Consider the following 56,555-nt stretch of genomic DNA (forward strand, 5'->3'; position numbering starts at 1 on the left):
CGACGACCGCGCATGGGGTGGTCTCACCCCAGGACCAGACTTTCACGAGTGGTACACCGCATGGCTGGCATCACAGTAGATCTCAAACGCGGTCTCAGAAATCGACGATCTTATATCGGACCAGGCGTCTAATTCGGCGAGGGTATTCTTCATCCAGGCTAAGACAAGCGAGTCCTACGACTCTAAGCTCATCGCGAAGTTCCTTCACGGCGTCGAGGCTGTGACAAAGTACGTGATTAGGGCGAAGAGTGTCAAGCTTCCTCCGGCCTTGGTCGACCTGGCTGCTTTGATCGATCGGATCGCAGAGAGCGGCGACAAGTTTGAAGACCCGCGGATCCCGTGCGAACTCTTCTACGTCACCACTAGCAGTAATGATGGTAGGAGTGCACAGCAAGAGCTTCAGGTCACAGAAGCGATCGGTCGTATTCAAGCTCTCGGCATTTATTCAGAACCTTTGCGCCTCAACACTCATGGCCACGATGCACTAGCCGCAAAGCTGAAAGAGCGTCACGGACCACAGAACATTCGGTTCAACTTTGAGAAACGGCAGACCATTCCTGCGACTGAGCGGGTGAGTGAGGCCTACATCGGGCTCTTGTCCGGCACGGAGGTGATGAAGTTGCTGACGGATGAGACTGGCTCCGTACGGCCAGGGATTTTCGACGACAACGTGCGTCTCGATCTCGGTAGCCAAAACCCAGTGAATACCCGGATCGCGAGAACCCTTCAGAGCGATGACCGCGAGCACTTTCCCTTCCTCAATAACGGACTCACGATCATTGCGACAAAGCTCCAAGGGTCGGGTGATAGATTCTTCATATCCGGGTATCAGATCGTAAATGGCGGGCAGACGAGTCACCAGCTCGTTAGGTGGGCGGCAAGCGAAGCGGTTAAGGCCAAACCGGCCCTCCTCTCTGACCTTTGGATCCCGGTGAAGATCGTCAGCTCAGGCGACGTTGGAGTGCGAACGAGCGTGGCGATCGCTACTAACCTGCAAACTCCCATCGGCTCAACTGACATACAGGCGAGTTCCCAGATGGCGAAAGATGTGGAAGAGTATTTCAACCAGTCGGGTGTAAACGGCCTACGTTATCTGCGACAGAACCAGCATGCGTCTCTTGATTTCCCGCGGACTCGCGTTGTCACGACTCCCGAACTCAACCGAGCGGTCGCTGCGACACTGTTCGGTGATTCTTTCCGAGCGATCGGTGCTCCGAAGGAGCTAGAGGCTGAGGGTTCGTTCGTTTGGGGTGAATACTCCGTTGAGGCTTACTACTACGCGGCCTGGATCTTGTATCGGGTAGACAGATTCTTCGCCCGAACACCCGACTCGACCACCCTCAAAGCCGCGAAATATCACATCGCGATGATGGTGTCCGCTTTGATCACGCCGGAACTTGTGCCTATCTTCGAAACCGCTGAGATAGAGACAGCAAAACGGCGGCTGAGGGAAGGGAGGAAGCTGAAGTTCAAGATTTCGGACTCGGAGAAGATTGAAGTAGCGATCAGTACTGCAGTCGAGCTTGCCGCCGAGCAGTTTCAGTCTGTCTTGAACGAGGGCAGGAGTTTGCGCAAGGATGATGTGCGCAGCCGTCGTAACCAGGAGGCTCTGCTGCAAAAAGCCAAGGAGTCGACCGTCGACGTCTGATGCTCGACTTTTCGATACATTAGCCGAAAGTAGTCAGACGAAGAAGGCCGGGGATCGACCTCATTGAAAATCCCCAGCCTTCTGGTCTCTGTTCTAGGGATCTTCAACAGTTGAGGTTACGGCGGTTGGAGGTTGAGTCCGGTTTTGACGAGGAAGCGGTTGATGAGGCCGGGGCGATATTGCATCCGTTGAGCCGGGTATTCAACAGGGCCGTGAGTTCGTGGGGGCTGACGCTGAGAGACGAGCGCTGAGTCCCGCTGACATCCATGGCTGACATCAACAGCAACAGTTGCTGACACCACTGCGCGCCCCGGCACGACCGACGCGGCCGGTCGGATCTGCAACTGAGCCGAGCAATGATCGAACTCCCAATGCGGTGGTCACACGGCGGCGCCGCCGACGGCAGTGACCGCAGTGCTCACGGCGACGACGGCGGACGGCAGCGGCACTCGGCGGCCCGGCACGGTGCCGATATAGGACGATCGAACCGCGTCACCAAGGCGTGCCCGCATCTTCTATGCGCCGGGTCTGGGCCGCCCGAGGCCGACCAACGCTGACAACCGGCACCTGCGGGTGACCACTCCCACTTCGGTCTGGCCTGGGCTGCCGGAGTCGATCTGCGACACTGGTTGGGTTATGCCTAAGCCCGGAGAACTCACTTTCGTCGCGCCGCGCGGAGCCAAGAAGCCGCCGCGGCATCTCGCTGATCTCTCGCCTGCCGAGCGCAAGGACGCGGTGGCCGAGGTCGGGGAGAAGCCGTTCCGTGCCAAGCAGCTCTCGCAGCACTACTTCGCGCGGTACGCGCACGACCCCGAGCAGTGGACCGACATCCCGGCCGGGTCGCGGGACAAGCTGCGGGAGGCGTTGTTCCCCGAGCTGATGACGGTCGTACGGCATCTGTCGACCGACGAGGGGACGACCCGCAAGACGCTGTGGCGGCTGTTCGACGGCACGCTCGTCGAGTCGGTGCTGATGCGGTACCCGGACCGGGTGACCATGTGCATCAGCTCGCAGGCGGGGTGCGGGATGAACTGCCCCTTCTGTGCGACCGGGCAGGCGGGTCTGGACCGGAACCTGTCGACCGCCGAGATCGTCCACCAGATCGTGGACGGGATGCGGGCGCTCAGGGACGGGGAGGTGCCGGGCGGGCCCGCGCGGCTGTCGAACATCGTCTTCATGGGGATGGGCGAGCCGCTCGCCAACTACAAGCGGGTGGTCGGAGCGATCCGGGCGCTCACCGATCCGGCTCCGGACGGGCTCGGGCTCTCGCAGCGCGGGATCACCGTCTCGACCGTCGGACTGGTGCCGGCCATCCACCGGTTCGCCGACGAGGGCTTCAAGTGCCGGCTGGCGATCTCGCTGCACGCCCCCGACGACGAACTGCGCGACACCCTCGTCCCCGTGAACACGCGGTGGAAGGTGCGCGAGGTGCTCGACGCCGGGTTCGAGTACGTGGAGAAGAGCGGGCGCCGGCTCTCCATCGAGTACGCGCTCATCCGCGACATCAACGACCAGGCGTGGCGCGGGGACCGGCTGGGGCGGCTGCTCAAGGGCAAGCCCGTGCACGTCAATCTGATTCCGCTGAACCCGACGCCCGGTTCGAAGTGGACCGCGTCGCGGCCGGAGGACGAGAAGGCGTTCGTCGAGGCGATCGAGGCGCACGGTGTGCCGGTGACCGTCCGGGACACCCGTGGGCAGGAGATCGACGGCGCCTGTGGTCAGCTCGCGGCCACCGAGCGGTAATCTGAGGGCCGCAGGTACATCTTCATATTCCGACAGGGGAGCGCCACAGCGCTGAGAGTGCGGCAATCGGGCCGCAGACCCTCTGAACCTCGCCCAGGTCATTCTGGGTAGGAAGTTCGGTCATCACTCAAGCTGTTGCGCCCTGCCCGCACACCGCGGGCAGGGCCGCGTCTCTTCCTGGTCAACCCCAGGAGGAAAACACCAGTGCACACAAGGACCTTCTTGGCCGCAGCCGTCGGGCTCGGCCTCGTCACGCTGTCCGCGTGTTCGTCGTCGTCGGGCTCCGAGGCCGACTCCAAGACCGTCACCCTGGTCAGCCACGACTCGTGGGCCGTCTCCAAGAACGTGCTCAAGGACTTCGAGAAGCAGTCCGGCTACCAGGTCAGGGTCCTCAAGGACGGCGACGCCGGGCAGGCCGTCAACAAGGCGATCCTGACCAAGGACAACCCGCAGGGCGACGTCTTCTTCGGCGTCGACAACACCCTGCTGTCCCGCGCTCTCGACAACGGGCTCTTCCAGCCGTACGAGGCGAAGGGTCTCGACCAGGTCGGCACGGCCTACCAGCTCGACGCCGACAAGCACCGGGTCACGCCCATCGACTACGGCGACATCTGCGTCAACTACGACAAGGCGTACTTCAGCAAGCACAAGCTGACCCCGCCGGAGTCGTACGCCGATCTCGTCAAGCCCGAGTACAAGAACCTCCTCGTCACCGAGAACGCGTCCACGTCCTCGCCGGGGCTCGGCTTCCTGCTCGGCTCGGCCGCGCAGTACGGGGACAGCGGGTGGCAGGGCTACTGGAAGCAGCTCAAGGCCAACGGCGTCAAGGTCGTCGACGGCTGGGAGCAGGCCTACAACGACGAGTTCTCCGGCTCGGCCGGCGGGAAGAAGGCGGGCGGCGACCGGCCGCTCGTCGTGTCGTACGCCTCCTCGCCGCCCGCCGAGGTCATCTACGCCGACCCGAAGCCGAGCACCGCGCCCACCGGCGTCGCGACCGGCACCTGCTTCCGGCAGATCGAGTTCGCCGGGCTGCTGAGCAACGCCGCGAACACCAAGGGCGGCAAGGCGCTCATCGACTTCCTGGTCTCCAAGGAGTTCCAGGAGGACATGCCGCTGAACATGTTCGTGTACCCGGTGGTGAAGGGAGCGAGCGTGCCTGCCGAGTTCACCGAGTACGGGCCCGCCGCCCAGGACCCCGAGACCATGGCGCCCGACAAGATCGCCGCCAACCGTGACCAGTGGGTCAAGACGTGGACGTCACTCGTACTGAAGTAGCCGCGGCGGCCGGCCGGCGCGGGAGCGCGGCTCGGCTCGGGCTGATGCTCGTGCCGGTCGCGTTCTTCGCCGTCTTCTTCGCCTGGCCGGTCGCGGCGATCGTGACGCGCGGGCTGAGGGTCGACGGGGTGTGGCGGTTCGGGCGCGTCGCCGATGTGCTGGCGCAGTCCGACATCCGGCACGTGCTCTGGTTCACCACCTGGCAGGCGCTCGCCTCCACCGCGCTCACCCTGCTGGCCGCGCTGCCCGCCGCCTACGTCTTCGCCCGCCTCGACTTCCCGGGCAAGCAGGTGCTGCGGGCCGTGGTGACGGTCCCCTTCGTCCTGCCGACGGTGGTGGTGGGGACCGCCTTCCTCGCACTCGTCGGACGGGGCGGGCTGCTGGACGAGCTGTGGGGCGTACGGCTCGACACCACCGTCTGGGCCATCCTGCTGGCGCACGTCTTCTTCAACTACGCGGTCGTCGTACGGACCGTGGGCGGGCTGTGGGCCCAGCTGGACCCGCGGCAGGAGGAGGCCGCCCGGATGCTCGGCGTCTCCCCGGCGGCGGCCTGGCGGAAGGTCACCCTGCCCGCGCTCGCGCCCGCCGTGGCCGCCGCCGCGCTGATGGTCTTCCTGTTCACGTTCACCTCCTTCGGCGTGGTGCAGATCCTCGGCGGGCCGACGTTCTCCACCCTCGAAGTGGAGATCTACCGGCAGACCTCCGAGATCTTCGACCTCTCCACGGCGGCCGTCCTCACCCTCGTCCAGTTCGCCGCGGTCGGCGCGATCCTCGCCGTGCACGCGTGGACGGTACGGCGGCGGGAGAGCGCGCTCAGGCTGGTGGACCCGGCGGTGACGGCCCGCAGGCCGCGCGGGGCCGGGCAGTGGGCACTGCTCGGCGGGGTCCTCGCCACCGTCGCGCTCCTCCTCGTCCTGCCGCTGGCCGTGCTGGTACGGCGGTCGCTGGACGGCGGGCTCGGGTACTACCGGGCGTTGGGCGACGCCGACGGCGGGACCTTCCTGGTCGCGCCGATCGAGTCGGTCGTCAACTCGCTGCAGTACGCGGTCGTCGCCACCGCCGTCGCCGTGCTGATCGGCGGCCTCGCCGCCGCCGCGCTGGCCCGGCGGGACGCGGGGCGCCTCGTACGGGGGTTCGACGCGCTGCTGATGCTGCCGCTCGGGGTGTCCGCCGTGACCGTCGGCTTCGGGTTCCTGATCGCGCTCGACAAGCCGCCGCTGGACCTGCGCCAGTCCTGGATCCTCGTCCCGCTCGCGCAGGCGCTGGTCGGCGTGCCCTTCGTCGTACGGACCATGCTGCCCGTGCTGCGGGCCGTGGACGAGCGGCTGCGGGAGGCGGCGGCCGTGCTGGGGGCCTCGCCCTGGCGGGTGTGGCGGGAGGTCGATCTGCCGTTGGTGCGGCGGGCGCTGCTGATCGCGGCGGGCTTCGCCTTCGCGGTGTCGCTGGGGGAGTTCGGGGCGACGGTGTTCATCGCGCGGCCCGACAACCCGACCCTGCCGGTCGCCGTGGCCCGGCTGCTGTCCCGCCCCGGTGATCTCAACTACGGCCAGGCGATGGCCCTTTCCACGATTCTGATGGTGGTGTGCGCGGTGGCGCTGCTGGTCCTTGAGCGGCTGCGGACCGACCGGACGGGGGAGTTCTGATGCTGCTGACCCTGGACGCGGCGACCGTGCGGTTCGGCGGGCGGGCCGTGCTCGACGCCGTCGGCCTGGCGGTGGCCGAGCACGAGGTGGTGTGCGTGCTCGGGCCGAGCGGGAGCGGCAAGTCGACGCTGCTGCGGGCGGTGGCGGGGCTGCAACCGCTCGACTCCGGGCGGGTGTTGCTCGACGGGCACGACCAGGCTCGGGTGCCGGCGCACCGGCGCGGGGTCGGGCTGATGTTCCAGGACCACCAGCTGTTCCCGCAGCGGGACGTGGGCGCGAACGTGGCCTTCGGGCTGCGGATGCGTGGCACCGGGAAAGCGGAACAGACGGCGCGGGTCGGGGAGCTGCTGGAGCTGGTGGGACTTCCGGGAGCGGCCGGGCGGGCCGTCGCCGGGCTCTCCGGCGGTGAGCAGCAGCGGGTCGCGCTCGCCCGGGCGCTGGCGCCCCGGCCCCGGCTGCTGATGCTCGACGAGCCGCTCGGGCAGCTCGACCGCTCGCTGCGGGAGCGGCTCGTGGTCGAACTCCGGGAGCTGTTCGGGCGCCTGGGCACCACCGTGCTGGCGGTGACGCACGACCAGGGCGAGGCGTTCGCGCTGGCGGACCGGGTGGTGGTGATGCGGGACGGGCGGATCGCCCAGTCCGGCACGCCCCTGGACGTCTGGCAGCGGCCCGCGGACGAGTTCGTGGCCCGCTTCCTCGGTTTCGGCAACGTGGTCCCGGCGACCGTCGAGGGGACGGTCGCGGTGACGCCCTGGGGGAAGGTGCCGGTGGCCGAGGGCGCCGGGCAGGGGACGCGGACGCTGCTCGTCCGGCCGGCCGGCGTACGGCTCGTCGCGGCCGACGCGGGGCTGCCCTGCACGGTGGCCGCCCGCACCTTCCAGGGCACCCATGTCACCGTCCACCTCCAGCCCCAGGACGGGCCCCGCCTGGAGGCGGCCTGCGCGCTGCGGGAGGCCCCGGAGGCGGGGGACGCGGTGGGCGTCGAGTTCGACGCGGCGGAGACCGTCGTACTGGACTGAGGGGTTCGCCGGTACGGCCGAGGCCCGTCCCCCGGGGATACGGGGACGGGCCTCGACGGTGTACGGGTGGAGCGAGCGGCGGGTCAGTTGCCGCTGTGCGCCCCACGACGGCGCATGCCGAACCAGACGGCTCCGCCGCCGACCGCCACGAGCGCGGCGGCGACACCGGCGATCAGGCCGGTGTTGGAGTTGGCACCGGTCTCGGCGAGGTTCGACTCACCGACGGCCGGGGACGGGGCGTTGTCCGTCGTGGAAGCCGGGGCGGTGGTGCTGTCCGAGGCGGACGGGGTCGGGGAGTCCGACTCGGCCGGGGTGGTCTCGGTCGCCGACGGCGACGGGGTGGTGGTGCCCGTCGGGGAGGGGCTGGAGGTCTCCGCGGACTTGCACGCCGTCGACGGGGTCGTCAGGTTGGGCGTGATGTTCGTGTCGATCTTGATGCCCTTGGTGTCGACCACCACGTGGACCCGGTACTCCGCGTTCGGCTGCCAGTCCTCGGCGAAGGAGACCGTGGTGCCGCCCTTGGAGCCCTTGACGGTCTGGGCCTCGCCGACCTGCTTCGCGTCGGCGCCGTTGTTCTCCAGGAAGACGGTGATGGTGGCCGGAGTACCGGAGGCGTCGATGTCCTTGACGTTGATGACACCGTTGCTGCCGTCGCACGTGGCTTCGGCGGAGAAGTCGGAGATGTTGCACGCGAGGGCAGTGCCGGAGGCGGTGAACGCCAGCGCGGCCGACGCGGCGGCAACTCCCAGGACGCGCACGGAACGACGTGCACTGCGGCGGGATATGGACACGTTTGTCCTTACTGAGTGCATAACTGAGGGGGGCTGAGGGGGAATTGACGCGACAGTGAGGTGAGGCATCAGGATCCCCAAGAGTCCCTCAGGTCTATAAGTGCGCCGTAAGTAGTGTCAACGCATATGCGGTCCACAGGTGTTGACTTTGCCTTCTGTTTAATTGGTGAGACGTTTCAGCGCTTGTGAAGCTTGCTCGATCCGGTCAACCAGGGCGATACGGGACGCCATCGGCCGGTCCCCTGCGAGCGAGGTCAGCAGCTGCCAGGCAGGCAGCCGCTCGCTCCAGTGCGCCTCGTTCACGAGCACCATCGGGGTCGGTTCGCCGCGTGACTCGTAGTAGTTGGGCGTCGCGTTGTCGAAGATCTCCTGCACGGTCCCGGCGGCGCCCGGCAGGAACACCACACCGGCGTTGGAGCGGGCCAGCAGGCCGTCCTCGCGGGTGGCGTTGGCGAAGTACTTGGCGATGTGCGCGGCGAAGGCGTTCGGCGGCTCGTGACCGTAGAACCAGGTGGGGATCCCGACCGAGGGACCGCCGTCCGGCCAGCGCTCGCGGACCTCGAAGGCGGCGCGCGCCCAGTCGGTGACCGACGGCCGGAACGACGGTGCCTTCGCGAGGAGTTCCAGGGCCTCGTCGAGCATCCCGTCGTCGAAGGGCGCCGCGTACGCGCCCAGGTTCGCCGCCTCCATCGCGCCCGGGCCGCCGCCGGTCGCCACCGTGAAGCCGGCCCGCGCGAGTTCCCGGCCGAGCCGGGCGGCACCGGCGTACTCCGCCGTGCCGCGGGCCATCGCGTGCCCGCCCATCACGCCCACCACCCGGGCGCCGACGAGGAGTTCGTCCAGCGCGTCGGAGACCGCGTCGTCGTGGATCGAGCGCAGCATCGAACCGAATATGTCGCCGTCCGCCCTGGTCTGCTGGAACCAGGCGTACGAGCGGGCGTCCGGGGTCGCCTCGTACCCCGCGTCGAGCGAGTCGAACAGCTCGCCGGGCGTGTAGACGAAGGCGCGGTAGGGGTCGAAGGGCAGGTCCGGGACCGGCGGGAACACCAGGGCACCGGACGCGCCGGCCCGGGCGGCGGCCTCCGGGGACATCGGGCAGCCGAGGAAGACGGCGCCGGCGGTGTCGGCGGTCAGCAGGACGTCCGTACGGTCTGTCAGATCGACGGCCTGGATCCGGTACTGGGCGAGCGTCCCGTGCGCGGCGACGACCTCGTCGAACTCGGCGAGGGACTCGATCTCACGGTCGCGGGCGGCCCGGTGCGGCGACGCGGGCCAGGGCTGCGGGGGGTTCGGCTGGGCGGGTGTCGGATGCACCCGCCCATGCTAGGTCCCGGCCCCGGGCCGCTGCGGGGCCGTCCGTGGCCGCTCCGTCGTACTTGGCCGGCTCCCCTCGGGGACCCGGCTCTCAAGGACGAGGACGACGCGCGGTGCAAGTGGAGCCCGGCGCCCGTCGATCTGCCGTGAAGGTGCCGTGAACGGCATGGGCCGTGCTCGTCCGCACGGGCCCATGCCAGGTACCGGCGGGGCTCAGCCCTGGACCGCCGCCGGGTCCATCCACATGACCTCCCAGCTGTGGCCGTCGAGGTCCTCGAAGGAACGGCCGTACATGAAGCCGTGGTCCTGGACGTCGTCGTTCGCCGTGCCGCCGGCCGCGACCGCCTTCCCCACCAGCTCGTCGACCTTCTCGCGGCTCTCCGCGCTCAGGCAGATCAGCACCTCGCTGGTCTTCGTCGGGTCGGCGATCTCCTTCTTCGTGAAGTCGGCGTAGCGCTGCTTGCTCAGCAGCATCGCGATGATGGTGTCGCTGATCACGACGCAGGAGCAGTCGTCGTTGCTGAACTGCGGGTTGATCGAGTAGCCGAGCTCCGTGAAGAACGTCCGCGACGCGGCGACGTCGTCGGTGGCCAGGTTCACGAAGATCATCTGCTGGTACATGGGGGTCTCTCCCTCGGGTGTCGTGCCGTTCGTGGGGACAGACCGGGGGGCCCGGCGAAAGTCATCGCCGGGACCGATTTTCGGGGCCGGTTTTTTCGAACGGCTCGTCCAGCGCGTACGGCCTTTCAGCGGGCGAGCGGGAGCGCGGCGAGTTCCGCGATCAGCAGGGTGAGAGGGCCGAAGAGGGCCAGCAGCGCACCGGCGCGCAGGGCCGCCGCGCTGCGCAGAACGGTCGCCGGAGCGCCCAGGCGGAGCAGGGCCGCGGTGGTGCCGGCGCGGGACTGGCGGGCCTCCATGGCGGCGGTGAGGAGGGTGGCGAGCGTGCAGCCGGCCACCACGAGGCCGCCGAGAGTGGTGAGGGGGCCGAAGGCGGGGGCGCCGCCTTCGTCGCCGTGGAGGGCGGTGGCCGCGAAGGCGGCCGACGCCACCGCGCAGACGACGCCGAGGGGGCGGCCGATGCGGGTGGCCTCCGCCATCAGGACGCGGCCGGCCAGGAGGCGGCGGGCGCCGGGGCGGACGGACTGGAGGAGGCGGCCGCAGAGGTGGGTGAGGCCGGGGGCGGCGAGGACCAGGCCGAGGGCGGTGAGCGCCCAGCCGGCGAGGACGCCGGCGGGGCCGGTGGCGAGGCCGCCGGGGAGGGTGGTGTGGGGGGTGGTGCCGGTGACGGCGGCGGAGGATTCCACGGCGAGGCCTGCGGCCAGTACGGCGATGCCCCAGGGGAGGGCGGGGGGTGGGGTGGTGGGGAGGTCGGGTGCCTGGGCCGGGGTGTTCTCGGTGCTGTCGGCCTGGGCCGGGGGGTGGGGTTCGCTTACCGGCGCTTGCAGGGTGCCGTCCGCGCCCACCCGTGCCGCCCCAGCGGCACGACTGCCCGCGGATTGCGTGGGCTGCGTGGGCTGCGTGGGCTGCGTGGGCTGCGTGGGATGAAGAGGGTGAACGGGCTGGGCTGGGGGCTCCGTCGTGGGTGTGGGCTTGGTGGTGGTGGTCGTCGGGTTGCGGAAGAAGCCGGCGCCGAAGCGGCCGTAGGTGCCGAAGGTTTCGGGTTTCGGGGTTTTGCCGTAGGCGCCGAAGCGGCCGTAGACGCGGGTGCGGGTGCCGGGGTGGGGCAGGTCGCGTGGGCGGAGGGTCACTGCGACCGTGGCGGGGGCGAGGACCGGGAGGGTGGCCAGGAGGGTCAGGGCCGCCGGGACGGGCAGGGACTTGCCTGCCGCCAGGAAGTCCTTCGCCGCGCCGTCGAAGGGCATGCCCGTGAGGTCGCCGCGCAGGTGGAGGAAGACCAGGAGGGCCAGCAGGGAGCCCAGGGTGCAGGCGAGGGCCGTGTTGAGGGCGGCGATCGCCATCAGGCGGGCCGGGCCCAGGCCGAAGGCGGAGAGTCCGGGGCGCGGCCTGGCGCCGGGGTCGGTGCGGGCCACCGCGACCGCGAGGTACACCGTGCTGGCGGCCGGGATCGCGCACCAGGAGAGGCGCAGGAGCGCCGCGGTCGAGCGGTCCGGGTGGGTCAGCGCGTAGCCGAGGGCGGAGAGGAGGAGGAAGCCCGTGCCCGCCGCCGCGGCGGCCACCAGGAGGCGGCGCAGGTGGACGGTCGGCCGGGCGGCGCGGGTCAGACGGAGACTGAGCACTCGGCCCGGCCTTCCGCTTCGGGGACCGGCGGCAGGTGGACCGTGTTCACCCGGCGGCCGTCCAGGAGATCGACCTTGCGGTCGGCGAGGGCGGCCGTCTCCGGGTCGTGCGTGGCGAGGACGACCGTGATGCCGTGCGAGCGGGCCGCCGTGGTGAGGGTGCGCAGGACGTGGGCGCGGTCGGCGCGGTGCAGCGGGGCCGTCGGCTCGTCGGCGAAGAGGACCGTGGGCGCGGGCGCGAGGGCGCGGGCGATGGAGACGCGCTGGCGTTCGGCCTGCAGGAGTTCGGCCGGGTGCTTGCGTGCCTTGTCGCCGACGTCGAGGCGCTCCAGCCACTCCAGCGCGGCCACCTTGGCCCGGCGGCGGCCGGTGCCGCGCAGCATCAGGGGCAGGGCGGTGTTCTCCCAGACGTTCAGCTCGGGGACGAGGGTCGGGGCCGGGTCGATCCAGCCGAAGCGGTCGCGGCGCAGCCGTTCCCGGGCGAACGGGCCCATCCGGTGCACGGCCTTGCTGTTGAACCAGACCTCGCCGCCCTGCGCCGGGACCAGACCGGCCAGGCACCTCAGCAGCGTCGTCTTGCCGCTGCCGCGCGGGCCGCTGACGGCGAGGATCTCGCCCTCCCGCACGCCCAGCGAGACACCGGTGACACCCGGTGAGCCGTCCGGGTGGCTGAAGTGCAGGGCGCGTGCCCACAGCACGTCGTTGTCCGGCGGGGCCTCCATGGGCGTAACACCTCGGTTCTGATCCGTTTTGCCGTGCCTTCCCACGTCCGGGGGAACGAAGGCTGGGCCGATCGGTCACGTGCACGCTAGGCAGGTGCGGGGACGGAGCCCGGACAGCACGCGGCCCCGGGCCGCCGTTCTCACTCGAACGGGCGGCGCCGGGGCCGGATGATCAGACCGCTGATCCGACGATCAGAGCTTGGTCCACGCCTCCGTGAGGGTGGCGCGCAGGATCTGCTCGATCTCGTCGAAGGTCTCCTGGTTGGAGATCAGCGGCGGGGCGAGCTGGACGACCGGGTCGCCGCGGTCGTCGGCACGGCAGTACAGGCCGTTCTCGAACAGGGCCTTGGAGAGGAAGCCGTACAGGACGCGCTCGGTCTCCTCGTCCGTGAAGGACTCCTTCGTGACCTTGTCCTTGACCAGCTCGATGCCGTAGAAGAAGCCGTTGCCGCGGACGTCGCCGACGATCGGCAGGTCGTGCAGCTTCTGCAGCGTGGAGAGGAAGGCGCCCTCGTTGTCCAGGACGTGCTGGTTGAGGTTCTCGCGCTCGAACAGGTCGAGGTTGGCGAGGCCGACCGCCGCGGAGACCGGGTGGCCGCCGAAGGTGTAGCCGTGCAGGAAGGTGTTGTCGCCCTTGTAGAACGGCTCGGCGACGCGGTCGGAGACGATGCACGCGCCGATCGGGGAGTAGCCCGAGGTCATGCCCTTGGCACAGGTGATCATGTCCGGGACGTAGCCGAACTTGTCGCAGGCGAACATCGTGCCCAGGCGGCCGAAGGCGCAGATGACCTCGTCGGAGACGAGCAGCACGTCGTACTGGTCGCAGATCTCGCGGACGCGCTGGAAGTAGCCGGGCGGGGGCGGGAAGCAGCCGCCCGCGTTCTGGACCGGCTCCAGGAAGACCGCGGCGACGGTGTCGGGGCCCTCGAAGAGGATCTGCTGCTCGATCTGGTCGGCGGCCCAGCGGCCGAAGGCCTCCGGGTCGTCGCCGTGGATCGGGGCGCGGTAGATGTTGGTGTTCGGGACCTTGTGGGCACCGGGGACGAGGGGCTCGAAGGGTGCCTTCAGCGCCGGGAGACCGGTGATCGACAGGGCGCCCTGCGGGGTGCCGTGGTAGGCGACCGCGCGCGAGATGACCTTGTACTTGGTCGGCTTGCCCTGCAGCTTGAAGTACTGCTTGGCGAGCTTCCAGGCGGTCTCGACGGCCTCGCCGCCGCCGGTGGTGAAGAAGACCTTGTTCAGGTCGCCGGGGGCGTGGTCGGCCAGCCGCTCCGCCAGCTCGACGGCCTTCGGGTGGGCGTACGACCACACCGGGAAGAACGCCAGCTCCTGGGCCTGCTTGAAGGCGGTCTCGGCGAGTTCGGTGCGGCCGTGACCGGCCTGGACCACGAACAGACCGGCGAGACCGTCGAGGTAGCGCTTGCCCTTGTCGTCGTAGATGTAGGTGCCCTCGCCCCGGACGATGGTCGGGACGGGCGAGTTCTCGTACGAGGACATGCGGGTGAAGTGCATCCACAGGTGGTCGTACGCGGTGCGGCTGAGGTCCTTCTGGGTCACGGTTATCGGGTTCCCCACATGTAGGTCTGCTTCTTCAGCTTCAGGTAGACGAAGCTTTCGGTGGAGCGCACGCCGGGCAGCGCCCGGATGCGTTTGTTGATGACGTCCAGCAGGTGGTCGTCGTCCTCGCAGACGATCTCCGCGAGGATGTCGAACGAGCCCGCGGTCATCACCACGTACTCGACTTCCGACATGGCCGTCAGCGCGTCCGCGATCGACTCGACATCGCCCTCGACGTTGATGCCGACCATCGCCTGCCGGCGGAAGCCCACGGTGAGCGGGTCCGTGACGGCGACGATCTGCATGACGCCCTGGTCCAGCAGCTTCTGGACGCGCTGGCGCACGGCCGCCTCCGACAGGCCGACGGCCTTGCCGATCGCGGCGTACGGACGGCGGCCGTCCTCCTGCAGCTGCTGGATGATGGCGAGGGAAACGGCGTCCAACTGGGGGGTGCCGTTCCTGGACTCGCGGGACGAGTCCCTCTGGTCTGCGCTTCGACTGGCCACGACCTCACTGTGCACGACGTCTCGACGGTTCCGCAAGGCCGTATCGATGAAATTCGTTGTTTGAGGTGCCCTGTATTGCGGATTTCGCAGACGCGGCGGCCGTGGGGGTGTTGAAAACGTGGGATCTCGGATTACTGTGGGTGTCTCAGTGAATGGACACCCGAACTTGGAGGGCCGGCAGTGAGCACCGAGCTGCGTCGTCTGCGCAATTACATCGACGGTGAGTTCCGGGACGCCGCCGACGGACGGACCACCGAGGTGGTCAACCCGGCGACCGGCGAGGCGTACGCCACCGCCCCGCTGTCCGGCGAGGCCGACGTCGACGCGGCGATGGCGGCCGCGGCCGCCGCCTTCCCGGGCTGGCGCGACACCACGCCCGCCGAGCGGCAGAAGGCCCTGCTGAAGATCGCGGACGCGTTCGAGGAGCGGGCCGAGGAACTCATCGCGGCCGAGGTGGAGAACACGGGCAAGCCGACCGGGCTCACCCGCTCCGAGGAGATCCCGCCGATGGTCGACCAGATCCGGTTCTTCGCCGGTGCGGCCCGGATGCTGGAGGGCCGCTCGGCCGGCGAGTACATGGAGGGCATGACCTCCATCGTCCGCCGCGAGCCGGTCGGCGTCTGCGCGCAGGTCGCGCCGTGGAACTACCCGATGATGATGGCCGTGTGGAAGTTCGCCCCGGCGATCGCCGCGGGCAACACGGTCGTGCTGAAGCCGTCGGACACCACCCCGGCGTCGACCGTCCTGATGGCCGAGATCCTCGGCGGGATCCTGCCGAAGGGCGTCTTCAACGTCGTCACCGGCGACCGTGACACCGGCCGCCTGATGGTCGAGCACCCGGTCCCGGCGATGGCCTCCATCACCGGCTCGGTGCGGGCCGGCATGCAGGTCGCGGAGTCCGCGTCCAAGGACCTCAAGCGGGTCCACCTGGAGCTGGGCGGCAAGGCGCCGGTCGTCGTCTTCGAGGACACCGACATCGCCAAGGCCGTCGAGGACATCTCCGTCGCGGGCTTCTTCAACGCCGGGCAGGACTGTACGGCGGCCACCCGGGTGCTGGTGCAGGAGTCGATCCACGACGAGTTCGTCGCGGCGCTCGCGAAGGCCGCCGCCGAGACGAAGACGGGCCAGCCGGACGACGAGGACGTGCTCTTCGGTCCGCTGAACAACCCGAACCAGCTCAAGCAGGTCTCCGGCTTCATCGAGCGGCTTCCCGCCCACGCCAAGGTCGAGGCCGGCGGTCAGCGGGTCGGCGACAAGGGCTACTTCTTCGCGCCGACCGTCGTCTCCGGCCTCAAGCAGGACGACGAGATCGTCCAGAACGAGGTCTTCGGACCGGTCATCACCGTCCAGTCCTTCACGGACGAGGACCAGGCCACCGAGTGGGCCAACGGCGTCGAGTACGCCCTCGCGTCCTCGGTGTGGACCAAGGACCACGGGCGCGCGATGCGGATGTCCAAGAAGCTGGACTTCGGCTGCGTGTGGATCAACACGCACATTCCGCTGGTCGCGGAGATGCCGCACGGCGGGTTCAAGAAGTCCGGGTACGGCAAGGACCTGTCGGGGTACGGGTTCGAGGACTACACGCGGATCAAGCACGTGATGACGTCGCTGGACGCGTAGGCCGTACGCCGGCTGCGGGTGCGTGGGGGCTGGTCGCGCAGCTCCCCGCGCCCCTCGCAGGGGCGCTGTCCTGAACGGGGTCGGGAAGTAACACCGAGTTGATCCGGGGCATCGACAGGGTGTCGGGTCCGTGTCATGTCGCTCGACGCAGCGTCGATTGCCCGGCAACCGGCGGGCGCGACATGCTTCGGGTGTGCCCCAGACCTCCTCCCAGAAGCCCGCGCTCTCCCGTCGCTCCCTGCTGCGCGCGCTCGGCGGCACCGCCGCGCTCGGCACGCTGGCGGGCTGCGGGGTGCCCGCCGCCTACGTCAAGGCCGGCGACCGCGCCGTCACCGACGCGTCCGCCACGGACCACAGGCTGGTCTTCGCGAACTGGCCGCTCTACATCGACGTGGACGACGACAACCCGAACAAGCGGCCCACCCTCGACGCCTTCGAGAAGAGCACCGGGATCTCCGTCGACTACATCGAGGAGATCAACGACAACGACGAGTTCTTCGGCAAGATCAGCCCCGCGCTGATGAACCACCAGTCCACCGGCCGCGACCTGATCGTCATCAGCGACTGGATGTGCGCGCGGTTCGTCCGCCTGGGCTGGGTCCAGAAGATGGACCGCGCCCAGCAGCCGAACGTGGCGAAGTACCTGGACCCGCTGCTCCGCTCGCCCGCCTTCGACCCGGGCCGCCTCTGCACCGTGCCGTGGCAGTCGGGCATCACCGGCATCGCGTACAACCGCAGGAAGCTCGGCCGCGAGATCCGGCACGTCAAGGACCTGTGGGCGAGCGACCTCAAGGGCCGGGTGACCCTGCTCTCCGGCCTCGACGAGGCCTTCGCGCTGCTCATGCAGGGCAACGGCGTGGACATCACCAAGTGGACGGCCGACGACTTCCACGACGTCTGCGACGAGGTGCAGCAGCAGGTGGACCGGGGCCAGATCCGCCGCTTCACCGGCAACGACTACACCAAGGACCTGGTCAGCGGGGATGTCCTGGCCTGCCAGGCGTACTCCGGCGACGTCATCCAGCTCCAGGCCGACAACCCCGACATCCGCTTCCTCGTCCCCGAGGAGGGCGCGGAGCTCTGGTCGGACTCCCTGATGATCCCGGACCGCGCCGCCCACAAGACCAACGCGGAACGCCTCGTCGACTACTACTACGAGCCCGAGGTCGCCGCCGAACTGGCCGCCTGGGTCAACTACGTCTGCCCGGTCCCGGCCGCCCAGCAGGTCCTCGCCGACTCCAAGGACAAGGACACCGCTGCCCTCGCCGACAACCCCCTGATCTTCCCGAACACGGCGATGCGCAAGCGGCTCGCGATCGCCCGGGACATCACGTCGAAGGAACGGGTGGAGTTCGCCAAGCGGTGGAACGAGATCGTGGGGTTGTAGGGGGGGGCGGCTTCTGATGCGTGACGAGGACTCCTTTCTCGCTGGTGAGGAGCCGCTGACCGTCTGCTCCAGTGCTGCGGATCGGCAGCGTGCGTCGTCGGTCGGGGCCGGCGGGGCTGCGTAGCGTTCCGGCAACTCCCTTGCGGGGCCCAGGTTTGGGGCCCAGGTTTACGGTGCGACGTGTGCGCGTGGGAGTCGTCAAGGGTTCCATGGTTCTGGGGATTCGGTCACGGGAACGGAAAGAGCCGGGGGGCTTTCCCGGCGCCCGTCAACCGGTCGGGCGCCGCTCCATGCGATGGGAGACCGATCAACGATGTTCACTCCGGTGCGGAGCAGAATGCGGACGGCCGCGCTCGCGCTCTCGGCCCTTACGGCCCTCGCGTTAGGCGCGACCGCCACGGCCGGCGCGGCAGCGGCCCCCGCTCCCGCGAAACAGGGACCAACCTCGGTGGCGTACGTCGAGGTGAACAACAACAGCATGCTGAACGTCGGCAAGTACACCCTCGCCAACGGCGGCGGCAACGTCTTCGACGTCGCCGTGATCTTCGCGGCGAACATCAACTACGACACGGGCACGAAGGCGGCGACCCTGTATTTCAACGAGAACGTGCAACGCGTCCTCGACAACGCCGCTACGCAGATACGGCCGTTGCAGCAGAAGGGCATCAAGGTCGTCCTCTCGGTGCTCGGCAACCACCAGGGCGCGGGCTTCGCCAACTTCCCGTCCCAGCAGGCGGCTTCGACGTTCGCGAAACGACTGTCGGACACCGTGGCCAAGTACGGCCTCGACGGCATCGACTTCGACGACGAGTACGCCGAGTACGGCAACAACGGCACCGGCCAGCCCAACGCCGGCTCGTTCGTGTACCTGGTGTCGGCACTGCGCGCCAACATGCCGGGCAAGATCATCAGCCTCTACAACATCGGCCCGGCCGCGTCGCGCCTGTCCTACGGCGGCGTGGACGTCTCGTCCAAGTTCGACTACGCCTGGAACCCGTACTACGGCACCTGGCAGGTCCCCGGCATCGCACTGCCCAAGTCGAAGCTGTCGCCGGCGGCCGTCGAGATCGGCGGAACCTCACAGAGCACGGCCGCCGCCCTCGCCCGCCGCACGGTCAGTGAGGGGTACGGCGTCTATCTGACGTACAACCTCGACGGCGCCGATCGCAGCGCCGATGTCTCCGCGTTCACCAGGGAGCTGTACGGCAGTGACGCTCGCTACACGCCGTAGACCGACTGCGCTCCCCGGTGTCCGGTGTCCCCTTGGGGCGTTCCGCATCCCGTAGGACCGCGCCTCGGGCAGGCCGCGCTTTCGACAACGATGTCGGAGGCGCGGTCGCCACAGATACCGTGACCTGCGCTGTACCGAAGCGCCGACCACGTCCCTGATTCCGTGAAACCCTCGAAGGCCTGGTGGCCTCAGGGGTCCGCCCCGGAACCCGGCACGCTCTCGCCTGCGCCCGGGGCGAGCCCCGGACAGTGGTGAGAACAGGGGCCTCGGGCACTGTCCATCAGGTCCCGGTCATGCCGACACACTCCGGACGATGGCGCGCGCCGCGGCGCGGCCCTCGGATACGGGGGTGATCGGGTAGACGTGGACGCCGCCGTCGAGCTCCGTGAGATTGATCCTGGTGCCGGCGCTTGCCGCACGTTGTGCCAGGAGCAGGACATCGGGGTGGAAGAGGTCCCGGGTGCCGATGTAGACGTCGGTTTCCGGCAGCGGCGACAGGGGGCCGTGGATCGGGCTGAGGCGTGGGTCCGTCGGGTCGTCTCCGCCGGCCCAGGACCGCCCGGCCCGCAGCAGGCCGGTGGTGGTGAGCCAGGGGTCACGGGCCTCGACCTCGGGAATGTCCGGATTGGCGAGTGCCAGGTCGAGCCAGGGCGAGATCAGGACGAGGCGGCCGGGCTGCGGCAGGCCCGCCCCGGCGAGGGTCTGGGTGAAGCCGAGGGCCAGGCCCGCGCCGGCGGAGTCGCCCATGACCGAGACGCGGTCGGAGCCGACGTGGTCGAGGAGTTGCCGGTAGACGGCGGTGACGAAGGGGTACGCCTCGCGGTAGGTGTGGTGCGGGGCGAGTCCGTAGTGGGGAACCTCGACGCGCAGCCCGGCGTCGGCGAGGCGGGAGACGAACTGCCAGTGCTGCGGAGCCATTTCTCTGACGTAGGCCCCGCCGTGGAGGTAGACCACCGCACGCTCGGCGCGCCGGTCCCGTGGGGCGACGGTGTGGCACACGAAGCCCTCGACGTCGCGTCGGCTCACCTCGTGCCGCCGCCGCAGCGCCGCGGAAGGGCCGACCGGCGCCACGGCGGGTCCCTGCCGGGCGGTGGGATCGGACGCGGCCGTCCTCGGTCTGACGACGAGCCGCAGGAACAGGGCAAGGGCGCGCATCTGGATGCTGCTCATGGGGGATTCGCCTTCCTGTCGGTCAGGCACGGCGTGCCGGTCAGACGCAGGTGTTGGTCAATGTCCCCAGTCCCTCGATCGTGGAGCGCAGGACGTTGCCCTTGGCCAGGTAGCGGGCGGGGGTGCGGGAGAAGCCGACGCCGGACGGCGTGCCGGTGAAGATCAGGTCCCCGGCGCGCAGTTCCACCACACCGGAGAGACGGCCGATCAGGGTGGGGATGTCGAAGACCAGGTCCCGGGTGCGGCCGCTCTGCACGGTTTCCCCGTCCAGCGTGCAGGTCAGGGCGAGGTCGGTGGGGTCGTCGAGTGCGTCGAGTTCGTCGATCGTGGTGATCCACGGGCCGATCGGGCTGAATGCCCGGTGGCTCTTGGCGAGGCTGAACTGGGGCGGGCTGCCGGCCAGTTGGCCGGTGCGTTCGGAGATGTCCTGGCCCACGCAGAAGCCGGCGACGTGGTCGAAGGCCTTGTCGGCGGGGATGTCGCGGCCGCCCAGGGCGAGCACGACCACGAGTTCGATCTCCCAGTCGCAGGTGGCGGTGGGCAGCGGGATGTCCTCGGCCGGTCCTGCGAGGGAGGAGGGGAACTTGGTGAAGACCAGCGGGGAGTCGGGGATGCCGAGGCCCGTCTCGGTGCCGTGTTCCCGGTAGTTGAGGCCTACGGCGAAGATCTGGCCCGGTGCGGTGACCGGAGGCCCGAGCCGGGTCGCGTCCGCTTCCAGGCTTGCGAGCGTGACGGACGCGTCCACGAGCGGGCGGGCGGTGGCGAGCCAGTCGCGGATCTCCGGGATCCGGGTCAGGGCCGCGTCGGGATACGCCGGGAAGCGGCCTCGGGACGTGGCTTCCAGGTCGACGACGCCGTCGGCCGTGACGAGGACGGCACGCCCGTCCAGGTTGGCGAGTCTCATGGCGGCTCAGTCCTCGACCTTCACCGGGGGCTCGGTGTCGCTGAGCAGCTCGCGCAGCTGCTCGTCCGAGGCGGTGGCGAGGAACGCGTAGATCTCGTCGGGGAAGTTGATGTGCGGCTTGGCGCGGTCCAGTGCGGGCTGCGGCAGCGCCTGGGGCGGACGCACGTAGTCGGCCGGCCGCCGGTAGCGGGCGAGTTCCGCCTCGTCGATACCGGCCAGGGCGACGACCTCCGGGTCGATCCAGGCCCGGTCGTCGATGGCCTCACCAGCGGTGATCTCCAGCACCATGCCCTCGGGCCCGCCGAAGTAGACGGACTGGCAGAAGCCGTGGTCCACGGGGCCCAGCGCCATGACGCCCCGGCTGCGGATGCGGTCGCGCAGGGTCAGCAGCACCTCGACGCTCGCCACGTCGAAGGCGACGTGCTGCATGGCACCGGCGGCGACCGGACTGGTGGGGGAGGAGGCGTGGGTCAGACCCCACTCGGTCCTGCCGGGGTTCTCGGGGTGCTGGACGAAGGCGATGTAGGACGTCGGGTTGAGCTCAAGGAACGCGTGCCAGGCACCCTCGACGCCGTGCATCCAGTACAGGGCCTTGAGTTCGCAGCCCAGTACGTCCGTGAAGAACTCGATCTGGGCCTTGATGTCGCGGGTGGCGATGGCGAGGTGGTTGACGCCACGGGGGTGGACGGTCATGTCGATCACTCCTTTGTGATCACGCGTCGACGGGGGAACCGGCGCGCAGGGTCCTGCGGCACCAGTCGCCGACCACCTGGGCGTAGTCGGCGGTGTGGAAGAGCATCAGCTGGTGGACGCCGTCGGGATGGACGTGCAGTTCCACCGGGCCGCCGGTGGCACCGGCGACGGCACGGGCGAGGTCCGGGGTGAACACCGGGTCCTTCTCGCCGACGGTGAAGAGGATCGGCTTGGTGTTCTCCGCCAGCGGGACCGCGGGCTCGTAGCGCATCAGGGATCCCCAGGACGCCAGGTCGTAGGACCAGGTGTTGAGCGGGTCCTGGCGCTTCTGGCGGTCGGCGCCCGGGTAGCCGTAGTCCTCGTCGAAGTCGTAGAAGCGGCCGATGTCGAACCGCAGGGCATCCCCGAAGCGTGCGATCAGCTGCTCGTAGGCCTCCGTCCGGAACGGGTTGTCGGCCGGGATCATGGGGGAGGACGGGATGGCGTACCCCATGAGCACGGCACCGGCGAACACGTCGGACGCGGCGTGGGCGCAGTACGCGGCGGCGGCGCCCAGGGACGAGCCCTTCACGAAGACGGGCAGCCCGGTCGCGGCGGCGATGTGCTCGCCCATCCCGACGGCCGCGGTCGTCCACTCGTCCAGGGTGAACCTCCCGGCGGGCCGGATGGTCCGGGAGCGGCCGTGGCTCGGCGCGTCCATGGACCACACCTCCGCGCCGAGCCCCGCGTAGTGGGCGGCGAAGGTGTCGTAGATCCCCCCGTGGCCGCCGATGCCGTGCTGTACGAGCAGCACGTGGTCGGCCTCCGGGTGCGGGTAGCGGTAGGCGAACGTCTCGCCGACCACGTGGTCTTCACGTTTCATGACTGCCTCTCATGACTGCCACCGGACGGCGGGCGTCGTCCTCGCGCCCCGCCGGATGTTGATGAGTATCAACTTTAAATTGATGGGGGTCAACATCTGGCGTTAACATGGAGGCCATGAGCCCTGCCATCCCGCGTACCGGACGACCGCCGGCCGAACTCGCCCCCGCGACCCTCGACGAGATCCTGGGCGGGGCCCTGCGGATGTTCGCGGAGAAGGGCTACGACGGAGCCTCCGTCGCGGCGCTCAACCGCGAGCTCGGGGTCAGCCACAACCTCATCCACCAGCGCTTCGGGTCGAAGGAGAAGCTCTGGTACGCCACCGTCGACTGGGCCTTCGCCGGCATCGCCGCCGAGCTGCTGCCGGAGCTGGAGAACACCGAGGGCGGGCCGCTGGAGCAGACGCGCCGGATCATCCGCCGCTTCGTCCTCGTCCACGCCCATCGCCCCGAGGTGCTCCGCCTCGTCAACATCGAGGGCGTCGCCGAGACGCCCCGGCTCTTCCATCTGTACGAACGGCACGTGGAGCCGGTCCTCAGCATGCTCGTCGCGCCCCTGTGCGACCTGATGGAGAAGGGTGAGATCGCCCCAGTGCCGATCCGTACCCTGCACTTCCTCGTCGCGCACGGCGCCAGCGCGCCGTACAGCCTCCTCGGGCTCGCCCGCCGTCTCGGCCCCGGTGATCCGCTCGATCCCCAGGCGATCGCGGAGCACGCCGACGTGGTCGCCGACCTCGTCATCGGAGGGCTGCAGTACCGTACGCGGCACGGCGGGGGCCGGCCGTGAAGGTGACGCTGACCTTCGACAACGGCCCGACGGCGGCCGTCACCCACCAGGTGCTCGACACGCTCGCCGCCCACGGAGTGCAGTCCACGTTCTTCCTCGTCGGCGAGAACCTCCGTGATCCGGCGAACCGCGCCGCGGCCGGGCGCGCAGCCGGGGACGGGCACTGGATCGGCAACCACACCCTGACCCACTCCGTGCAGCTCGGCGACAGCCCCGACGCCGGCACCGCCCGGCGCGAGATCGGCGAGGCCCAGCGTCTCATCGGTGAACTCGCCACCCCGGGACGGCTGTTCCGCCCCTACGGGCGCGGCGGCATCCAGGACCGGCTGCTCCTCAGCCGGGCGGGACTCGCCCGGCTCCGGCGCGACAAACACACCTGCGTGCTCTGGAACAGCGTCCCCCACGACTGGGACGACCCGGACGGCTGGGTGGACACCTGCCTGGCCGACGTCGCCACCCGGGACTGGAGCCTGGTCGTCCTGCACGACCTCGCCACCGGCGCGATGGATCACCTGCCCCGCTTCCTCGAAGGCCTGGCGGGTGCCGGAGCCGACGTCGTCCAGGACTTCCCGCCCGACTGCGTCCCGATCCGGGACGGTCGCGTCCTGCGTTCGCTGGAGCACCTCGTGGCCGACTGAGCGGGAGCCGCAGGAGGCAGCCGAGGAAGGCATACTTCTCGCGTGCCGAAGCCACGTGATCAGAAGCAAGGGGGTGGCGCGCCGGTGCGGCGCTCGCCGGGTCGTCCGCCCGTTCCGCTGGAGCGGATCGTCGCCGCGGCGCTGCAGATCGTCGACGAGGAGGGCGCCGAGGTCCTGTCGATGCGGACGCTCGCGCAGCGCCTGGGATCCGGGACGGCCACGCTCTACCGGCACTTCGACAACCGCTCCGCTCTCGTGGCGCACGTGGTGGACCGTGTGTTCGGCACGGTCGAGATCAAGGGCGACGAACTGACCGCGGCCGGCTGGCAGGAGGCGTGCCGTACGGTGGCGCAGGCCATGTTCGACGCCCTGGGCCGGCACCGTGGTGTGGCGCCGTTGCTCGTCGAGCGGATCCCCATCGGCCCCCATGCCATGGCCGTGCGCGAGTCCTGCATCGCGGCGTTGCTCGCCGACGGGTTCCCGCCGAAGACCGCGGCGCAGGCCTACGCGACGCTGTCGCGCTACGTGCTGGGTTTCGCGATCCAGTTCCGGGGTCCCGGTGACGCGGCACAACCCGACGGGGCCGAGGCCTCCGCCGTGTTCCGGGAGGCCGACCCGTCCCGGTATCCGGCCACCGTGGCGGTGGCGGCCTGGATGCCCGTGCCGCTGGAGGACGAGTTCGCCTTCGGGCTCGACCTCGTCCTCGACGGGCTCGGCCGCCTCCGGGACGGCGGCTGACCCGCGCGGACGGGCGCGGCGCGGTGCGGACCTCGTACGCACCGGCCGGGTGCCGCCGTGCGCTTGAGGCCGGCCGGGCCTCAGCGGAAGGTGAAGTGCTCGGCGTGGAGGTGGTCCCGGGGGAGGCCCTGGCGGTGCAGGGTGCGGCTGAGGTCCTCGACCATGGCGGCCGGGCCGCAGAGGAAGACGTGCAGGTCGGGAGTTATCGGGCCGGCTTCCTGCCGGATCCGCTCGGCGGTCAGGCGGCCGTGGGTGCGGCTGAAGGTCGGGTGCAGCCGCAGGCGGGGGAGACGTTCGGCGGCCGCCGTGAGTTCCGGCAGGAACGGCGCGGATCCGGCGTCGGGAGCGCAGTAGAAGAGGTCGGCGGCGGGCAGGGTGCCGCCGGGGTGGGTGAGCCAGCCGAGGAACGGCGCGATGCCGATGCCGCCGGCGATCCAGATCTGGCGCGTTCCGCCGAGGGTGTGGTCGAACATGCCGTACGGGCCGTTGAGGGTGGCCGGCAGTCCCTCGCGTACGTCGCCGTAGATCCTCCGGGTGCCACGGCCGAGCGCCCGGATCGTGAGGCGCACCGTGCCGTCGGGATGAACTCCGGCCACGCTGAAGGGGTGTTCGCGCCAGGCACGGCGGCCTCCGACCCGCAGGTACACGAACTGGCCGCCGGTCAGGGGCAGTCCTTCCGTGCCGGCGGGGGTGAGGGTGAGGTCGATGACGTCGGCGGTGGGGCGGTGGACGCGGCCGACGGTGTAGTCGGCCCGGGGTTCCCTGCGGCGCAGCGCCAGTTCGTCGTAGGCGTAGGCGGCCATGCCGGCGAGGCCCACGGTGAGGTAGACGACCAGGAGGGGTGCGGATCCGCCGATGACGAGGTCGAGGAGCCAGCCGTGGACCAGGGCGGACAGCAGCAGCAGGCCGGTGAGGCGGTGCAGAAACAGCCAGCGCTCGTACGGCAGCCGCAGGATCCGGCCGACCCGGCCCAGCGAGACGACGACCAGCGCGAGCAGGCCGATGGCCGATCCCGCGCCGAGCAGATGCCCGATCCCCACGAGCTGCCCCTGGTGGGCGTCGACGTCTCGGTACGCGCGCCCGGCGAACAGGAAGTGGAAGAGGATGTGGGGGGTGAGCAGCAGCATGGAGAGCAGGGCGTACTGCCGGTGCCGGAGGTACATGCGGTCCAGTCCGCCGAACCACTGCTCCAGCCACGGCAGCCGGGTGGCCAGTACCAGCGTGCACGACATCAGGTAGACGGCGGCGACTCCGGCGAACTCCCCGGCGAAGTACAGCGTGTTGACGCCGTCGGGGCGCAGCCGGTCCCAGGCCAGGTACAGGACCACGCCACCGGCCGCCACGGTCAACGGGCCGACGTGGCGTTTCTTCAGGCGCACGTCCACGGGGGCCCGGTATATCCGTACGGCGTAGAGGGCCATGATGATCAGAAAGGGCATGGTCGGTCTCTCGGATGCGGGAGGTGTGCCGGGTGCGGGGCTGTCCGGGCAGGAGGGGCGAGGCTGCGGCGAGCCCGGTGGCGTGGGCCACCCTGGTGGCCCGCGTTCCTTCCGGTCAGGCGGCCGAGGAGCGGGAGGAACGGGCGCCGATCGTGCTCAGCAGCCGTCGTCCCGACCGCAGCAGCCGGTCCTTCACCTCGTCGAGGCCGGGGTGCAGCAGGGTGTGGTCGCGCTTGCGCCAGCGTCCGGCGATCATGACCGCCTCGATGTCGGCGATGTCGGCGTGCAGGACCGTGGCGACCGGGTCGTGCGCGGGCCACAGATTGAGCGCCCGGGCGTCGACGGCGACCAGGTCGGCCTGCAGACCCGGCTCGATCCGGCCGACCCGGTCGGCGAGACCGAGCGCCCTGGCTCCTTCGACGGTCGCCCAGGCCAGCGCCTGCCTGCCGGTGACCGACGGGGAGTCGGCGTACGTGCCGGTCGTCCGCCGGTGGTGGGCGTGGTCGAGGCCGCGCTGGTGGGCGAGGGCGATCCGGGCGGCGGTGAGGACCTTCCCCGGTACGACGGTGTCCACGTCGGTGCCCAGCGACGGGGCGCTGCCCAGGCGCAGCAGCGCACCGGTGACCAGGGCCCCGTGGCCCTGGCCGAGTTCGTTCTCGGGGGTGCTGGTGAAGGTGACGCCGGCCTCGTCGAGGGTCTTGACCCATGCGTCGGGCAGGTCGGCTCCGTGCACCACGTTCGTACGCGGGCCGAAGAGTCCGGCGGCGCGCAGGGCCTCCCAGCCGGGCGCGAGTTCGCCGCCGCTCTGGTGCATCGACACGACGAGACCGCGCTCGTCGGCCGCGCGGAAGTCGGCCACGGCGGTCTCGGGAGCGGAGTACTGCGGCCCCTGGAGCGCCATCCCGAGGGTGAGCAGGGCGTGGCGGCGCACGGGCCCTGCCAGCAGCCGGTCGATCTCGTCGAGCGGGTGCGGGACGTCCGGGGCGCGATAGGGCGTGCCGTGCAGGAAGGCGGCGCGGATCCCGGCCTGGACGAGGCCCTCGACGGCGGCGTCGGCGTGCTCGGGCGTCAGGCTGTTGTGACACCAGTCGCCGAGGGTGGTCGTACCGCTGTTGATCTGGCTCAGCGCACCGGCGAGGTTGCCGACGTACATGTCGTCGGGGGTGTAGTTGCCGACGCACTCGCCGTGGAGGTGGGTGAGGTACTCCATCAGCGTCCAGTCGGCGCCCACCGAGCGCAGCGCGGTCTGCCAGGTGTGCAGGTGGGCGTTGACCAGACCGGGGATGACGATACGGCCGGCGAGGTCGACGACCTCCGCGTCGGACGGTTCGAGGTCCGTGCCGACGGCGGCGATGCGGTCGTCCTCGACGAGGACGTCGACGCGTTCGGCGTCGGGCCGGTCGGACGCCATCGTGACGACCTGCGCACCGCGCAGGAGCGTGCGGCTCATTCGGTGGCCCCGGCACCGGTGCTGGGGCGGCTGTTCCGGGACATGGTGCGGCTCTCCTGGGACATGGTGCGGCTCCTTGCCGGAGGCGTCATCGCCTGCGCGGCCGTCTGCGTGGTGGTGAGGAAGTCCCGGGTGGCGATGTGCCCGAGGTAGCCGTCGGGACGGATCAGCAGCAGGGTGTCTCCGGTCAGGCCGTAGGCCCGCTGCAGCGTGTTCGCGGAGTCGGAGAAGGCGACGCGGTCGGCGGCTCCGCCGGTGTTGACGGTGATCTTCTTCAACCGGGCGCCCGTCGTGGGCCAGTCGAGGTGTTCGACGGCGCGGGCGGCGGCCGGGCCGTGGGCGAGGGCGGTGAAGTGCGGTCCCCGGAAGGCGTCGAACAGCCGCAGCCGGGTGCCGTCGGGACCGAGCAGTTCGGCGTCCGGGGCACGGTCCCCCACCCGCAGCGTGCCGGTGCGGTCGCCGTCGGCGGGCGCGAGCGGGCCGCCGTAGTAGGTCAGGGCGAGCTGCTGTTCGTCCTTGCCGCGCTTCATGCTCGACGGGTCGAGTTTGGCGATGCCGGCCCACTTCTCCGTGGACAGCCCGAGGACACCGGCGGCGACGGGCTGGCGTTCGGCCTCGTAGGTGTCCAGCAGCCGCGGGTCGGCCCCGGCGAGGACCTGGCCGAGCTTCCAGCCGAGGTTGTAGGCGTCCTGCATGCCGGTGTTCAGCCCCTGGGCGCCGGCCGGGGTGTGCACGTGTGCGGCGTCACCGGCGAGGAGGACACGTCCGCGGCCGTAGTGCTCGGCCAGGCGGATGTTGGGCCGGAACACGGAGGTCCACCGGATGTCGTGCAGCTGGATACGCCGGTTGCGGGTGTGCGAGCGGATCCGTGCGGTGATCTCGTCCCTGTCCAGGGAGGGTTCCTCGTCGGGCGCCAGCCGGATGATCCACTGGAACAGGTCGCCGCCGGGCAGCGGGCAGGCGCCGACGAGCCGCCCGCCGCGGCCGGGCCACAGGTGCCACCGGTCGCGGGACAGGCCGCTGACCGTGGCGTCGACGATGAGGATCCGGTCGCTCTCGTCGGTCGACCCGACGAAACCGATGCCGAGCTGCTTGCGGACCTGACTCGAACCGCCGTCCGCCCCCACGACGCACCGGGCGGCGATCTCCTCGACGCCGTCCGGGCCCGCCACCTTGGCGAGGGCGGTGTCCGCGTCCTGAGCCAGCTCGACCAGTTCCCTGCCGAACTCGGCACCGCCGTGCAGCAGTTCGAGCCGGGCGTGGAGGGCTCGGTCCGTGCGGAACTGCGGGACCAGCCACGTGTTGGGATAGGGCACATCGGGAGTGGCCCGCTTGTGGGGGAACATGCGCCACGGAACCGCCAGCGGCCCGAGATGGACGCCGAGCAGCGGATAGCGGGTGCCCCCGGCCAGCACGTCGTCCAGCGCGCCCAGGTCGTGGAGCACTTCGAGGCTGCGCGGCTGCACGCCCTTGGCCCGGGACCCGGCGAACGCCTGCGGCGCCTTGTCGACGACACGGACGTCCAGGCCGCGCCGGACCAGGTCGATCGCGAGCGCGGTACCCGACGGGCCGGCCCCGACGATCAGGACGTCGATGACGTGGTCGGTCTTCATGCATCGAGCCTTTCGGAGTGGGTTTCCACGAAGGCGCCGATCCGGTCCGCGACCACGCCCGGGTGTTCGAAGGGGGGCATGTGGCCGCAGGCGTCGACGACGTGGGATTCGAGCGGCTTCAGGAGGGTGCGCGCCCGGTCGAACTGGTCGATGGGGGTGACGTGGTCCTCGGCCCCCCACAGCAGCATCGTGGGCACGCCCGACGCGGAGGTGCGCCGGAACAGCTCGGCCCGCCGGTGGAGAGGGAAGTGCTGCAACGTGTCGAAGACCGCGTGCAGGGAGCCCTCGCACCGGGAGGCGTCGCGCAGCATGACGGCCAGTTCGGCGCCCTTGGCCGGGTCGCGGACCTCGCTTCCCAGGTGGCCGTCGAGGAGCCGGCGGCCGGACCGCCTGGCCACGAAGGAGGTCAGCAGGTCACTGCGCAGGACCCACCGCGGCAGCGGCGGCCTGTCCCGCAGGCCCGCGGCGTCGATCAGGGTGAGCGTGGAGACGCGCTCCGGGTACCTGTTCGTGTAGGCCATCGCGATCAGCGCGCCCATCGAGGTGCCGACGACGTGCAGGGGGCGCGTGAGGCCGAGCCGGCCGGTGAGTTCGGCGAGCTGGCGGACGAACAGCGCCTCGTCGTACCGCGCCCTCGGCCGGTCCGAGTACCCCCGCCCGTACAGGCTGAGGACCAGCGTCCGCAGCCCTTTCGCGCGCAGCTCCGACGCCAGGCCGTCCCAGAACGGGAGCGGAACGGTGAGTCCGCCGATGAACACGGCGACATCGCCCTGCTCCGGCCCGCGCAGCTCGTACTGCGTGACGCCGTCGGACAGCTCGGCGAAGCTGCCGCGCAGGCTCTTCCGGGAGGCGGCGTCGAGCCGGCGGTCCTCGCCGGGCGCCTTGTAGTACTTCACTGTCGGCCTCCTTGCCGCCACTGCGCTTCGTCGACCTGGGAACCGAGGAAGGCCTCGACGGCGTCGCCGACCCAGCGCGGCTCCTCCTCCGGCAGCAGGTGTCCGGCGTCGGGATGCACCAGTTCCCGGGCCCCGGGGATGTCCCGGGTGAAGTGCTGGCCGTCGATGCACGCGCTGCGCAGCACCAGCGTGGGTGCGGTGATGCGGGGGATCAGACCGCTGCGGTCCGGCTGGTCGGTGTTGACCAGGTCGACGAAGGCCGACCGGTTCCCGCGCCGGCTCATCAGCTGGTACGCCCGTTCCACCATGACGTCGTCGACGATCGTCGAGCGGGGGCCGACGGCCGTGCGCAGGTTGCGTTCGACGACACGGCGCGGCATGGCCCGCCGCAGCAGCGGGCGCAGCAGCGGGTTGCGGGCCAGGCGCATCCCCGCGGGCAGCGTCTTCTCCGGGTAGCCGGTGGCGTTCACCAGCACCAGGGCGCCGACCTGGCTCCGCTGCTCCAGCGCGACGTTCCAGGCGATGTTGCCCCCCAGCGAATTGCCGGCCAGCGCGTAGCGGGTCAGGCCGAGGACGTCCAGGAAACGGGCGACCGTCGCGGCGTAGGTCTGGACGCGGTAGTCGCGGTCCCCGCGTGGGCCGGTCAGGCCGAACCCCGGCAGGTCGGGGCGTACGACGTCGAACGACGACGACAGCAGGTCCGCGACCTCGGTGAAGTGATGCAGGGACGAGCCGCTGCCGTGGAGCAGCACGAGCGCGGGACCGTGTCCGGCGCGTTTGTAGTGAACACGCAGGCCGTCGACGGCGACGAACCGCGAGTCGGGCTGGGGATCGGACCAGGAACTCATAATGGATACACTGTTGCCGTTATGTTGCCCGTGTCAAGGGCGGACGGCTCGCGACGGCGGAACCGTTTCGCCGGATGCCCGTGTCCTCTTGTGCGGGAGGTGGTTCCACCCGGCGGGGCCGCCTGTGAAGGGGGATGCCATGGGAGAGGTACGTGAGGGGGCACGGTGGGCGGCCTGGGCCGTCGCGGGGGTCGTCGGCCTGGCGGTGCTGTACCTGATCGGCGCGTTCGCCTTCGGCGGCGCGGCGTGGATCACCGCCCCGTTCCGCGGCGCGCAGGAGCAGCGCGAGAACACCGTCGGCTCGGGCGAGTTCCGGCAGACCACCTACGAGGAGTTCTTCGATCTCTGCGAGGCCGTGCAGAACGCCGAAGGGACGATCAAGGCCCTCCAGGAGGAGCGCAAGACCGCCTCGGAGACCCGCACGGCACAGATCGACCAGTCGATCACCGCGTTGAGGGCCACCCGCATCGAGTCGGTCAACGACTACAACTCGAAGGCCGCCCAGGAACACCGCGCGCCCTTCCGCGACAAGGACCTGCCGTACCGGCTGGACGTCGACGCCAAGCGCACGAAGTGCACCAACTGATCCCCATCTCACCCGGGAAGAGGGCAGCACCGCATGAAGAAGTTCGCACGCATGGCCCTGGCCGCCGTCGTCGCACTCGTCGTGGGCCTGGCCCTGGCGTCCTGCACCAGCGACTCCAGCCAGGACAAGGAGAACAAGCGCAAGCAGGAGACCTACGACCACCTCGTTGCCGAGCAGCCGGCGGTCCCCATGCAGTACTCGCCGACCCGCGAATCGATCAACGAGTGGATCAAGACGTGGGGGAAGCGGGGCAAGCTCTCGTACGTCTACATCCAGAACGCCAAGGGCGAGTACGGGTACTTCATCATGAAGGGCCTGCCGGTGCCGCGCTGCAAGATGCTCACGCCGACGGAGAGGGTGGAGACCTACTCCGAGGGCGTCGCGGTCCTCGCGCAGCCCGGCATGGACGGCACGTACACGTCGGGCTCCACCTGCAACGCCTACTACGGTTTCGACGCCACGACGGGCGCGTACATGGAGTTCACGGTCGGCACGAACCAGTCGTTCTTCCTGTTCGACCAGCCCATGACGATGCCGGAGTACGCCAGCGCCAAGCAGCTGGGCCCGAGTTCGGTGAAGGACGTCGAGAAGAAGCGCTGAGCGGCCGGGGGCCGGTCGGGAGAGTTCCGGCCCCCGGCACGCCCCGGCCGCGGCCTGCTTCCGCCGGTTCCCGCGCCGCCGCCGCTCCGGCGAAACCTCGTCCGCCCCGTCGCCCTCACGTGCCGCGCCCGATAGTGTGAGCGCTAACAGAGCGCGCCTGCAGGAACCCGTAACCGCCGCCCGCCAGGAGCCCCCAGCATGCAGCAGTCCGCCCCGGCCCCGCGCGGCGGGGAACCCTCCGGGCAGGGTGCCGACCGGCACCGCTCGGTCAGCATCTTCGACGTGGCCAGGGCGGCCGGGGTCTCCCACCAGACCGTCTCCCGTGTGGTCAACGGGAGCCCCAAGGTGCGCAAGGCCACCCGGGACCGGGTGCTGGAGGTCGTCGACGAACTGGGCTACAAGCCCAACCGGCTGGCCCGTGCGCTGGCCGGCGGGCTGGTGCGCTCGGTGACCGTGCTCACCTCGGACACCACCCTGTACGGGGCGTCCCTGGCGCTGCGGGGCATCGAGGAGGCCGCGCGGGCGGCCGAGTTCGCGGTGGCGATCAGCGTCCTGGACGAGCGCGCGCCGCTGACGCCGGAGGACGTGGCGAGCCGGCTGGCCAGGCCGGGCGAGCCGGTGCTGGTCATCGCCTTCGACGGGGCGGGGGAGCGGGCCTGGCGCGCGCTGCCCGCGGAGTTCCCGGCGGCCGCCGTCGTGGAGCGGCCCCGGGACGGGCACGGCGGCAGCCGGCCCGAGGCCTGGCTGGACGACCGGGCCGCGGCGGCCCGGGCCACCCGGTACCTGCTGGGCCTCGGCCATCGCACCGTCCACCACCTGGCGATCCCCTCCTCCACCAGCAGCGTCGGCCAGCGGGCCGAGGGCTGGCGGGAGGCCCTCGCCGACGCCGGGCGTCCGGTCCCCGAACTGCTGGAAGGCGGCTGGGGCCCGCGGTCCGGGTATCTGGCAGCCCGTGCCCTGGTAGCCGACCCACAGGTGACCGCCGTGCTGTGCGGCAACGACGAACTGGCGCTCGGCGTGCTGCGCGCGGCCCGCGAGGCCGGCCGGGACGTACCGGGCGACCTGAGCGTGGTCGGCTTCGACGACGCGCCCTACGCGGGCTACATCCACCCGGCCCTGACCACCGTGCGGCTGGACTTCGAGGGGCTCGGCCGCGGTGCCTTCGGGATGCTGCACCGGCGGCTCGACCCGGAGCAGGCCCCGCCGCCCCCGTGGCGGGAGCCCGAGCTGATCGTCCGCGGGAGCAGCGGCCCGGCGCCCGGCCGCTGACAAACAGGCCCCGAGTACGGCACACTGCTCCATCCGCGGGGGATGTTAGCGCTCACATTGTGGGCGCTCACCTTGTTCGTTCCGGCTCCGACCTCGTCCTCCCGCAGCGTGGCGGGAGGGGAAAGCCAGGTACCCATGCCTCTCCGTACCCGCACCCCGGAGGCGGCCCCGCCGTCCCGCCGTCGTACGAGATCGCGCTTCTCCGCGTCCCTGCTGGCCGCCGCCGCGCTCGTCGGCGCCGGCCTCGCCGTACCGCCGCCGGCCGCGGCGGCCGCCCAGACCTTCACCGTCGACCTCGGCACCACCACCGGCGCCGTCCTGCACGGCTCGAACGGCGCGCTCTACGGCCAGAGCGACAACGGGGTCCCCGGTGACAACCTGCTGGCGCCCCTGAAGCTGACCACCGGCTCCCAGAAGCCCCCGAACGGCGCCCAGCACCCGAACGGCGACATCCTCCAGGTCGCCCCCTCGTTCTTCCGCAACGGCGGCGGGACGATGTACACCAACATCCAGGACGAGTACTCGGACTGGCCGTACCAGAACAACGGCATCGCCGACTACCTCACCAAGGTCGACACCGCCGTCAACGCGGTGAAGGCGACCTCGTACGCGGCCGACGTGGTCTTCGTCCCGTTCAACGAACCGGACGGCAACTGGTACAGCGGGCTGGGCAGTTCCAGCTCCAGCACCTACGCCTCGGCGCTCAGCGGCTTCGAGTCCGACTGGAGCACCGTCTACGCACGCATCAAGGCCGACTACCCGGCCGCGAAGATAGCCGGACCCAACACCGCCAACTTCAACAGCAAGTTCTTCGGCGACTTCCTCACCTACGCCAAGGCCAACAACCAGCTCCCCGACGTGTTCACCTGGCACGAGCTGGGCCCGGGCTCGCTCGCCGACTACCGCTCCCACTACACCGCGTACCGCGCGCTGGAGACGGCCCGCGGCATCGGCGCCATCCCGATCAACATCGACGAGTACGCCAACCGGCGCGACCTGTCGGTGCCCGGACAGCTGATCCAGTGGGCCTCGATGTTCGAGGACACCAAGGTCTACGCCCAGCAGCCGTACTGGGACATCGCCGGCAACATGTCCGGCAACACCGTGCACACCAACGTCCCCAACGGGTCCTGGTGGTTCTGGCACTGGTACGCCGGGATGACCGGGCAGACGGTGAAGTCCACCCCGCCGCAGCTCAACGTCCAGGACACCCTCCAGGGCATCGCCTCCCTCGACACCGGCCGCAAGCAGGCCCAGGTGATCGTGGGCGGTTCCTCGGTCGACACCAACGTGGTGATCGACAACATTCCGAGCGCCACCTTCGGCAGCAAGGTCGAGGTCACCGTGCAGGCCCTGGACTGGAGCGGCTACGAAGGTGCCTCCGCGCCCCCGCAGACCGTCTCGCGCGCCGCCTACACCCCCTCCGGCGGCTCCGTCACGGTGCCGCTGACCGGCCTGAACTCCATGTCCGCGTACCGGATCACGGTCACCCCGAACGGCGGCGGCACCGCCACCGCGCCCAGCGTCCCGTCGTACTCCTCCTACGAGGCCGAGAACGCGGCCGTCACCGACGGCACCGTCGTCCAGCAGGCAACGGGCGCCAGCTACGCCACCGCCCAGCTGTACGCCACCTCCGGCACCAAGGACGTCGGCTACCTGACCAACAGCGACAGCAAGGTCGTCTTCACGGTGAGCGTCCCCGCCGCCGGTACCTACAACCTGCGGATCTTCTACGGCAACGAGAACGGCTCCCCGTCCCAGCAGGTGCTGCGGATCGACGGCGCCAACCCGCAGTTCGTGACCTACCCCTCCACGCTGAACTGGCAGTACCGCTCCCATGTCACCGTCCCGGTCACCCTGAGCGCCGGCAGCCACACGGTCTCGCTCGCCGTGGCCGACTCGACGCTCGGCACCTCGGCCGGGCAGGTCACCCTGGACAAGATCGACCTGACCGCCGTACCGAGCACGCCGGAGACGGTGTACGAGGCCACGCTCGCGGACGTCGGCGGCAGCCCGTCGTACTCCTACAGCGACGTCGGCGAGACCGGCACCGGCCGGCTCGTCATGGCCGCCGGGGACAAGGCCACCTTCGACGCCTACGCGCCCACCGACGGCTACTACACCGTGAAGACCGACTACGCCTCGGCCGGCGGCAGCACCGCCCTCGCCCTGAACGGCACCACCGTCGCCACCTACGGCTCGTCCGGCGGCTCGGCCACCACCTCCAGCAGCAGGCTGTACCTGACGGCGGGCATCAACCGGATCGCCGTCGCCCCGAACAGCGGCACCACGCTCACCCTCCGCGACCTGAAGGTGGACGGTGCCGGTGACACCACCGGCGTCACCAAGTACGAGGCGGAGAACGCCACTCTGGCCGGGGCGGCCAAGGCGCAGTCCGACAGCTGGGCCTCGGGCGGCAAGAACGTCGGCTACGTCGGCGGCAGCAGCGCCAACACGCTCACCTTCGGCAGCGTGAGCGCGGCCGCGGCCGGGCGCTACACGGTCGTCGTCCACTACGCCCAGAACGACCGTGCTGGTTCGGACAGCTACAACACCAACGTCGAGTCCCGCACCGCCCAGCTGTCGGTCGACGGCGGTACCGCCACCACGCTGACCTTCCGCAACACCTACAGCTGGAACGACTACTGGACCCTGCCGACCACCGTCGGCCTCTCCGCCGGCACCAACACGCTGAAGTTCTCCAACTCCTCGTCCTGGGCACCCGACATCGACTACGTCGAAGTCGCGCCCGTCAACGGCTGACCGCCGAATCCCCAGGAAGGCCGCGCCGGGACGGCACCTCCGCCCCGGCGCGGCCCGTGGCGCCGATCAGCCGAGCCGCTGCGGAGCGGCGTCCAGCAGCACCGTCTTCGGTTCCAGGTACGCCCGCAGGCCCTCGGTTCCGCCCTCGCGTCCGATGCCCGACTGCTTGAAGCCGCCGAAGGCGATCGTCCCGTCGGTGCGGGGGCCGTTGTGGCCCACCGTCCCGGAGCGCAGCCGGCGGGCGACGGAGCAGGCGCGCTCCACGTCGTCGGTGTACACCGAGGCGTTGAGGCCGTAGACGGTGTCCTTCGCCTTGGCGACGGCGTCGTCCTCGCCGTCCGCGGAGATGACGGGACCCATCTCGGTGGCGGGGTCGAGCGGGTCGCCGACCCTGGTCGAGCCGAAGGCGGCGGCGAGCGCTTCCACGAAGGCGTCGTGCCGGTGGCGGTCCACGATCAGCCGGGTGGTGGCGTAGCAGACCCGGCCAGGCAGGCCCGGATGTCCCGCAGCGTGTTCGCCGAACGCTTCCACGCCCTGGTCGGCCTCCCGCCTGCGGAGTACGTCTCCCGTTGGCGGGTGCACGTCGCCGCGCACCGGCTGCGTACCGGCGACCGCCGGGTCGCGGAGATCGCCGCGGACCTCGGCTACGGCTCACCGTCCGCCCTGAGCGCGGCCTTCGCCCGCCTCCACGGATGCTCTCCCGCGCGGTACCGGGCGAACGCGGCCTGATACCGCGCCGAGCGCTCCCACGGGGGTGCCGAACCCTTCGGTCGGGTCAGCTGGAAGTGGGGAAGGTGAACCCCGCGGTGACCTGCTGGGCGGGCCGGGGCCAGCGGGTGGTGACGACCTTGGGGCGGGTGTAGAAGCGGACACCCTCGGGGCCGTGGACGGGGGAGTCGCCGACGAGGGAGTCCTTCCAGCCGCCGAAGGAGTAGTACGACATGGGGACCGGGACGGGCACGTTGATGCCGATCATGCCGACCTTGACGCGGCGCTGGAACCGGCGGGCGGCCTCGCCGGACGCGGTGAACAGGGCGGTGCCGTTGCCGTAGGGGTTGGCGTTGATCACGTCGATGGCCTCGTCGAGGGTGTCGACGCGGACGATCGCGAGGACCGGGCCGAACAGCTCCTCCCGGTAGGCGTCCATCTCGGTGGTGACGTGGTCGAGGAGCGAGGGGCCGGTGAAGAAGCCCTCCTCGTGCCCTTCGACCTTCAGTCCGCGGCCGTCGACGACGACGGTGGCGCCCTGGGCGGCGGCGGTGCCGACCGCGTTCTCCACCCGTTCCCGGGCGGCCCTGGTGACGAGCGGGCCCATGTCGGTGCCGGGCGCGTCGCCGGGGCCGACCCGCACCTCGTTCGCCTTGCGCGCCAGGACCGCCGCCAGCGCGTCGGCCGCGTCACCCACGGCGACGGCGACCGACACGGCCATGCAGCGTTCGCCCGCGGAGCCGTAGGCGCCGGCGGTGAGGTGGTCGGCGGCGAACTCCAGGTCGGCGTCGGGGAGGACGACGGCGTGGTTCTTGGCGCCGCCGAGGGCCTGGACCCGCTTGCCGTACGAAGTGGCCTGCTCGTGCACGTACTTGGCGATGGGGGTGGAGCCGACGAAGGAGACGGCCTCGATGCCCGGGTGGGCGAGGATCGCGTCGACGGCGTCCTTTCCGCCGTGCACGACGTTGAACACGCCGTCGGGCAGACCGGCCTGCCGGTAGAGGCGGGCGACGAAGTTCGCGGCGGAGGGGTCGCGTTCGGACGGCTTGAGGATGAACGTGTTGCCGGTGGCGATGGCGACCGGGTGCATCCACAGCGGGACCATCGCCGGGAAGTTGAACGGCGTGATGCCGGCGACGACCCCCAGCGGCTGGCGGAAGTCGTGGACGTCGACGCCGCGGGAGACCTGGTCGGAGAAGGAGCCCTTGAGCACGTCGCCGAGACCGCAGACGTACTCGACGACCTCGCGGCCGCGGGTGATCTCGCCGCGGGCGTCGTCGACGGTCTTGCCGTGCTCGGCGGAGATGATCCGGGCGAGTTCCTCCTCGTGGTCGACCAGCAGCTGGCGGAAGGCGAACATGACCTGGGTGCGCTGGGAGAGGGAGGAGTCCTGCCAGGTCTCGAAGGCGGCGGAGGCGGCCCGGACGGCGGCGTCGACCTCGGCGGCGCCGCCGAGCACCACCCGGGCCTGCTCCGCGCCGGTGGCCGGGTTGAACACGGGGGCGGTGCCGGTGCCGGTGCCCGGGAGCGGCGAGCCGTTGATCCAGTGGGGGATGGTGTGCACGGGGGTGTGTCCTTACAGGTAGTGACGCTGGGCGCGCTTGCGGGCGGCGTAGGTCCCGTACGCCGTGCGGGTGGAGTCGAGGGCGGAGGTCTGGCTGACGGGGACGTCCCACCAGCCGTGGCCGGGCGGGTTGGGGCCGTACAGGTCGGTCTCGACGTGCACGACGGTGGTGCGGGTGGCGGCCTTCGCCTTCTCCATCGCGGAGCGGAACTCCCCGACGGTGGTGGCGTGCAGGACGTCCGCGCCGAGGGAGGAGGCGTTGGCGGCGAGGTCGACGGGGAGGACGTCGCCGTCGAGCCGGCCCGAGTCGCCGTCGCGGTAGCGGTACTTGGTGCCGAACCGCTGGGAGCCGAGGGACTCGGAGAGGGCGCCGATGGACGCGAAGCCGTGGTTCTGGACCAGGACGATGACGACCTTCAGGCCCTCGGAGACCATGGTGACGATCTCCTGAGCCATCATCAGATACGAGCCGTCGCCGACGAGCACGACCACCTCGCGCGACGGATCGGCCATCTTCGCGCCGACGCCCGCGGCGACCTCGTAACCCATGCAGGAGTAGGCGTACTCCACGTGGTAGGCCTTCGGGTCGCGGGCCCGCCACAGCTGCTGGAGGTCGCCGGGCATGGAGCCGGCCGCGTTGATGACCACCGCGCGGTCGTCCAGGACCTCGTTGAGCGCACCGAGGATCTCGGTCTGGGCGGGCAGCGGGCCGTGCCCGACGTGGAAGCACGCGTCCTCGATCTCCCGGGTACGGGCGACGAGTTCACGGGTGCGGCGGCGGTAGGACGCGGCGACCTCCCAGCCGTCGAGGGCCCCCGCGAGGGCCTGGATGCCAAGGCGGGCGTCGGCCACCAGCGGCTCCGCCGAGTGCTTGACGGCGTCCAGGCGGGCCACGTTGAGGTTGACGAAGGTGACGTCCGGGTTGCCGAAGACGGTGTGGCTGGCGGTGGTGAAGTCGGAGTAGCGGGTGCCGATGCCGAGGACCACGTCGGCTTCGCGGGCCAGTTCGTTCGCCGCGTACGAGCCCGTCGAGCCGATGCCGCCGACCGCGCAGGGGTGGTCCCAGGCGACGGCGCCCTTGCCGGCGTGGGTGTCGGCGACCGGGATGCCGGTGGCCTCGGCGAAGGCGCGCAGCGCGGTCTCGGCGCCGGAGTAGACGGCACCGCCGCCGGCGACGACCAGCGGCCTCTTCGCGTTCTTCAGCAGGGCCGCCGCCCGCTCCACGGCGGCGGGTTCCGGCACCGGGCGGCCCACGTGCCACACCCGCCGCCGGAAGAACTCGACCGGCCAGTCGTAGGCCTCGGCCTGCACGTCCTGCGGCAGCGCCAGGGTCACGGCGCCGGTCTCGACCGGGTCGGTCAGCACCCGCATCGCCGCCAGGGCGGCCGGGATCAGCTGCTCCGGGCGCTGGATGCGGTCGAAGTACTTCGACACCGCCCGGAACGCGTCGTTGACGGTGACGTCACCGCCGCGGGTGTCCTCCAGCTGCTGCAGGACCGGGTCGGCGGCGCGGGTGGCGAACATGTCGGAGGGCAGCAGCAGGACGGGCAGCCGGTTGGTGGTGGCCAGGGCCGCGCCGGTGATCATGTTGGTGGAGCCCGGACCCGTGGAGGCGGTGCAGGCGAAGGCGGCCAGCCGGTCCCGCATCTTCGCGTAGGCCACCGACGCGTGCACCATGCCCTGCTCGTTGCGGGCCAGGTAGTAGGGCAGATCCGCCTCACCGGTGGTGGCCGCCTGGAGGAGGGCCTGCCCGAGGCCGGCGACGTTGCCGTGCCCGAAGATGCCCCACACGCCGGGGATCAGGCGCTGTTCCTGGCCGTCGCGCTCGCTGTACTGGTGGGCCACGAAGCGGACCAGGGCCTGGGCGGTGGTCAGTCGTACGGTCTTCATCGGTTCTCTCCGAAGGGCAGCCGGTCGGCCACGCCGGGGCCTCCCGGGTGGCGGTGGTCGTCGCTCACAGCAGGCTCACCGCCTTGTCGACGGCGCCGGCGACATCGCCGCCGGCGGGGTAGAGCAGGGAGCGGCCGACGACCAGGCCCTGCGCGGTGGGCTGCCGGAGGGCCCGGCCCCAGGAGGCGAAGGCGGCCCCGGGGTCGGTGACCTCACCGCCCAGCAGGAGCGCGGGCAGGGTGGAGGCGGCGAGCACCCGCTCCATGTCCCGGACCACCGGCAGCTTCAGCCAGGTGTAGGCGGTGCGGCGGCCGAGCCCGGAGGCGATGGTGACCGACCTGGTCACGGCGTCGGTGGAGAGGTCGTTGCGGATCCTGCCGTCCCGCCACTCGGAGAGGAACGGCTCGACCATGGCGACGAGCCGCCGGTCGTTGAGCTCGTTGACCGCCCGGGCGGTGTCCAGCAGGGCCGACGGGGTGGCGGGGTCGGCGAGGGCGATGCGGGTGAGCATCTTGCCGCCGTCGAAGCCCATGGCGGCGATGGTCTCGGCGTCGTAGCCGGTGAAGCGGTCGTCGATCTCGAAGACCGAGCCGGCGAGTCCGGCGCGGTTCATGGAGCCGAAGACGCTCTTGCCGTCGAGGACGCCGAGCAGGAGCAGGTCCTCAAGGATGTCGGCGGTGCCGAGGACACCGGTCACGCCGGGGCGTTCCAGTGCGGTGCAGAGGCGGTCGAGGAGTTCGGAGCGGTCCGCCATGGCCGAGGGGTCCGCGCCGACGCCGTTGGCGCCGCGGGCGGGGTGGTCGGCGGCGATGATCATCGCCCTGCCGTGCTCGCCCAGCAGCGAGGTCGCCTTCACCCGGCGTGCCGCGGCGGCGGCGACGGCACCGGGGTCGGTCACCCGGGCGGCCACGATCCGGCTCACGTTGTCGGACGGCACGTCGTCACACCTCTCGTTCGGCGGGGGCGAGGGCGGCCTCGCGGAGTTTCGCCTCGACCTCGGCCTCGGTCGGCATGGCGTCGGAACAGGACAGCCGGCCCGCGACGACGGCGCCGGCGGCGTTGGCGAAGGCGACCGTGCGGCGGGTGTCCCAGCCCGACAGCAGGCCGTGGCAGAGCGCGCCCCCGAAGGCGTCCCCGGCGCCCAGGCCGTTGACCACGTCGACCGGCACCGGCGGGATCTCGGCGACCGAGCCGTCCCGGTCCATCGCGAGGACGCCTTTCGGGCCCTGCTTGACCACGGCCAGCTCCACGCCCGCCGCCAGGAGCGCCTCGGCGGCGGCGTACGGGTGGCGCTCGCCCGTGGCGACCTCGCACTCGTCGAGGTTGCCGACCGCGACGGTGGTGTGGCGCAGCGCCTGCCCGTAGTACGACCGCGCCTCGGCCGGGTCCCGCCAGAACACCGGCCGCCAGTCCAGGTCGAAGACGGTCGGGCCGGACCTGGCCCGGTGCGCCAGGGCGGCCAGGGTCGCCGAGCGGCTCGGCTCCTCGCTCAGGCCGGTGCCGGTGATCCAGAAGATCCGCGCGTCCCCCACCGCCGCCAGGTCCAGTTCGTCCGCCTGGATGTCCAGGTCGGGGGCGATGGGCAGGCGGTAGAAGTACAGCGGGAAGTCGTCCGGGGGGAAGATCTCGCAGAACGTCACCGGTGTCGGTGCGACGTCCGACGTGCCGACGAAGCGGGGGTCGACGCCGTAGCCGTCGAGCGCGGTGCGGACGAAGTCGCCGAAGGGGTCCCGGCCGGTCTTGGTGATCACCGCGGCGCGGCGGCCGTACCGGGCCGCCGCGACCGCGACGTTGGTCGGGCTGCCGCCCAGGTACTTGCCGAACGAGGTGACCTCCGCCAGCCCCACGCCCGTCTGGAGCGGGTACACGTCCACTCCGACCCGGCCCATGGTCAGCACTTCGTACGGCATCACGCTGGTTCCCTTCGCTCCGGAGACGCCGGCATCGCGGCGCGGTACGGGACGGCGCCGGACTTTAGAGCGCTTTAGAGGCACCCTCCAGCCGAGTACGATGCCGTCCCGTAAATGTCATGTCAATAGGTTGTCATGATGAAGCTGACGCGTACGCGCTGATCGTCTCCCGCATGAACAGGGAGGACTCCCTCGCCTTCTCCTCCCAGGCGAAGACGCACGCCGTCAGGGTGCCGTCGAAGCCGTTCGCGCGCAGCTCGCGGAAGAGCTCGTCGAAGTCGACCTCGCCCTCGCCCATGTTCAGGTGCTGGTGGATACGGGCCGGGGTGCCGGGCGGGTTGAGGATGTAGCGGTTGCCGGAGGACGCGGTGTGGTCGAAGGCGTCGGCGAGGTGGACGTGGGTGAGGAGGTCGCCCGCGTACTTGATGATGCCGGGGGCGTCGTTGCCGATGTGGAAGGTGTGCGGGGCGCAGTAGAGGAAGGTCACGGAGGGGTGGTTGATGCCCCGGACGAGGTTGACCGCGTCGTAGCCGTTCTCGACGAAATCGTCGGGATGCGGCTCCAGGGCCAGCTTGATGCCCTCGCGTTCGAACAGCGGGAGGAGCTCGTCCATGGACTTCCAGAACTGGGCCTCGCTGCGGTCGGCCTCCTCCGGCCGGCCGTTGAACTCGGAGATCATGCTGTCGACCCCGAGGTCCGCGCAGATCTGGATGGCGCGCTTCCAGTACCGTACGGCGGCCTGGCGGGCGTCCTCGTCCGGCCCCGACCAGCGGAAGAGCGGCAGCAGGGAGGAGACGCCGACGCCCGCCGAGTCCAGGGCCTTGCGGAATCTCCGCACGGTGGCGTCGTCGACGCGGGGGTGCCGGAAGAACGGGACGAAGTCCTCCCGGGGCGAGAGCTCGATCCACTCGTAGCCCAACTCGGCAACCACTGCCGGGAGTTCGAGCAAGGGCACGTTGCGGATCATGTACGGGTCGAGGGCGATTCTCATGGTGGGCTTCCTGCTCCTTGGGGTCGTCGGGCGGGGGACGGGCGCCGGGCCCGGGCGGTCACGGCCGCAGGGACTGCCGGAGCGCCGCGTCGGCCGCCTTGAGGACCTCGGCCGCCACGGCGACGCCCTCGACGGGGCCGAGTTCGGTGTCCTCGTGCTCGATGTTGACCAGCATGTCCGGGTCCACCTCGTGCAGGGCGCGCAGGAACTCGGTCCAGTAGGCGACGTCGTGGCCCTTGCCGAGCGCGACGAAGTCCCAGGCGGAGTCCCTGGGCCACTCGTTGGCCCACTCGTCGCCGCCGAGGCTGGTGCGCGGCTCGTCGGGTCCGAGGCGCCGGAAGCCGTTGTCGAGGACTCCGTTGAGGGCGGCGTGCGCGGGGTTGACGCGGACGTCCTTGGCGGCTGCGTGGAAGACCAGTTCGCCGAGGTGGCGGACGACCGCGACCGGGTCCATCTGCTGCCAGAACAGGTGGGAGGCGTCCAGTTCGACGCCGACGTGGGTGGCGCCGGTGAGGTCGATGAGCCGGTGCACGCTCGCGGAGTTGAAGACGACGTTCTGCGGGTGCAGTTCGAGGGCGATCCGGACGTCGTGGTCGCGGGCGAGCCGGTCGGTCTCGCGCCAGAAGTCCGCGACGATCCCCCACTGGTGGTCCAGCACGTCCAGGGCCGCGGAGTTCCAGGCGTTGACGATCCAGTTGGGGCGGGTGGCGCCCGGTTCGCCGCCGGGCAGGCCGGACATGGTCACCAGGCGGTGCTGGCCCAGCCGTTCGGCCAGGCGGACCGAGCGCCGGATGTCCTCGGCGTGCTTCTCGCCGATGGCGGGGTTCGGGTGCAGCGGGTTGCCGTTGGCGTTGAGGCCGGCGATGGCGACGCCGGTGCCCTCGAAGAGCCCGAGGAAGTCGTCCCGGGCGGTGTCGCTGACCAGGATGTCGTCGAAGTCCGGCACGTGCACGGCCGGGAGGAAGCCGCCGGTGTTGAGTTCGATGCCGGTCAGGCCGAGATCCGCGACGACCTTGATCGCCTCGGGCAGCGGCCGGTCGTGCAGGATCGCGTTGTAGAGGCCCAGCTTCATGACGTGTTTCTCCTCGGTCCTTCGGGCGTTCGGGGCGAGCGGGACGGGCGGGCCGGGCGGGACGGGCCGGGCCGGGTCACTGGACGGTGACGGCCTTGCCGCCGGCGTCGGCGGAGGCGACGATCGCGTCGATGACGCGCAGGTTGTGCAGCCCGTCGGCGAGGGTCGGGCAGGGCGGCAGCCGGTCCAGTCCGGCGATCTGCTCCAGGAAGGCGCGGGCCTGCCAGACGAAGAACTCGTGCTGGCCGTGGCCGACGCTCGGGAAGTCCATGGGCAGCCCGCCGGCGATGTAGGGGTGGCCGGGGCCGACCACCACCCGCCGGTAGCCGTCCACCGGGTCGGCGGCGGCGGAGTCGGCGATGGTGAACTCGGCCGGCCGCGACAGCTCGAAGGTCGCCGCGCCGCCCTTCGAGAACACCTCGAAGCCGAGGGAGTTGGCCAGGCCCCGGGCGATGCGCGAGACCGAGAACGTGCCGACGGCGCCGGAGGCGAACGTCGCGGTGAACGTGGCGATGTCGTCGTTCCCGACCCGCTCGCGTTCCCGGCCCACCGCCACGTCGGCCGAGTGCCCCACCGCGGTGCCCAGCGGCACGGGGCGGTCGGCCACCTGGGTGGAGAGCACGGCACCCTGCACGCTCTGCACCGGGCCGCAGAAGTACTCGCCGAGGTCGATGAGGTGGCTGCCGATGTCCGACAGGGCGCCCGAGCCGAGCGGCCCGCGGTAGCGCCAGCTGATCGGGGCGTCCGGGTTGTGGCCGTAGTCGCACCAGTAGTGCCCGTTGAAGTGCTGGACCGCTCCGAGCGAGCCGTCCAGCACCTGCTGCCGTACGGCGTTGATCGCGGGGGAGCGGCGGAAGGTGAAGCCGGTGGCAGCCACCAGCCCGGTGCCCTCGGCCGCGTCCACCATGGCCTGGGCGTCGGCCACGGCCGGCGCGAGCGGCTTCTCGCACAGCACGTGCTTGCCGGCCGCCAGCAGGGCCTCGACGATCTCGCGGTGCAGGTGGTTGGCGACCACGACGCTCACCGCGTCGATGTCGTCGGCCTCGGCGACCGCCCGCCAGTCGGTCACAGCCCGCTCGTAGCCGTAACGGCGGGCCGCGTCCTGCGCGAACGGCTCGTGCGCGTCGGCGACGGCGACCAGCCGCACCTCGGGCAGCCCGGCACCGTACAGCGTGCCGGCCTGCCGGTACCCGTTGAGGTGGGCCCGGCCCGCCATACCGGCACCGATGACCGCCACACCGATCGGCCTCGTCCTCATCATGTCTCCTCTTCGGCGCGTCGCCGTGCCGTGTGTCAGGGGGTGGGGGTGGTGGCACCGACCGGAACCGCTCTCCGCCGGCCGGGGCGCCCGCCCACGGACCGGTCCGCCGGCCCGGAGGCTCGGCCGCGCGCGGTGGTCCCGGGTGCGGGCCCCGTCACGGATTTCACTGATCGGAGCGATTTAAATGGTCAACTTAGAACGCTTTAGATCCATGTCTTAAAGCGCTCTAGACGTTGCCACTCTCAGCGGCGTCACGGCCCGGTGTCAAGGGTGTTACCGCAAACGGGCCGTCGGCCGCAGGGTGCCGTCGCACCCGCGGGGCCTCTCGGGTTCCGTGCCGGGTGAGGCCGGCGCGCCGGTTGGAAACGCGTGGCCGATGCAGCCTTTCCGGTGCGGATCTCGGGACGGCACGCGATGGCGACAGGACTCTTGACACGTTTACGAAACACAAGCATGCTCTGGCACAACTTAAAGCGATTTAAGAGATCGCGGAGAAGAGCCGTTCCGCTGATCGCCGGCGCCTCGCCGCCGGCCCCGACGGGCGCCGCGCACCCACCGGTACTCCCCCGCATCCGCGTGACCCGGTCCGTACGCACCCACCGCCGCACCACCACACCCCGAGGCATGCCCGGTACCCCTCACGCCCCGCCCGGCATCACATGAAGGAGCACCACAGCACATGGAACGCACCCAGCCCCGGCGGCCGTCCGGCCGCCGTCTCCCCAGAAGCGGCCTGACCCTGGTGAGCCTTCTCGCCATGGCGGCGGCCACGCTGACCGGGTGTGCCAGCGGAAAGGCCACTGGTGCCGACGCCGGCCGGTCGACGGCGCCGGCCGGCGGCGGATCGACGTCCGGTACGACGACCGGCGGGAAGGTCTCCATCGTCGTCATCGGCGGCAAGGCCGACGACCCGTTCTGGTCCGCCATCAGGCGCGGCGGCGAGGACGCGGCGAAGCTCGCGAAGGCCCGCGGCGGCACGGTGACCTTCCTCGGCCCGCAGAACTACGACAACCTCGGCCCGGACGCGGCCAAGCTGACGCAGACCGCGCTCTCCCAGAACCCCTCGGCCATCGTGGTCCCGGACTGGGTGCCCGACAGCCAGGACGCGGCGATCAAGCAGGCCGTGGCCAAGGGCGTCAAGGTGTTCGTCTACAACTCGGGCGGCGTCGAGGCGGCCGACAGGACCGGCGGCATCAAGTACATAGGCTCGGACGACTACCAGGCCGGCAAGGCCGGCGGCGTCGAGTTCGCCGAGGCCGGCGCCAGGAACATCCTGTGCGTCAACACCGTTCCCGGCGCGGCCAACTCGGAGGCGCGCTGCAAGGGCATCGCCGACGGCGCCCGGAGCAAGGGCGCCAAGTCGAAGCAACTGCCGCTGCCGTCCTCCAACTTCGGCAACCCCTCCGCCGTCACCCAGGCGATCAAGGGCGCGCTGCTGAAGGACGGCGGTGTCGACGCCCTGGTGACGATCGGCGTCCAGGACGCGGACAGCGCGGCCGCCGCGATCGACCAGGCGGGCACCACCGGCAAGGTCCGGCTCGGCACCTTCGACCTCTCGCAGAGCCAGCTCTCCCGGATCAAGGCAGGCAAGCAGCTCTTCGCCATCGACCAGCAGCCCTACCTGCAGGGCTTCTACGCGGTGTCGATCGCCGACCAGTACCTGTCCTACGGCGTGCTCCCGCCGCAGAACCCGCTGCTGACCGGCCCGCTCCTGGTCACGAAGGACAACGTCGACGCGGCGCTCTCCGGCACCAGGGCCGGCGTCCGCTGATCCGCCCACCGGTGCCGGGCCCCGCCTCCCCCAGGGGTCCGGCACCCCTTCCCCGTACCCCGCGCACCCAGATCCGAGCCGAAGGTGACCCCGATCCGATGACAACCTCACTTCCCGACACGACGGCCGAGAAAGAGGCCGCCGTCGCACCCCCGAAGCAGTCCGAGAGCCCGCTGGGGCAGCTCCGGCACCGTCCCGAGGTCGGGGCGCTCATCGGAACGCTCGGCGTGTTCGTCTTCTTCGCGGTCTTCGGTGGCGAGAAGTTCCTCGCCCCGGCGGGCGCGGCCAGCTGGCTCAACATCGCCTCCGAACTCGGCATCATCGCCATCCCGGTCGGCCTGCTGATGATCGCCGGCGAACTCGACGTCTCCGTGGGCTCCGTGCTCGCCGGCAGCTCGATGACCCTGGCCATCGTCTCCGGGTACTGGGGCGCCCCCATGATCGTCGGCATCCTCTGCGCGCTCGCGCTCGGCCTGCTGGTAGGGCTCCTGAACGGCGTCCTCGTCACCCGCACCAACGTCCCCTCGCTGGTCATCACGCTGGCCACGCTCTCCGGGATGGCCGGTCTCACCCTCGGCCTGTCCCGCGTCACGACCGGCACCACCAGCGTGCCGCTCAACCCCGACCCGCTCTCCAAGGCGCTGTTCGGCCAGCTGATCGGCGGGCAGTTCGAGGTCGCGATCTTCTGGTGGCTCGGCATCGCCGCCGCGGTCACCGTGCTGCTGCAGATGATGAAGTACGGCAACTGGATCTTCGCCATCGGCGGCGACACGGAGAGCGCCCGCGCCACCGGCATCCCGGTCGACAAGGTGAAGATCGCCCTGTACATGGCCAGCGGCTTCGGTGCCGCCCTGGTCGGCGTGGTCCAGACGATCCTCTACAACGGCGCCCAGGTCGCCAACGGCCAGTCCTTCGTCTTCAACTCCATCATCGCCGTGGTCGTCGGCGGGGTGCTGCTGACCGGCGGGTACGGCTCCGTGGTCGGCGTCGTCCTCGGCACGCTGACCTTCGCCATCGTCAACCAGGGGATCTACTACACCGGCTGGAACTCCGACTGGGCCAGCCTCATCCTCGGCGTCCTCATCCTCACGGCGGTCCTGATGAACAACACCTTCCGCCGCCTCGCCCTGTCCTACAAGCCCCGCACCGCGAAGAAGGCCTGACCATGACCGCACCCGTGCTGCGCCTGGACGGCATCGGCAAGTCGTTCCTCGGCACCGACGCGCTGCAGGACATCTCCCTCGAAGTCGACGCCGGGAAGGTGCTCTGCCTGCTGGGCGACAACGGCGCCGGCAAGTCGACCCTCATCAAGATCATGTCCGGTTTCCACAAGCCGACCACCGGCAGCATCGAGATCGACGGCGAGCGGGTGGAGCTGGACAGCCCGCGCGACGCGAGCGCCCGGGGCATCGCCACGGTCCACCAGTTCGGCGGGACGTTCCCCCTCATGGGGGTCGGCCGCTGCTTCTTCGTGGGCGCCGAACCCACCAGGGGCTTCGGCCCGTTCAGGCTGTTCGACAAGAAGCTGGCCGGCGACATCGCGGTCCGCGAGATGCAGTCCCTCGGCATCACCCGGGTCACGGACGGCAACCGGCTGGTGGGCAGCCTGTCCGGCGGCGAACGCCAGGCCCTCGCCATCGCCCGCGCCGTCTACTTCGGCGCCAACGTCCTCATCCTCGACGAGCCGACGGCGGCCCTCGGGGTCAAGGAGGCCGCCCACGTCCTGCGGATCGTCATGCAGGCCCGGGCCAGGGGGGTCGCGGTCATCCTCGTCACCCACAACGTGCGCCACGCCATGATGGTCGGCGACCACTTCGCCGTCCTCATCCGCGGCCGGAAGGCCGACGACTTCCGCAAGGGCGAACGCACCCGCGAGGAGATCACCGACCTCATGGCCGGCGGCGAGGCGATGGCCGACCTGGAGGCCGAACTCGCCCAACTGGAGTCCGGCGCCTGACCGGCAGGGGGGCGCCGGGGCGGCTCGCGGGGGCGCCGCACCCCGTGAGAAGCGCGGGCCGGGGCGACGAGGCGACCGCGAGGCGGCCGCCGGCGGCCGGGATCTGTCCACCGGGGCGAGGCCGGGCCCGGCCGAGCCCGGCGGGGGTACGGGAGGCGACCTCAGTACACCGGCCGGTCCGGCGGGGCCCGCCCCCCGCCCGCCGGGCCGGCCGCCCCCCCCCGCGCCCGCGCCGCGCCGGCGCGGGGCCGGGCCCCCCCCCCCCCGGGCCCCCGCCCCCCCCCCCCCCGCGGGGGGGGGGGGGGCCCCCCCCCCCCCCCCCGGCGCGCCCCGCCTCGGCCGCCTCCCGTACCGGCAGCGCCCGGTGCGCGTCCGGCAGGATCTCCGCGCCCCTCGTCCCGCCCCTGCCGCCTTCCGGGATCTCCCGCCTGGGCCGCCCGTGCGGGCTGGGCCGGCCGTTCCGCCTGTGCCGTCTGCACTGCCTGGGTCGCCCGCCCCGCCCCGCCTCCGCCGACCGTCCCGCCTGCGCCGGCCGCGCGGGCTATGCGACGCCGCGCAGTACCGACCGAAGGTGTTCGGCGCTGGCCCACACGTCCTCGACCGGGCCCTTCTCCTTGGGCTCCGCGGTGAGGACGGTGTCCTGTTCGAGGACGTACCAGCCGTCGTAGCCGTGGGTGGCGAGGTGGGTGACGATGGCCTCGACGTCGACGTCACCGGCGCCCAGCGGGCGGTACATGCCGGCGCGGACGGCGTCGGTGTAGGTGAGGCGGCCGGACTGCACCTTGGCGGCGAGGGAGGCGTCCACGTCCTTCATGTGGGTGTGGGCGATGCGTTCGGGGGCCTGGCGGGTGAGTTCGGCGGGGTCGGTGCCGCCGATGAGCAGGTGGCCGGTGTCGAGGCAGAGGGAGATCGAGGAGTGCTCCAGGACGCGGCGGACCTCGTCGCCGTTCTCGATCATCGTGCCGACGTGCGGGTGCAGGACGGCCCGCACCCCGCGCTCGGCCGCCAGCGCGGTCAGCCGGTCGAGGTTGGACAGCAGCAGCTTCCAGCCGTCGGCGTCCAGCTCGGGCCGGGAGTCGTAGCCGTCCTGACCGGTGATGGCGGAGAGGACGAGGACCTCCGCGTCCGAGGCGGCGTAGTTCTCCAGGAGCTGCTCCGCCTCGGGCACCGGGTCGTGACCGGGCACGTGCAGCAGCAGCGGGGTGAAACCGCCGACCGCGTGCAGGTCGTGGTCGGCGAGGACGCGGGCCATCGCCTCGGGGGCGGCGGGCAGGAAGCCGTCCGGGCCGAACTCGGTGGCGGCCAGGCCGACCTCGCGCATCTCCTTCAGCACCCGTTCGGGCGTCAGCTGGTAGCCCCAGCCGGGCACTTCGCACACGCCCCAGGAGATGGGCGCGCCGGCGATCCGGTTCAGCTGCGGGGTGGTCATGCCGTGGCCTTTCGGTGGTTCCAGTGGGGCCGGCGTCGCCGGATGTGTCAGACCCGTACGAGGGCGGGGGTGGAGCGGGTGGCGGGCGGCCGGTCCGGCGCCTGCGGGGCGGCCCGGCTCCGGGACGATCGCCGGGACGGGCAGGCGGTCCCGGTCGTGGTCGTGGTCGACGGGGATCGTCCCGGCACGGGTGGGCGCGTGGCGGGATGCGCGTCCGCTCGTGGGCGGACGTACGGCACCGCACCGCGGTTCCGCGTCCGGCCGTCGACCGGCCACGCCTCGGGCGCCATCGCCCTCTCCGTTCGGGAAACTGTCAGAACACGGCCGCCGCCGGCGTACCGACCGGTCGCGCACGGCCGACGGCCGGACCGTTCACGTGGTCGTAACGCTAGGGTCGGGACGGGATTTGGTGAAGCCCTCGAATCCCTCAATTGGCCATCATCAGGACCGTCATTTGACCGTCAGCGCCTGCGCGGCCGGCGTTGCCCGGGCCTTCTATCTCCAACCTGAGTTGTTCCTAGAATGGCCGGGTGAACGACATCGACGCGATCGCGGCGTTGCAGGATCCGGTGCGACGCCGACTGTACGAGTACGTGGCCGCGCAGGGCCGCGAGGTCGGGCGTAACGAGGCCGCCGAGGCGACCGGGGTGGCGCGCACGCTCGCCGCGCACCACCTGGACAGGCTGGCCGAGGCCGGACTGCTCGACACCGGGAGCCGGCGGCTGACCGGGCGCTCGGGACCGGGCGCGGGCCGGCCGGCCAAGGTGTACACGCGGGCCCGGGCGGAGCGGGCGGTGTCGCTGCCCGCCCGCGACTACCGCACCGCCGCCGAACTGCTCGCCGAGGCCGCCGAGCAGGCGGGGCTGGACGCCGGGCTCTGCGCGGCCGCGCGCCGCCGCGGCGAGGCCCTGCGCGGTTCGGCACCACCCTGCGGCGGCCTCGAAGAAGCCATGGAGACGCTCGCGGCCCGGGGTTACGAACCGCACCTGGAAGCCGCCGGAGGTGCGGAGGGTGCGGAGGGGGCGACCGCCGCTGTCGTCCGTATGCGCAACTGCCCCTTCCATGCCGTCGCCGAACGCTTTCCGCCCCTCGTCTGCGGCATGAACCTCGCGCTGCTGGAGGGGCTGCTCGGCACCGACGGCCCGGTCCGGGCGCGCATGGCCGCCCGGCCGGGCGAGTGCTGTGTGGTGGTGGAGGCCGTCGGCGAAGAACTCTAAAAACAACGATGATTGACATAGAAAGAGGGGCGTGCTGGTATGAGGCCATGACCGCATCCGCGCACGCAGCCCACCTCGCCCAGCTGAATGTCGCCACGCTCCGCTTCCCCCTCGACGACCCGCGCATGGCGCCGTTCGTCGGCATGCTCGACACGGTCAACGCCGCCGCCGACGACGCGCCCGGCTTCGTGTGGCGGCTCGTGGAGGACGGGGCGGCCGACGCCACCGCCCTGCGCCCGGCGGGCGAGGACGTCATCGTCAACCTGACGGTGTGGGAGACCCAGGACGCGCTGTGGGGCTTCACCTACCGCAGTGAGCACCTGGACGTCCTGCGGCGCCGGCGCGAGTGGTTCGAGCGGCACGTAGCGGCGCACATGGTGCTCTGGTGGGTCCCCGCCGGGCACCTCCCGACCACCGGTGAGGCCCTGGCGCGGCTGGCGGACCTGCGCACGCACGGGCCCTCGGCGCGCGCCTTCACCTTCGCCTCCCCCTACTCCGCGGACGAGGCCGCGCTCGCGCCGAGCCATGCCGCGGACGCCGGCACCGGCCCGGCCGTCACCGCTCCGGCCGTCACCGTCACCGCTCCGGCCGTCATCGCTCCGGCCGTCACCGCCACCGCTCCTGTGGGACGCGGGTGAGGGGCGTGCGCCGGCCTTCGGCGGACGCCCCTCACCACCCTTCACCGCCGCTCACGAGGCCTGGGCGGTCTCCGGTCGGCCGTCGACGGGCAGCCGCGCCCCGGCGCCCGGGTCCGCGCCGGTGAGATCGGTGCGGCTGGTCTCGCCGAGCAGGGCCAGGCACACCACCGTCACCAGGCAGAACGCGGCGATGACCGCGGAGATGAGCGGCGTCGCCCCGGAACCGGCGTCGGCCTGTACCTCCGTGAAGATCAGCGGGGCGAAACCGGCCCCCAGTCCCGCGATCTGGTAGCCGAGGGAAGCGCCGGTGTAGCGGCTCCGGGTGGAGAACAGCTCCGTGTACAGCGCGGCGAGCGGGCCGTACATCATCGGGTGGACCAGCGACTGCCCGAGCACGAGGGCCAGTACGAGCAGCCCCGTGCTGCCCGTGTCGACGAGCGGGAACAGGGCGAAGGCGTAGACGCCCACCGCCAGCGCGCCCGCCATGACGACCGGACGCCGGCCCTGCCGGTCGGACAGCGCCGACCAGCCGATGATGCCGAACACCGCGAGCGTGGACGAGAACGCCAGGCTGTTGAGCACCGTCTGCCGGGAGAAGCCGCCCTGCACCGCGTAGGAAATGATGTACGTGGTCACCGTGCCCTGGAAGACGAACGCGGACAGGCCCACCCCGATGCCCAGCAGTAGCACCCGGGGGTGGTGGCGCAGCACGTCCCACAGCGGAAGGGACCGGCCTGACGACTCCTGGACCGGCCGCGTCTTCAGCTCCTTCTCCGCCGCGGCGAACACCGGCGTCTCGGTGACGCGCAGCCGGACGAACAGGCCGACGGCCAGCAGCACCACGCTGAGCAGGAAGGGGATGCGCCAGCCCCAGGAGAGGAAGGCGTCGTCGCCGACCGCGGCCGACGTCGCCGACATGGCCACCGTGGAGACGGCCATGCCGAAGGGGGCGCCGGCGTTGGTGAAGCTCGCCCACAGCCCGCGCCGGCCTCCGGTCGCGTGCTCGGCGGACAGCAGCACCGCGCCGCCCCACTCGCCGCCCACCGCGACGCCCTGGACGATGCGCAGGAGCAGCAGGCAGACCGGGGCCAGGGTGCCGGCCTGGCCGTACGTCGGCAGGACGCCGATCAGGAAGCTGGCGACGCCCATCAGGGACATCGTCACCACGAGCATCCGCTTGCGGCCGAGCCGGTCCCCGAAGTGCCCGAAGACGATCCCGCCGAGCGGCCTGGCCAGGTATCCGGTGGCGAAGGTGGTGAAGCTGGCGAGGGTGCCGGCGGTGGGGCTGAGGTCGGAGAAGAAGACGTGCGGGAAGACCACCGCCGCCGCGGTGGAGTACAGCAGGAAGTCGTAGTACTCGATGACGCTCCCCAGGAAGCTGGAGGTCACCGCCCGGCGCAGCTGCCGGGGATCGTGTGGAGCGGAGCGGGGAGAAGCGGCGTGCATGTCGTGAGCTCCCTTGCTGACGCGGAGGTGGATCAGCCCGATGCGGACGGGGTGCGGCATCGGGGGCGGATGACGGGAGTGCCCGTCGGGCGCGGGGGCTCGCAGCGTGGAGCGGCGAGGGACTGGCGTCGGCGTCCTGCGGCCGACTCCTGAATGTCGGGCAGATTTTTTGCCCGCGTCGAGATTCTGACCAACATCGGCCCGCTCGTCTACCCTCCGGACGCGACGTTCGAAGACGGCGGGGGAACGCGGGGCGCCCACCCCGGCCGCCGGGGGGAGTCCCGGGTGGCGAGGTGGGCGCTGGTGGTGCGGGGGAGTTCTCGGTGACCGAAGGGGTGCGGTCGGTGCGGTCGGTGCAGGTCGGTGCAGGTCGGTGTGGTCGGTGGGGTCGTCGCGGTGGCCCGCTCGACGCCCTCCCGGCCGCTGACGTCACCGGCCTCCCGGTTCGCTCACGGTGTCGGGGAGTCCGGCCGGACGGTCCTGGCCGAAGTCGGCCGACCTGCTCACCGGCTCCCAGGCGGCCGCCTCCTCCAACTGGCCGCGGGAGTAGTCCTGTGCCATCTGTACGGCGCCGGCGCCCAGGATCAGGTGGGAGGGGAGGTTCTGCTGCTTCACGACCCTGACCAGGATCTCCCCGGCCCGCTTCGGGTCGCCGGCCGCGGCCACCGCTCCGCCGAGCATGCGGACCATGCCGCCGACCGTCGGGTCGTACTCCGGCGCGACCTCCGGGATCTGCATCGACGGGCCGGCCCAGTCGGTGGCGAAGCCGCCCGGCTCCACGACCAGGTACCGGATGCCGAAGGGCGCGGTCTCGGCGGCCAGGACGCGGGTGAAACCGTCGACGGCGAACTTGGCGGCCTGGTACGACCCGAGGCCCGGCGTCCCGCCGACCCGGCCGCCGATGGACGAGAACTGCACGACGGTGCCGCCTCCTTGTGCCCTGAGGACCGGAAGCGCGGCCGTGGAGACGTTGTAGACGCCCCAGAAGTTGGTGTCGAACTGGCGGCGGAAGTCGTCCTCGGGGGTGGTCTCGACCGCGCCGAGGTTGGCGTACCCGGCGTTGTTGACCACGACGTCGACCCGGCCGAACCGGTCGACGGCCGCCCGCAGTCCGGCCTCCGCGGCCGTCCGGTCGGTGACGTCGAGTGCGATGGGCAGTACGCGGTCGTCGCCGTACTTCTGGACGAGGTCGTCGAGCTGCTCGGGCCTGCGGGCCGTGGCGACGACGTTGTCGCCGGCCTCCAGTGCCGCGATCGCGAGGTCGCGGCCGAGGCCGCGGGAGGAGCCGGTGATGAACCAGGTGTGGGTGCTCATGCAGATAGCAAAACACGGTTGCGGTATTAGTGCAACCTGGTTGTGTTACGGACGGATGGCTATGCCCGGGAACGCGGTCGGTGAAGCGCCGGGTGGCGGCCCTGGACGGGGGCAGGGGTGGTCGGTGCGGGGCCGGATGGCCCTGGGGTGGGGGGACCGGCGCGCGGCAGGGTGGCTCCGGGCCGGGGAGTGGTCGACGCGGAGGAGGGTGGCCTTGGGGAGCGGGGGGCGGCGAAGCGCCCGGTGGTCTCGGGGCGGGGGCGGGGGCGGTCGACGCGATGCGCGGTGGCCCTGGGGCGGGGGAGGCGGGAGGTCAGGTGGGCGCCTGGCCTCCCGGGCTGGTCAGATGGCCTTGACCGGTGGGTACACCGGCTGCCACATGGCGGCCCTGACCCGCTTCTCGACGGAGTCGTCGACGGTCGTGCCGGCCACCCCGTCGGCGGCCGCGGCGCGGGCCACCGCCACGGCGACCGCCACCGAGGTCTCGCGCAACTGGTCGGTGAGGGGCAGGATCGGCGTGCCGGGGCCGCCGGCGTCCGTCTGCCCGGCCACGGCGTGCGCGGCGGCGACCAGCATGCCGTCGGTGACCCGGCCGGCCCGGGCGACGATCGCGCCGAGGCCGAGGCCCGGGAAGACCAGCGCGTTGTTGGCCTGCCCGATCAGGTAGCGGACCCCGTCCCGCTCGACCGGGCGGAACGGGCTCCCGGTGGCGATCAGGGCCCGGCCCCCGGTCCAGGCCAGCAGGTCGGCGGGGACCGCCTCGGCCAGGTCCGTCGGGTTGGACATCGGCAGGATGATCGGCCGCTCGGTGTGGGCGGCCATCGTGCGGACGATCTCCTCGGTGAAGGAGCCGCCCTGCCCGGAGGTGCCGATCAGGACCGTCGGCCGCACCCGCGCGACCACCTCGGCCAGCGCGATGCCGCCCACCTGCTCGTCCCGCCGCCAGTCGGCGACCTCGGCGGCCGGGCGGGCGTAGCGGACCTGGAAGTCGCGCAGGTCCTGCTGGTCCTCGGTGAGCAGGCCGTAGCGGTCGACGCCGAAGATGCGGGCGGTGGCCTCCTCGGCGGTCAGCCCGTCGGCGACCATGGCGTCCCGCAGCTGGTCGGCGATGCCGATGCCGGCGGTGCCCGCGCCGAAGATCACCACCCGGTGGTCGCGCAGCGGGGTCCCGCTGGCCCTCACCCCGGAGAGCACGGCGGCGAGGTTGACGGCACCGGTGCCCTGCACGTCGTCGTTGAAGGTGAACTCGGTCGGGCGGTAACGCTCCAGGATGCGGCGGGCGTTGGCGGCGCCGAAGTCCTCCCAGTGCAGCAGGGCGGTCGGGAAGAGCCGGCGGGCGGTGGTGACGTAGGCGTCGATGAAGGCGTCGTACGTCTCCCGGTCCACGCGCGGGTGCCGGTTGCCGAGGTAGAGCGGGTTGTCCAGGAGTTCCTGGCGGTT

General features: G+C 71.2%; 49 protein-coding genes and 1 riboswitch (1 of these 50 running past the window's edge). Of the genes, 21 read left to right on the forward strand and 28 right to left on the reverse strand.

The window, feature by feature from the left end; all coding sequences use genetic code 11:
- Window positions 1-220: 220 nt before the first annotated feature.
- The 5 genes from ACFZB3_RS44470 (at window position 221) to ACFZB3_RS44490 (ending at window position 7,328) form a co-directional block, all read left to right on the forward strand.
- Window positions 221-1,648 carry an AIPR family protein gene (locus ACFZB3_RS44470; protein WP_391388282.1) on the forward strand — a complete coding sequence of 476 codons (1,428 nt, stop codon included), beginning with the start codon at window positions 221-223 and terminating at the stop codon, window positions 1,646-1,648.
- A gap of 636 nt (window positions 1,649-2,284) precedes the next feature.
- On the forward strand, window positions 2,285-3,391 hold the full coding sequence (gene rlmN, locus ACFZB3_RS44475; protein ID WP_366361091.1) for a 23S rRNA (adenine(2503)-C(2))-methyltransferase RlmN: 1,107 nt from the start codon (window positions 2,285-2,287) through the stop codon (window positions 3,389-3,391).
- Window positions 3,392-3,415: 24 nt separating this feature from the next.
- A riboswitch (TPP riboswitch) is annotated at window positions 3,416-3,523 on the forward strand.
- A 72-nt stretch (window positions 3,524-3,595) separates the two neighbouring features.
- Entirely contained in the window at window positions 3,596-4,666 is a 1,071-nt protein-coding gene (locus ACFZB3_RS44480) for a thiamine ABC transporter substrate-binding protein (RefSeq protein ID WP_391388286.1), read from the forward strand.
- Window positions 4,667-4,710: 44 nt separating this feature from the next.
- Entirely contained in the window at window positions 4,711-6,309 is a 1,599-nt protein-coding gene (locus ACFZB3_RS44485) for an ABC transporter permease subunit (RefSeq protein WP_391388289.1), read from the forward strand.
- A complete protein-coding gene (locus tag ACFZB3_RS44490; protein WP_391388292.1) occupies window positions 6,309-7,328 on the forward strand; it encodes an ATP-binding cassette domain-containing protein in 1,020 nt (339 codons plus the stop codon). The genes ACFZB3_RS44485 and ACFZB3_RS44490 overlap by 1 nt, the downstream gene beginning before the upstream one ends.
- A gap of 83 nt (window positions 7,329-7,411) precedes the next feature.
- On the opposite strand, the gene ACFZB3_RS44495 is transcribed toward ACFZB3_RS44490, so the two are convergent.
- The 7 genes from ACFZB3_RS44495 to ACFZB3_RS44525 form a co-directional block, all read right to left on the reverse strand.
- The gene (locus ACFZB3_RS44495) at window positions 7,412-8,119 is read right to left on the reverse strand and encodes an LAETG motif-containing sortase-dependent surface protein (protein WP_391388295.1); all 708 of its coding nucleotides are present in this window, start codon (window positions 8,117-8,119) and stop codon (window positions 7,412-7,414) included.
- Between the two features lie 159 nt (window positions 8,120-8,278).
- Entirely contained in the window at window positions 8,279-9,433 is a 1,155-nt protein-coding gene (locus ACFZB3_RS44500) for an LOG family protein (RefSeq protein WP_391388298.1), read from the reverse strand.
- Between the two features lie 213 nt (window positions 9,434-9,646).
- Window positions 9,647-10,054, reverse strand: a complete 408-nt coding sequence (locus ACFZB3_RS44505; RefSeq protein ID WP_391388301.1) for a VOC family protein — start codon at window positions 10,052-10,054, stop codon at window positions 9,647-9,649.
- Between the two features lie 125 nt (window positions 10,055-10,179).
- Window positions 10,180-11,670, reverse strand: a complete 1,491-nt coding sequence (locus tag ACFZB3_RS44510; RefSeq protein WP_391388304.1) for a hypothetical protein — start codon at window positions 11,668-11,670, stop codon at window positions 10,180-10,182.
- The gene (locus tag ACFZB3_RS44515; RefSeq protein ID WP_391388307.1) at window positions 11,652-12,392 is read right to left on the reverse strand and encodes an ATP-binding cassette domain-containing protein; all 741 of its coding nucleotides are present in this window, start codon (window positions 12,390-12,392) and stop codon (window positions 11,652-11,654) included. Before ACFZB3_RS44515 ends, ACFZB3_RS44510 begins: the two co-directional genes overlap by 19 nt.
- 192 nt (window positions 12,393-12,584) lie before the next feature.
- Complete coding sequence (locus tag ACFZB3_RS44520) at window positions 12,585-13,967, reverse strand: aspartate aminotransferase family protein (protein WP_391388310.1); 1,383 nt, start codon at window positions 13,965-13,967, stop codon at window positions 12,585-12,587.
- Window positions 13,952-14,470, reverse strand: a complete 519-nt coding sequence (locus ACFZB3_RS44525) for an Lrp/AsnC family transcriptional regulator (protein ID WP_093498818.1) — start codon at window positions 14,468-14,470, stop codon at window positions 13,952-13,954. Before ACFZB3_RS44525 ends, ACFZB3_RS44520 begins: the two co-directional genes overlap by 16 nt.
- Before the next feature lie 165 nt (window positions 14,471-14,635).
- On the opposite strand from ACFZB3_RS44525, the gene ACFZB3_RS44530 reads away from it, so the two are divergent.
- The 3 genes from ACFZB3_RS44530 (at window position 14,636) to ACFZB3_RS44540 (ending at window position 18,693) form a co-directional block, all read left to right on the forward strand.
- Window positions 14,636-16,075 carry an aminobutyraldehyde dehydrogenase gene (locus ACFZB3_RS44530; RefSeq protein ID WP_391388314.1) on the forward strand — a complete coding sequence of 480 codons (1,440 nt, stop codon included), beginning with the start codon at window positions 14,636-14,638 and terminating at the stop codon, window positions 16,073-16,075.
- 193 nt (window positions 16,076-16,268) lie between these two features.
- Window positions 16,269-17,462: an extracellular solute-binding protein gene (locus ACFZB3_RS44535; RefSeq protein WP_391388317.1), complete on the forward strand. Its 1,194-nt coding sequence runs from the start codon at window positions 16,269-16,271 to the stop codon at window positions 17,460-17,462.
- 313 nt (window positions 17,463-17,775) lie between these two features.
- Complete coding sequence (locus ACFZB3_RS44540; RefSeq protein WP_391388320.1) at window positions 17,776-18,693, forward strand: endo-beta-N-acetylglucosaminidase H; 918 nt, start codon at window positions 17,776-17,778, stop codon at window positions 18,691-18,693.
- A 291-nt stretch (window positions 18,694-18,984) separates the two neighbouring features.
- Here ACFZB3_RS44540 and ACFZB3_RS44545 read toward each other — a convergent pair whose 3' ends face one another.
- The 4 genes from ACFZB3_RS44545 to ACFZB3_RS44560 are packed head-to-tail and all read right to left on the reverse strand — an operon-like array spanning window position 18,985 to window position 22,322.
- Window positions 18,985-19,863: an alpha/beta hydrolase fold domain-containing protein gene (locus ACFZB3_RS44545; RefSeq protein ID WP_391388323.1), complete on the reverse strand. Its 879-nt coding sequence runs from the start codon at window positions 19,861-19,863 to the stop codon at window positions 18,985-18,987.
- A 40-nt stretch (window positions 19,864-19,903) separates the two neighbouring features.
- Window positions 19,904-20,767 carry a fumarylacetoacetate hydrolase family protein gene (locus tag ACFZB3_RS44550; RefSeq protein ID WP_391388328.1) on the reverse strand — a complete coding sequence of 288 codons (864 nt, stop codon included), beginning with the start codon at window positions 20,765-20,767 and terminating at the stop codon, window positions 19,904-19,906.
- 6 nt (window positions 20,768-20,773) lie between these two features.
- Complete coding sequence (locus ACFZB3_RS44555; protein ID WP_391388331.1) at window positions 20,774-21,460, reverse strand: VOC family protein; 687 nt, start codon at window positions 21,458-21,460, stop codon at window positions 20,774-20,776.
- Between the two features lie 19 nt (window positions 21,461-21,479).
- On the reverse strand, window positions 21,480-22,322 hold the full coding sequence (locus ACFZB3_RS44560; RefSeq protein WP_391388334.1) for an alpha/beta fold hydrolase: 843 nt from the start codon (window positions 22,320-22,322) through the stop codon (window positions 21,480-21,482).
- Between the two features lie 116 nt (window positions 22,323-22,438).
- Between ACFZB3_RS44560 and ACFZB3_RS44565 the strand changes: the two genes are divergently transcribed.
- The 3 genes from ACFZB3_RS44565 to ACFZB3_RS44575 all read left to right on the forward strand — a co-directional run bounded on the left by ACFZB3_RS44565 (window position 22,439) and on the right by ACFZB3_RS44575 (window position 24,483).
- Window positions 22,439-23,107 carry a TetR family transcriptional regulator gene (locus ACFZB3_RS44565; protein ID WP_391388337.1) on the forward strand — a complete coding sequence of 223 codons (669 nt, stop codon included), beginning with the start codon at window positions 22,439-22,441 and terminating at the stop codon, window positions 23,105-23,107.
- Complete coding sequence (locus ACFZB3_RS44570) at window positions 23,104-23,745, forward strand: polysaccharide deacetylase family protein (protein WP_391388339.1); 642 nt, start codon at window positions 23,104-23,106, stop codon at window positions 23,743-23,745. The genes ACFZB3_RS44565 and ACFZB3_RS44570 overlap by 4 nt, the downstream gene beginning before the upstream one ends.
- An 84-nt stretch (window positions 23,746-23,829) precedes the next feature.
- A complete protein-coding gene (locus ACFZB3_RS44575; protein WP_391388616.1) occupies window positions 23,830-24,483 on the forward strand; it encodes a TetR/AcrR family transcriptional regulator C-terminal domain-containing protein in 654 nt (217 codons plus the stop codon).
- A gap of 80 nt (window positions 24,484-24,563) precedes the next feature.
- Here ACFZB3_RS44575 and ACFZB3_RS44580 read toward each other — a convergent pair whose 3' ends face one another.
- The 5 genes from ACFZB3_RS44580 to ACFZB3_RS44600 all read right to left on the reverse strand — a co-directional run bounded on the left by ACFZB3_RS44580 (window position 24,564) and on the right by ACFZB3_RS44600 (window position 30,729).
- Window positions 24,564-25,922, reverse strand: coding sequence for a ferric reductase-like transmembrane domain-containing protein (locus ACFZB3_RS44580; protein WP_391388341.1), 1,359 nt, complete (start codon window positions 25,920-25,922; stop codon window positions 24,564-24,566).
- 115 nt (window positions 25,923-26,037) lie between these two features.
- Window positions 26,038-27,372 carry an amidohydrolase family protein gene (locus tag ACFZB3_RS44585; RefSeq protein WP_391388344.1) on the reverse strand — a complete coding sequence of 445 codons (1,335 nt, stop codon included), beginning with the start codon at window positions 27,370-27,372 and terminating at the stop codon, window positions 26,038-26,040.
- Window positions 27,369-28,985 carry an FAD-dependent monooxygenase gene (locus ACFZB3_RS44590; protein ID WP_391388347.1) on the reverse strand — a complete coding sequence of 539 codons (1,617 nt, stop codon included), beginning with the start codon at window positions 28,983-28,985 and terminating at the stop codon, window positions 27,369-27,371. Before ACFZB3_RS44590 ends, ACFZB3_RS44585 begins: the two co-directional genes overlap by 4 nt.
- A complete protein-coding gene (locus tag ACFZB3_RS44595; protein WP_391388350.1) occupies window positions 28,982-29,881 on the reverse strand; it encodes an alpha/beta fold hydrolase in 900 nt (299 codons plus the stop codon). The genes ACFZB3_RS44590 and ACFZB3_RS44595 overlap by 4 nt, the downstream gene beginning before the upstream one ends.
- The gene (locus tag ACFZB3_RS44600; protein WP_391388353.1) at window positions 29,878-30,729 is read right to left on the reverse strand and encodes an alpha/beta fold hydrolase; all 852 of its coding nucleotides are present in this window, start codon (window positions 30,727-30,729) and stop codon (window positions 29,878-29,880) included. Before ACFZB3_RS44600 ends, ACFZB3_RS44595 begins: the two co-directional genes overlap by 4 nt.
- 139 nt (window positions 30,730-30,868) lie before the next feature.
- Between ACFZB3_RS44600 and ACFZB3_RS44605 the strand changes: the two genes are divergently transcribed.
- The 4 genes from ACFZB3_RS44605 (at window position 30,869) to ACFZB3_RS44620 (ending at window position 35,947) form a co-directional block, all read left to right on the forward strand.
- A complete protein-coding gene (locus tag ACFZB3_RS44605; RefSeq protein ID WP_391388358.1) occupies window positions 30,869-31,315 on the forward strand; it encodes a hypothetical protein in 447 nt (148 codons plus the stop codon).
- Window positions 31,316-31,348: 33 nt separating this feature from the next.
- A complete protein-coding gene (locus tag ACFZB3_RS44610) occupies window positions 31,349-31,915 on the forward strand; it encodes a hypothetical protein (RefSeq protein ID WP_391388360.1) in 567 nt (188 codons plus the stop codon).
- Between the two features lie 198 nt (window positions 31,916-32,113).
- A complete protein-coding gene (locus tag ACFZB3_RS44615; RefSeq protein WP_391388362.1) occupies window positions 32,114-33,184 on the forward strand; it encodes a substrate-binding domain-containing protein in 1,071 nt (356 codons plus the stop codon).
- 135 nt (window positions 33,185-33,319) lie between these two features.
- Window positions 33,320-35,947 (forward strand): carbohydrate-binding protein, encoded by a 2,628-nt coding sequence (locus ACFZB3_RS44620; RefSeq protein WP_391388365.1) that lies wholly within the window; start codon window positions 33,320-33,322, stop codon window positions 35,945-35,947.
- Window positions 35,948-36,013: 66 nt separating this feature from the next.
- Here the strand turns inward: ACFZB3_RS44620 and ACFZB3_RS44625 are convergent, their stop codons facing one another.
- Window positions 36,014-36,478, reverse strand: a complete 465-nt coding sequence (locus ACFZB3_RS44625; RefSeq protein WP_391388368.1) for an aldehyde dehydrogenase family protein — start codon at window positions 36,476-36,478, stop codon at window positions 36,014-36,016.
- On the opposite strand from ACFZB3_RS44625, the gene ACFZB3_RS44630 reads away from it, so the two are divergent.
- Complete coding sequence (locus tag ACFZB3_RS44630; RefSeq protein ID WP_391388372.1) at window positions 36,389-36,676, forward strand: helix-turn-helix domain-containing protein; 288 nt, start codon at window positions 36,389-36,391, stop codon at window positions 36,674-36,676. The genes ACFZB3_RS44625 and ACFZB3_RS44630 overlap by 90 nt on opposite strands.
- Window positions 36,677-36,722: 46 nt before the next feature.
- Here ACFZB3_RS44630 and ACFZB3_RS44635 read toward each other — a convergent pair whose 3' ends face one another.
- The 7 genes from ACFZB3_RS44635 to ACFZB3_RS44665 all read right to left on the reverse strand — a co-directional run bounded on the left by ACFZB3_RS44635 (window position 36,723) and on the right by ACFZB3_RS44665 (window position 45,340).
- Window positions 36,723-38,219 carry a CoA-acylating methylmalonate-semialdehyde dehydrogenase gene (locus tag ACFZB3_RS44635; RefSeq protein ID WP_391388375.1) on the reverse strand — a complete coding sequence of 499 codons (1,497 nt, stop codon included), beginning with the start codon at window positions 38,217-38,219 and terminating at the stop codon, window positions 36,723-36,725.
- Window positions 38,220-38,231: 12 nt separating this feature from the next.
- Window positions 38,232-40,109, reverse strand: a complete 1,878-nt coding sequence (gene iolD / locus ACFZB3_RS44640) for a 3D-(3,5/4)-trihydroxycyclohexane-1,2-dione acylhydrolase (decyclizing) (protein ID WP_391388378.1) — start codon at window positions 40,107-40,109, stop codon at window positions 38,232-38,234.
- A 64-nt stretch (window positions 40,110-40,173) separates the two neighbouring features.
- Complete coding sequence (locus tag ACFZB3_RS44645; protein WP_391388381.1) at window positions 40,174-41,046, reverse strand: aldolase; 873 nt, start codon at window positions 41,044-41,046, stop codon at window positions 40,174-40,176.
- Window positions 41,047-41,050: 4 nt separating this feature from the next.
- The gene (gene iolC, locus ACFZB3_RS44650) at window positions 41,051-42,019 is read right to left on the reverse strand and encodes a 5-dehydro-2-deoxygluconokinase (protein ID WP_391388384.1); all 969 of its coding nucleotides are present in this window, start codon (window positions 42,017-42,019) and stop codon (window positions 41,051-41,053) included.
- A 133-nt stretch (window positions 42,020-42,152) separates the two neighbouring features.
- Window positions 42,153-43,010, reverse strand: a complete 858-nt coding sequence (locus tag ACFZB3_RS44655; protein WP_391388387.1) for a TIM barrel protein — start codon at window positions 43,008-43,010, stop codon at window positions 42,153-42,155.
- Between the two features lie 58 nt (window positions 43,011-43,068).
- Window positions 43,069-44,082 (reverse strand): TIM barrel protein, encoded by a 1,014-nt coding sequence (locus ACFZB3_RS44660; RefSeq protein ID WP_391388390.1) that lies wholly within the window; start codon window positions 44,080-44,082, stop codon window positions 43,069-43,071.
- A 76-nt stretch (window positions 44,083-44,158) separates the two neighbouring features.
- Window positions 44,159-45,340, reverse strand: a complete 1,182-nt coding sequence (locus tag ACFZB3_RS44665; protein WP_391388393.1) for a Gfo/Idh/MocA family oxidoreductase — start codon at window positions 45,338-45,340, stop codon at window positions 44,159-44,161.
- A gap of 682 nt (window positions 45,341-46,022) precedes the next feature.
- Between ACFZB3_RS44665 and ACFZB3_RS44670 the strand changes: the two genes are divergently transcribed.
- The 3 genes from ACFZB3_RS44670 to ACFZB3_RS44680 all read left to right on the forward strand — a co-directional run bounded on the left by ACFZB3_RS44670 (window position 46,023) and on the right by ACFZB3_RS44680 (window position 49,071).
- A complete protein-coding gene (locus tag ACFZB3_RS44670) occupies window positions 46,023-47,114 on the forward strand; it encodes a substrate-binding domain-containing protein (RefSeq protein WP_391388396.1) in 1,092 nt (363 codons plus the stop codon).
- Window positions 47,115-47,212: 98 nt separating this feature from the next.
- Window positions 47,213-48,277, forward strand: coding sequence for an ABC transporter permease (locus ACFZB3_RS44675; protein WP_391388399.1), 1,065 nt, complete (start codon window positions 47,213-47,215; stop codon window positions 48,275-48,277).
- 2 nt (window positions 48,278-48,279) lie between these two features.
- Complete coding sequence (locus ACFZB3_RS44680) at window positions 48,280-49,071, forward strand: ATP-binding cassette domain-containing protein (protein ID WP_391388402.1); 792 nt, start codon at window positions 48,280-48,282, stop codon at window positions 49,069-49,071.
- A 541-nt stretch (window positions 49,072-49,612) separates the two neighbouring features.
- Here ACFZB3_RS44680 and ACFZB3_RS44685 read toward each other — a convergent pair.
- Window positions 49,613-50,500 carry a TIM barrel protein gene (locus tag ACFZB3_RS44685; RefSeq protein WP_391388405.1) on the reverse strand — a complete coding sequence of 296 codons (888 nt, stop codon included), beginning with the start codon at window positions 50,498-50,500 and terminating at the stop codon, window positions 49,613-49,615.
- A gap of 530 nt (window positions 50,501-51,030) precedes the next feature.
- Here ACFZB3_RS44685 and ACFZB3_RS44690 point away from each other — a divergent pair.
- Window positions 51,031-51,717, forward strand: coding sequence for a helix-turn-helix domain-containing protein (locus tag ACFZB3_RS44690; protein WP_391388408.1), 687 nt, complete (start codon window positions 51,031-51,033; stop codon window positions 51,715-51,717).
- Between the two features lie 47 nt (window positions 51,718-51,764).
- Window positions 51,765-52,355, forward strand: coding sequence for a DUF3291 domain-containing protein (locus ACFZB3_RS44695; RefSeq protein ID WP_391388411.1), 591 nt, complete (start codon window positions 51,765-51,767; stop codon window positions 52,353-52,355).
- A 51-nt stretch (window positions 52,356-52,406) separates the two neighbouring features.
- Here ACFZB3_RS44695 and ACFZB3_RS44700 read toward each other — a convergent pair whose 3' ends face one another.
- The 3 genes from ACFZB3_RS44700 to ACFZB3_RS44710 all read right to left on the reverse strand — a co-directional run.
- On the reverse strand, window positions 52,407-53,801 hold the full coding sequence (locus ACFZB3_RS44700; protein WP_391388413.1) for an MFS transporter: 1,395 nt from the start codon (window positions 53,799-53,801) through the stop codon (window positions 52,407-52,409).
- 429 nt (window positions 53,802-54,230) lie between these two features.
- On the reverse strand, window positions 54,231-55,115 hold the full coding sequence (locus ACFZB3_RS44705; protein WP_391388416.1) for an SDR family NAD(P)-dependent oxidoreductase: 885 nt from the start codon (window positions 55,113-55,115) through the stop codon (window positions 54,231-54,233).
- A gap of 342 nt (window positions 55,116-55,457) precedes the next feature.
- Window positions 55,458-56,555: the 3' portion of an oxaloacetate-decarboxylating malate dehydrogenase gene (locus ACFZB3_RS44710; protein WP_391388421.1), read on the reverse strand. The gene runs 606 nt beyond the window's last position; the window shows 1,098 of its 1,704 coding nt (coding positions 607-1,704); its start codon lies beyond the right edge, outside the window; it ends in the stop codon at window positions 55,458-55,460.

The organism is Streptomyces sp. NPDC008092 (assembly GCF_042957285.1).
GTDB lineage: Bacteria > Actinomycetota > Actinomycetes > Streptomycetales > Streptomycetaceae > Streptomyces.

What these genes read in the sequence shown, in the direction of transcription:
- rlmN (WP_366361091.1), top strand. Translation starts at nt 2,285, where the DNA reads ATGCCTAAGCCCGGAGAACTCACTTTCGTCGCGCCGCGCGGAGCCAAG.
- ACFZB3_RS44485 (WP_391388289.1), top strand. Translation starts at nt 4,711, where the DNA reads ATGCTCGTGCCGGTCGCGTTCTTCGCCGTCTTCTTCGCCTGGCCGGTC.
- ACFZB3_RS44490 (WP_391388292.1), top strand. Translation starts at nt 6,309, where the DNA reads ATGCTGCTGACCCTGGACGCGGCGACCGTGCGGTTCGGCGGGCGGGCC.
- ACFZB3_RS44505 (WP_391388301.1), bottom strand. Translation starts at nt 10,054, where the DNA reads ATGTACCAGCAGATGATCTTCGTGAACCTGGCCACCGACGACGTCGCC.
- ACFZB3_RS44515 (WP_391388307.1), bottom strand. Translation starts at nt 12,392, where the DNA reads ATGGAGGCCCCGCCGGACAACGACGTGCTGTGGGCACGCGCCCTGCAC.
- ACFZB3_RS44540 (WP_391388320.1), top strand. Translation starts at nt 17,776, where the DNA reads ATGTTCACTCCGGTGCGGAGCAGAATGCGGACGGCCGCGCTCGCGCTC.
- ACFZB3_RS44545 (WP_391388323.1), bottom strand. Translation starts at nt 19,863, where the DNA reads ATGAGCAGCATCCAGATGCGCGCCCTTGCCCTGTTCCTGCGGCTCGTC.
- ACFZB3_RS44550 (WP_391388328.1), bottom strand. Translation starts at nt 20,767, where the DNA reads ATGAGACTCGCCAACCTGGACGGGCGTGCCGTCCTCGTCACGGCCGAC.
- ACFZB3_RS44555 (WP_391388331.1), bottom strand. Translation starts at nt 21,460, where the DNA reads ATGACCGTCCACCCCCGTGGCGTCAACCACCTCGCCATCGCCACCCGC.
- ACFZB3_RS44560 (WP_391388334.1), bottom strand. Translation starts at nt 22,322, where the DNA reads ATGAAACGTGAAGACCACGTGGTCGGCGAGACGTTCGCCTACCGCTAC.
- ACFZB3_RS44565 (WP_391388337.1), top strand. Translation starts at nt 22,439, where the DNA reads ATGAGCCCTGCCATCCCGCGTACCGGACGACCGCCGGCCGAACTCGCC.
- ACFZB3_RS44580 (WP_391388341.1), bottom strand. Translation starts at nt 25,922, where the DNA reads ATGCCCTTTCTGATCATCATGGCCCTCTACGCCGTACGGATATACCGG.
- ACFZB3_RS44585 (WP_391388344.1), bottom strand. Translation starts at nt 27,372, where the DNA reads ATGAGCCGCACGCTCCTGCGCGGTGCGCAGGTCGTCACGATGGCGTCC.
- ACFZB3_RS44590 (WP_391388347.1), bottom strand. Translation starts at nt 28,985, where the DNA reads ATGAAGACCGACCACGTCATCGACGTCCTGATCGTCGGGGCCGGCCCG.
- ACFZB3_RS44600 (WP_391388353.1), bottom strand. Translation starts at nt 30,729, where the DNA reads ATGAGTTCCTGGTCCGATCCCCAGCCCGACTCGCGGTTCGTCGCCGTC.
- ACFZB3_RS44605 (WP_391388358.1), top strand. Translation starts at nt 30,869, where the DNA reads ATGGGAGAGGTACGTGAGGGGGCACGGTGGGCGGCCTGGGCCGTCGCG.
- ACFZB3_RS44610 (WP_391388360.1), top strand. Translation starts at nt 31,349, where the DNA reads ATGAAGAAGTTCGCACGCATGGCCCTGGCCGCCGTCGTCGCACTCGTC.
- ACFZB3_RS44615 (WP_391388362.1), top strand. Translation starts at nt 32,114, where the DNA reads ATGCAGCAGTCCGCCCCGGCCCCGCGCGGCGGGGAACCCTCCGGGCAG.
- ACFZB3_RS44620 (WP_391388365.1), top strand. Translation starts at nt 33,320, where the DNA reads ATGCCTCTCCGTACCCGCACCCCGGAGGCGGCCCCGCCGTCCCGCCGT.
- iolD (WP_391388378.1), bottom strand. Translation starts at nt 40,109, where the DNA reads ATGAAGACCGTACGACTGACCACCGCCCAGGCCCTGGTCCGCTTCGTG.
- iolC (WP_391388384.1), bottom strand. Translation starts at nt 42,019, where the DNA reads ATGCCGTACGAAGTGCTGACCATGGGCCGGGTCGGAGTGGACGTGTAC.
- ACFZB3_RS44655 (WP_391388387.1), bottom strand. Translation starts at nt 43,010, where the DNA reads ATGAGAATCGCCCTCGACCCGTACATGATCCGCAACGTGCCCTTGCTC.
- ACFZB3_RS44660 (WP_391388390.1), bottom strand. Translation starts at nt 44,082, where the DNA reads ATGAAGCTGGGCCTCTACAACGCGATCCTGCACGACCGGCCGCTGCCC.
- ACFZB3_RS44665 (WP_391388393.1), bottom strand. Translation starts at nt 45,340, where the DNA reads ATGAGGACGAGGCCGATCGGTGTGGCGGTCATCGGTGCCGGTATGGCG.
- ACFZB3_RS44670 (WP_391388396.1), top strand. Translation starts at nt 46,023, where the DNA reads ATGGAACGCACCCAGCCCCGGCGGCCGTCCGGCCGCCGTCTCCCCAGA.
- ACFZB3_RS44675 (WP_391388399.1), top strand. Translation starts at nt 47,213, where the DNA reads ATGACAACCTCACTTCCCGACACGACGGCCGAGAAAGAGGCCGCCGTC.
- ACFZB3_RS44680 (WP_391388402.1), top strand. Translation starts at nt 48,280, where the DNA reads ATGACCGCACCCGTGCTGCGCCTGGACGGCATCGGCAAGTCGTTCCTC.
- ACFZB3_RS44685 (WP_391388405.1), bottom strand. Translation starts at nt 50,500, where the DNA reads ATGACCACCCCGCAGCTGAACCGGATCGCCGGCGCGCCCATCTCCTGG.
- ACFZB3_RS44695 (WP_391388411.1), top strand. Translation starts at nt 51,765, where the DNA reads ATGACCGCATCCGCGCACGCAGCCCACCTCGCCCAGCTGAATGTCGCC.
- ACFZB3_RS44700 (WP_391388413.1), bottom strand. Translation starts at nt 53,801, where the DNA reads ATGCACGCCGCTTCTCCCCGCTCCGCTCCACACGATCCCCGGCAGCTG.
- ACFZB3_RS44705 (WP_391388416.1), bottom strand. Translation starts at nt 55,115, where the DNA reads ATGAGCACCCACACCTGGTTCATCACCGGCTCCTCCCGCGGCCTCGGC.